The sequence below is a fragment of the Clostridium sp. 16K-1-R1 genome (genome assembly GCF_023921145.1).
Taxonomy (GTDB): domain Bacteria; phylum Bacillota; class Clostridia; order Clostridiales; family Clostridiaceae; genus Sarcina; species Sarcina perfringens.
Genome location: NZ_CP046515.1, coordinates 1,153,427 through 1,211,097, shown reverse-complemented (window position 1 = coordinate 1,211,097; position 57,671 = coordinate 1,153,427). Strand labels below are relative to the sequence as shown.

Annotated in this window: 54 protein-coding genes and 1 CRISPR repeat array (1 of these 55 cut by a window edge); of the genes, 11 read left to right on the top strand and 43 right to left on the bottom strand. The window is 26.9% G+C overall.

Going from position 1 to position 57,671, the window contains the following annotated elements:
• A CRISPR array of direct repeats spans positions 1-3,680; the repeat unit is 29 nt; unit sequence ATTTACATTCCTCATAGTTAATATAAAAC; it reaches 6,958 nt to the left of the window's first position.
• Between the two features lie 189 nt (positions 3,681-3,869).
• The 15 genes from cas3 to GOM42_RS05215 form a co-directional block, all read right to left on the bottom strand.
• The gene (cas3, locus tag GOM42_RS05285; protein ID WP_243447923.1) at positions 3,870-6,044 is read right to left on the bottom strand and encodes a CRISPR-associated helicase Cas3'; all 2,175 of its coding nucleotides are present in this window, start codon (positions 6,042-6,044) and stop codon (positions 3,870-3,872) included.
• Positions 6,045-6,056: 12 nt separating this feature from the next.
• The gene (gene cas5, locus GOM42_RS05280) at positions 6,057-7,151 is read right to left on the bottom strand and encodes a CRISPR-associated protein Cas5 (RefSeq protein ID WP_110077371.1); all 1,095 of its coding nucleotides are present in this window, start codon (positions 7,149-7,151) and stop codon (positions 6,057-6,059) included.
• A 3-nt stretch (positions 7,152-7,154) separates the two neighbouring features.
• Positions 7,155-8,042, bottom strand: coding sequence for a type I-B CRISPR-associated protein Cas7/Cst2/DevR (cas7i, locus tag GOM42_RS05275; protein ID WP_110077370.1), 888 nt, complete (start codon positions 8,040-8,042; stop codon positions 7,155-7,157).
• Positions 8,042-9,379 carry a type I CRISPR-associated protein Cas8a1/Csx8 gene (cas8a1, locus tag GOM42_RS05270; RefSeq protein ID WP_110077369.1) on the bottom strand — a complete coding sequence of 446 codons (1,338 nt, stop codon included), beginning with the start codon at positions 9,377-9,379 and terminating at the stop codon, positions 8,042-8,044. The genes cas7i and cas8a1 overlap by 1 nt, the downstream gene beginning before the upstream one ends.
• Before the next feature lie 23 nt (positions 9,380-9,402).
• Positions 9,403-10,125 carry a CRISPR-associated endoribonuclease Cas6 gene (gene cas6, locus GOM42_RS05265; RefSeq protein ID WP_110077368.1) on the bottom strand — a complete coding sequence of 241 codons (723 nt, stop codon included), beginning with the start codon at positions 10,123-10,125 and terminating at the stop codon, positions 9,403-9,405.
• Between the two features lie 391 nt (positions 10,126-10,516).
• Entirely contained in the window at positions 10,517-10,780 is a 264-nt protein-coding gene (cas2, locus tag GOM42_RS05260) for a CRISPR-associated endonuclease Cas2 (protein WP_004456276.1), read from the bottom strand.
• Positions 10,781-10,826: 46 nt separating this feature from the next.
• Positions 10,827-11,810, bottom strand: a complete 984-nt coding sequence (gene cas1b / locus GOM42_RS05255; RefSeq protein WP_110077367.1) for a type I-B CRISPR-associated endonuclease Cas1b — start codon at positions 11,808-11,810, stop codon at positions 10,827-10,829.
• Between the two features lies 1 nt (position 11,811).
• Positions 11,812-12,378 (bottom strand): CRISPR-associated protein Cas4, encoded by a 567-nt coding sequence (gene cas4, locus GOM42_RS05250; protein ID WP_338846182.1) that lies wholly within the window; start codon positions 12,376-12,378, stop codon positions 11,812-11,814.
• A 61-nt stretch (positions 12,379-12,439) separates the two neighbouring features.
• Positions 12,440-13,393, bottom strand: coding sequence for a WYL domain-containing protein (locus GOM42_RS05245; protein ID WP_011591958.1), 954 nt, complete (start codon positions 13,391-13,393; stop codon positions 12,440-12,442).
• A gap of 249 nt (positions 13,394-13,642) precedes the next feature.
• Positions 13,643-14,332 carry a hypothetical protein gene (locus GOM42_RS05240; RefSeq protein ID WP_110077366.1) on the bottom strand — a complete coding sequence of 230 codons (690 nt, stop codon included), beginning with the start codon at positions 14,330-14,332 and terminating at the stop codon, positions 13,643-13,645.
• Entirely contained in the window at positions 14,333-14,722 is a 390-nt protein-coding gene (locus GOM42_RS05235) for a hypothetical protein (protein WP_011591957.1), read from the bottom strand.
• Between the two features lie 13 nt (positions 14,723-14,735).
• Positions 14,736-16,076 (bottom strand): hypothetical protein, encoded by a 1,341-nt coding sequence (locus GOM42_RS05230; RefSeq protein WP_252597721.1) that lies wholly within the window; start codon positions 16,074-16,076, stop codon positions 14,736-14,738.
• Positions 16,077-16,597: 521 nt separating this feature from the next.
• A complete protein-coding gene (locus GOM42_RS05225) occupies positions 16,598-17,050 on the bottom strand; it encodes a DUF1232 domain-containing protein (protein ID WP_003459128.1) in 453 nt (150 codons plus the stop codon).
• A 441-nt stretch (positions 17,051-17,491) separates the two neighbouring features.
• Positions 17,492-17,998 (bottom strand): hypothetical protein, encoded by a 507-nt coding sequence (locus GOM42_RS05220; protein WP_003475644.1) that lies wholly within the window; start codon positions 17,996-17,998, stop codon positions 17,492-17,494.
• Between the two features lie 4 nt (positions 17,999-18,002).
• Complete coding sequence (locus GOM42_RS05215) at positions 18,003-18,200, bottom strand: helix-turn-helix transcriptional regulator (protein ID WP_003459143.1); 198 nt, start codon at positions 18,198-18,200, stop codon at positions 18,003-18,005.
• 373 nt (positions 18,201-18,573) lie between these two features.
• On the opposite strand from GOM42_RS05215, the gene GOM42_RS05210 reads away from it, so the two are divergent.
• Positions 18,574-18,969, top strand: coding sequence for a (deoxy)nucleoside triphosphate pyrophosphohydrolase (locus GOM42_RS05210; protein ID WP_110077364.1), 396 nt, complete (start codon positions 18,574-18,576; stop codon positions 18,967-18,969).
• 32 nt (positions 18,970-19,001) lie between these two features.
• Here GOM42_RS05210 and GOM42_RS05205 read toward each other — a convergent pair whose 3' ends face one another.
• From GOM42_RS05205 to GOM42_RS05195, 3 genes are all read right to left on the bottom strand, one after another.
• Positions 19,002-19,433, bottom strand: coding sequence for a nucleotidyltransferase domain-containing protein (locus GOM42_RS05205; protein ID WP_003459149.1), 432 nt, complete (start codon positions 19,431-19,433; stop codon positions 19,002-19,004).
• A 331-nt stretch (positions 19,434-19,764) separates the two neighbouring features.
• Positions 19,765-20,460 carry a hypothetical protein gene (locus tag GOM42_RS05200; protein ID WP_110077363.1) on the bottom strand — a complete coding sequence of 232 codons (696 nt, stop codon included), beginning with the start codon at positions 20,458-20,460 and terminating at the stop codon, positions 19,765-19,767.
• A gap of 155 nt (positions 20,461-20,615) precedes the next feature.
• Positions 20,616-21,425 (bottom strand): hypothetical protein, encoded by an 810-nt coding sequence (locus GOM42_RS05195; protein ID WP_110077362.1) that lies wholly within the window; start codon positions 21,423-21,425, stop codon positions 20,616-20,618.
• Positions 21,426-21,941: 516 nt separating this feature from the next.
• Here GOM42_RS05195 and GOM42_RS05190 point away from each other — a divergent pair.
• The gene (locus tag GOM42_RS05190; protein WP_003453861.1) at positions 21,942-22,253 is read left to right on the top strand and encodes a DUF3784 domain-containing protein; all 312 of its coding nucleotides are present in this window, start codon (positions 21,942-21,944) and stop codon (positions 22,251-22,253) included.
• Positions 22,254-22,479: 226 nt separating this feature from the next.
• Here GOM42_RS05190 and GOM42_RS05185 read toward each other — a convergent pair whose 3' ends face one another.
• The 4 genes from GOM42_RS05185 to GOM42_RS05170 form a co-directional block, all read right to left on the bottom strand.
• On the bottom strand, positions 22,480-22,785 hold the full coding sequence (locus GOM42_RS05185; protein WP_223930943.1) for a hypothetical protein: 306 nt from the start codon (positions 22,783-22,785) through the stop codon (positions 22,480-22,482).
• Positions 22,786-23,298: 513 nt separating this feature from the next.
• The gene (locus tag GOM42_RS05180; protein WP_003467033.1) at positions 23,299-23,529 is read right to left on the bottom strand and encodes a DUF4318 domain-containing protein; all 231 of its coding nucleotides are present in this window, start codon (positions 23,527-23,529) and stop codon (positions 23,299-23,301) included.
• A gap of 441 nt (positions 23,530-23,970) precedes the next feature.
• Positions 23,971-24,201 carry a DUF4318 domain-containing protein gene (locus GOM42_RS05175; protein WP_110077361.1) on the bottom strand — a complete coding sequence of 77 codons (231 nt, stop codon included), beginning with the start codon at positions 24,199-24,201 and terminating at the stop codon, positions 23,971-23,973.
• A gap of 535 nt (positions 24,202-24,736) precedes the next feature.
• Complete coding sequence (locus tag GOM42_RS05170) at positions 24,737-25,564, bottom strand: hypothetical protein (RefSeq protein WP_110077465.1); 828 nt, start codon at positions 25,562-25,564, stop codon at positions 24,737-24,739.
• Between the two features lie 389 nt (positions 25,565-25,953).
• Between GOM42_RS05170 and GOM42_RS05165 the strand changes: the two genes are divergently transcribed.
• Positions 25,954-26,496 carry a helix-turn-helix transcriptional regulator gene (locus tag GOM42_RS05165; protein ID WP_110077360.1) on the top strand — a complete coding sequence of 181 codons (543 nt, stop codon included), beginning with the start codon at positions 25,954-25,956 and terminating at the stop codon, positions 26,494-26,496.
• Positions 26,497-26,629: 133 nt separating this feature from the next.
• Positions 26,630-27,055: an ImmA/IrrE family metallo-endopeptidase gene (locus GOM42_RS05160; protein WP_110077359.1), complete on the top strand. Its 426-nt coding sequence runs from the start codon at positions 26,630-26,632 to the stop codon at positions 27,053-27,055.
• Positions 27,056-27,215: 160 nt separating this feature from the next.
• Here the strand turns inward: GOM42_RS05160 and GOM42_RS05155 are convergent, their stop codons facing one another.
• The 15 genes from GOM42_RS05155 to GOM42_RS05085 form a co-directional block, all read right to left on the bottom strand.
• The gene (locus GOM42_RS05155; protein ID WP_110077358.1) at positions 27,216-27,989 is read right to left on the bottom strand and encodes a hypothetical protein; all 774 of its coding nucleotides are present in this window, start codon (positions 27,987-27,989) and stop codon (positions 27,216-27,218) included.
• Complete coding sequence (locus tag GOM42_RS05150) at positions 27,982-28,353, bottom strand: hypothetical protein (RefSeq protein ID WP_110077357.1); 372 nt, start codon at positions 28,351-28,353, stop codon at positions 27,982-27,984. The genes GOM42_RS05155 and GOM42_RS05150 overlap by 8 nt, the downstream gene beginning before the upstream one ends.
• A complete protein-coding gene (locus GOM42_RS05145; RefSeq protein WP_110077356.1) occupies positions 28,301-29,410 on the bottom strand; it encodes a hypothetical protein in 1,110 nt (369 codons plus the stop codon). The genes GOM42_RS05150 and GOM42_RS05145 overlap by 53 nt, the downstream gene beginning before the upstream one ends.
• A gap of 219 nt (positions 29,411-29,629) precedes the next feature.
• A complete protein-coding gene (locus GOM42_RS05140; RefSeq protein WP_110077355.1) occupies positions 29,630-30,874 on the bottom strand; it encodes a restriction endonuclease subunit S in 1,245 nt (414 codons plus the stop codon).
• A gap of 11 nt (positions 30,875-30,885) precedes the next feature.
• Positions 30,886-32,427: a type I restriction-modification system subunit M gene (locus GOM42_RS05135; RefSeq protein ID WP_252597720.1), complete on the bottom strand. Its 1,542-nt coding sequence runs from the start codon at positions 32,425-32,427 to the stop codon at positions 30,886-30,888.
• A 63-nt stretch (positions 32,428-32,490) separates the two neighbouring features.
• The gene (locus tag GOM42_RS05130) at positions 32,491-35,247 is read right to left on the bottom strand and encodes a type I restriction endonuclease subunit R (RefSeq protein WP_110077353.1); all 2,757 of its coding nucleotides are present in this window, start codon (positions 35,245-35,247) and stop codon (positions 32,491-32,493) included.
• A 371-nt stretch (positions 35,248-35,618) separates the two neighbouring features.
• Positions 35,619-38,030, bottom strand: a complete 2,412-nt coding sequence (uvrA, locus tag GOM42_RS05125) for an excinuclease ABC subunit UvrA (protein ID WP_252597719.1) — start codon at positions 38,028-38,030, stop codon at positions 35,619-35,621.
• Complete coding sequence (locus tag GOM42_RS05120) at positions 37,969-39,087, bottom strand: ThiF family adenylyltransferase (protein ID WP_252597718.1); 1,119 nt, start codon at positions 39,085-39,087, stop codon at positions 37,969-37,971. The genes uvrA and GOM42_RS05120 overlap by 62 nt, the downstream gene beginning before the upstream one ends.
• Complete coding sequence (locus GOM42_RS05115; protein ID WP_110077350.1) at positions 39,080-40,186, bottom strand: ThiF family adenylyltransferase; 1,107 nt, start codon at positions 40,184-40,186, stop codon at positions 39,080-39,082. Before GOM42_RS05115 ends, GOM42_RS05120 begins: the two co-directional genes overlap by 8 nt.
• Complete coding sequence (locus GOM42_RS05110) at positions 40,186-40,644, bottom strand: JAB domain-containing protein (protein WP_110077349.1); 459 nt, start codon at positions 40,642-40,644, stop codon at positions 40,186-40,188. The genes GOM42_RS05115 and GOM42_RS05110 overlap by 1 nt, the downstream gene beginning before the upstream one ends.
• A 66-nt stretch (positions 40,645-40,710) precedes the next feature.
• Positions 40,711-40,899: a hypothetical protein gene (locus GOM42_RS05105; protein ID WP_110077348.1), complete on the bottom strand. Its 189-nt coding sequence runs from the start codon at positions 40,897-40,899 to the stop codon at positions 40,711-40,713.
• 438 nt (positions 40,900-41,337) lie between these two features.
• On the bottom strand, positions 41,338-44,229 hold the full coding sequence (locus GOM42_RS05100; protein WP_110077347.1) for a DEAD/DEAH box helicase: 2,892 nt from the start codon (positions 44,227-44,229) through the stop codon (positions 41,338-41,340).
• A 158-nt stretch (positions 44,230-44,387) separates the two neighbouring features.
• On the bottom strand, positions 44,388-44,687 hold the full coding sequence (locus GOM42_RS05095; RefSeq protein ID WP_110077346.1) for a hypothetical protein: 300 nt from the start codon (positions 44,685-44,687) through the stop codon (positions 44,388-44,390).
• A gap of 17 nt (positions 44,688-44,704) precedes the next feature.
• Entirely contained in the window at positions 44,705-45,526 is an 822-nt protein-coding gene (locus GOM42_RS05090; protein WP_110077345.1) for a hypothetical protein, read from the bottom strand.
• Positions 45,526-45,876 (bottom strand): PH domain-containing protein, encoded by a 351-nt coding sequence (locus GOM42_RS05085; protein ID WP_110077344.1) that lies wholly within the window; start codon positions 45,874-45,876, stop codon positions 45,526-45,528. Before GOM42_RS05085 ends, GOM42_RS05090 begins: the two co-directional genes overlap by 1 nt.
• 422 nt (positions 45,877-46,298) lie before the next feature.
• Between GOM42_RS05085 and GOM42_RS05080 the strand changes: the two genes are divergently transcribed.
• The 3 genes from GOM42_RS05080 to GOM42_RS05070 all read left to right on the top strand — a co-directional run bounded on the left by GOM42_RS05080 (position 46,299) and on the right by GOM42_RS05070 (position 49,412).
• A complete protein-coding gene (locus GOM42_RS05080; RefSeq protein ID WP_110077343.1) occupies positions 46,299-46,517 on the top strand; it encodes a FeoA family protein in 219 nt (72 codons plus the stop codon).
• Positions 46,518-46,534: 17 nt separating this feature from the next.
• Positions 46,535-48,658, top strand: a complete 2,124-nt coding sequence (feoB, locus tag GOM42_RS05075) for a ferrous iron transport protein B (RefSeq protein ID WP_110077342.1) — start codon at positions 46,535-46,537, stop codon at positions 48,656-48,658.
• A 421-nt stretch (positions 48,659-49,079) separates the two neighbouring features.
• On the top strand, positions 49,080-49,412 hold the full coding sequence (locus GOM42_RS05070; protein WP_110077341.1) for a DUF3784 domain-containing protein: 333 nt from the start codon (positions 49,080-49,082) through the stop codon (positions 49,410-49,412).
• Positions 49,413-49,760: 348 nt separating this feature from the next.
• Here the strand turns inward: GOM42_RS05070 and GOM42_RS05065 are convergent, their stop codons facing one another.
• A complete protein-coding gene (locus tag GOM42_RS05065; RefSeq protein WP_110077340.1) occupies positions 49,761-50,420 on the bottom strand; it encodes a hypothetical protein in 660 nt (219 codons plus the stop codon).
• 12 nt (positions 50,421-50,432) lie between these two features.
• Positions 50,433-50,747 carry a helix-turn-helix transcriptional regulator gene (locus tag GOM42_RS05060; RefSeq protein ID WP_003477403.1) on the bottom strand — a complete coding sequence of 105 codons (315 nt, stop codon included), beginning with the start codon at positions 50,745-50,747 and terminating at the stop codon, positions 50,433-50,435.
• A 358-nt stretch (positions 50,748-51,105) separates the two neighbouring features.
• Between GOM42_RS05060 and GOM42_RS05055 the strand changes: the two genes are divergently transcribed.
• From GOM42_RS05055 to fmt, 3 genes are all read left to right on the top strand, one after another.
• On the top strand, positions 51,106-51,477 hold the full coding sequence (locus GOM42_RS05055) for a hypothetical protein (protein ID WP_110077339.1): 372 nt from the start codon (positions 51,106-51,108) through the stop codon (positions 51,475-51,477).
• Positions 51,478-51,571: 94 nt separating this feature from the next.
• The gene (locus GOM42_RS05050; protein ID WP_110077338.1) at positions 51,572-52,366 is read left to right on the top strand and encodes a hypothetical protein; all 795 of its coding nucleotides are present in this window, start codon (positions 51,572-51,574) and stop codon (positions 52,364-52,366) included.
• 212 nt (positions 52,367-52,578) lie between these two features.
• Complete coding sequence (fmt, locus tag GOM42_RS05045; protein ID WP_110077337.1) at positions 52,579-53,532, top strand: methionyl-tRNA formyltransferase; 954 nt, start codon at positions 52,579-52,581, stop codon at positions 53,530-53,532.
• Between the two features lie 327 nt (positions 53,533-53,859).
• On the opposite strand, the gene GOM42_RS05040 is transcribed toward fmt, so the two are convergent.
• Positions 53,860-54,747, bottom strand: a complete 888-nt coding sequence (locus GOM42_RS05040) for a hypothetical protein (protein ID WP_110077336.1) — start codon at positions 54,745-54,747, stop codon at positions 53,860-53,862.
• 408 nt (positions 54,748-55,155) lie between these two features.
• Here GOM42_RS05040 and GOM42_RS05035 point away from each other — a divergent pair, with 408 nt between their 5' ends.
• On the top strand, positions 55,156-56,382 hold the full coding sequence (locus tag GOM42_RS05035; RefSeq protein ID WP_004457079.1) for a M20 family metallopeptidase: 1,227 nt from the start codon (positions 55,156-55,158) through the stop codon (positions 56,380-56,382).
• A 288-nt stretch (positions 56,383-56,670) separates the two neighbouring features.
• On the opposite strand, the gene GOM42_RS05030 is transcribed toward GOM42_RS05035, so the two are convergent.
• The 3 genes from GOM42_RS05030 to GOM42_RS05020 form a co-directional block, all read right to left on the bottom strand.
• Positions 56,671-56,895, bottom strand: coding sequence for a DUF6718 family protein (locus GOM42_RS05030; protein WP_004457278.1), 225 nt, complete (start codon positions 56,893-56,895; stop codon positions 56,671-56,673).
• Positions 56,880-57,071, bottom strand: coding sequence for a hypothetical protein (locus GOM42_RS05025; protein WP_004457183.1), 192 nt, complete (start codon positions 57,069-57,071; stop codon positions 56,880-56,882). The genes GOM42_RS05030 and GOM42_RS05025 overlap by 16 nt, the downstream gene beginning before the upstream one ends.
• Positions 57,072-57,334: 263 nt before the next feature.
• Positions 57,335-57,490: a hypothetical protein gene (locus GOM42_RS05020; RefSeq protein WP_224385399.1), complete on the bottom strand. Its 156-nt coding sequence runs from the start codon at positions 57,488-57,490 to the stop codon at positions 57,335-57,337.
• Positions 57,491-57,671 lie beyond the last annotated feature (181 nt).

The window sequence follows — 57,671 nt, the reverse complement described above, 5'->3', positions numbered from 1 at the left end:
TAGTTAATATAAAACTTATGGGTATTAATCCTATGAACCCATTATCTGCCTTATTTACATTCCTCATAGTTAATATAAAACTTCTTACGTTGTTTTTTACCTTCAACATTTTTCCCTATTTACATTCCTCATAGTTAATATAAAACTAGTTGAGACACATCTGTTTACTAAATCAGATATCCGTATTTACATTCCTCATAGTTAATATAAAACCAAATAACTTTCGTGTTAGAAATGGCGTATAAAAATATTTACATTCCTCATAGTTAATATAAAACTTATGGGTATTAATCCTATGAACCCATTATCTGCCTTATTTACATTCCTCATAGTTAATATAAAACAAGAGCCTTGAATATCTTTTCCTCCCATTCGTATCCATTTACATTCCTCATAGTTAATATAAAACGGTGCTATGCTCCGAATGATGTACGATAATTTCCTTATTTACATTCCTCATAGTTAATATAAAACAGTTACGAACTAAATGCTCCGCTTGCCTGGTCTCATTATTTACATTCCTCATAGTTAATATAAAACTGCTATAGTAAAGAGAAAATTATCACCTGCAAAAACATTTACATTCCTCATAGTTAATATAAAACGTCCTTTATATTAACGATTATAACGTCAGTTATATCCATTTACATTCCTCATAGTTAATATAAAACTTTATAAGCCCCAATATAGCTCTCTTTATAATTTTTAATTTACATTCCTCATAGTTAATATAAAACTCTCCCTGTATGAATATTTTCTTTAAAGTTCCATTCTATTTACATTCCTCATAGTTAATATAAAACCCATACAGTTTCCCAATTGTCTAAAGCATCCCATTGATTTACATTCCTCATAGTTAATATAAAACCCACGCTTTAAGACAGTTTCCCAAATGTATTGCATCCATTTACATTCCTCATAGTTAATATAAAACAGTTCAAGCAAATGTTTTTTTATAAAATAACCTTCTAATTTACATTCCTCATAGTTAATATAAAACCAAGTGCTTTAGGGCGACTTATAGAAGATGCAGAAGATTTACATTCCTCATAGTTAATATAAAACCTTATACTACTATTGGTCAATATGGTATAAGTGGTTAATTTACATTCCTCATAGTTAATATAAAACCTATACGCTGACCAACTTGCTCTATTGTCATTGTTCCATTTACATTCCTCATAGTTAATATAAAACCTATATTAAAAAATAAGAAAATTACTGTCCAATACAATTTACATTCCTCATAGTTAATATAAAACTTGCTGATGCTAATGATAATATTTTCCCATATATAAATTTACATTCCTCATAGTTAATATAAAACTACTGTCTTAAAAGACATTATAATATGAGTGTGTAAGATTTACATTCCTCATAGTTAATATAAAACTAGCTAAATATGTTCCTGAAATTGTTATACCTAAAAAATTTACATTCCTCATAGTTAATATAAAACAAGAAAAACATATGCTACAAGATTATTTGAAGCAACAATTTACATTCCTCATAGTTAATATAAAACACGCCATAGAATAGATAAAAAGTGGTTAAAGAGATAATTTACATTCCTCATAGTTAATATAAAACCTTTCTTGAAAGCGAAAAACCATACCCTCAAAATAATTTACATTCCTCATAGTTAATATAAAACATACCGTCAATGGTAGAAAGGGTATAGACCGAACAAATTTACATTCCTCATAGTTAATATAAAACATTGATATCTTAATTCAAGTGTTGTTTGTTTATGTGTATTTACATTCCTCATAGTTAATATAAAACCTGGCAAACCTTGTATACCTTGTTCACCTTTTGCCCCATTTACATTCCTCATAGTTAATATAAAACTTCAACTTCTCTTATGATTTGTGCTATCTCTAAAATATTTACATTCCTCATAGTTAATATAAAACGGATTATCGGAGCATGGTCAGAGGGAGCAACTGACACATTTACATTCCTCATAGTTAATATAAAACCCGTACCTAACAACCCGTTATGGTTAGAGTTAACAAATTTACATTCCTCATAGTTAATATAAAACTCTGCGTTATCTTTTGAATAATCTCCCACAATAACCTATTTACATTCCTCATAGTTAATATAAAACTTTAACTCCTAAAAAGTTTAACTTTTGTTCAACTTTATTTACATTCCTCATAGTTAATATAAAACAAGTTAAATTATGAAAATACATTTCAGAATTTAACGCATTTACATTCCTCATAGTTAATATAAAACCTTTAAAGGGTTAGTAAAATTCTTAGAGTAAACTCTATTTACATTCCTCATAGTTAATATAAAACTAGAAGAATATCCAAATCATTTAATACATTGTGTTATATTTACATTCCTCATAGTTAATATAAAACAATTCCAATAACGTTGATATATTTATCTCACTTCATAATTTACATTCCTCATAGTTAATATAAAACTTATATGAAGGTTGAGGGTGAAGGTGGTTTCACTAGATTTACATTCCTCATAGTTAATATAAAACTCACCCTTAGCACCTAATCTTGTTACCTCATAAGTAATTTACATTCCTCATAGTTAATATAAAACCCATCCTCAATCTCTATTGCATATCTCTCTAGCTCCCATTTACATTCCTCATAGTTAATATAAAACAAATAGGAGAGCCACCTTTGGAAGTGCCAAACATTCCATTTACATTCCTCATAGTTAATATAAAACAAAATTGATGCTTTTAATGATGGAATGATAAAGGTATTTACATTCCTCATAGTTAATATAAAACATCACATCCTAACTAAAATTAATATACTTTAGTATAATTTACATTCCTCATAGTTAATATAAAACCAATGTTCAGAATATTGTTTTAAATGGTAATTTAAAATTTACATTCCTCATAGTTAATATAAAACTAGCCGTGAGATACATTCAGCCCTTCTCTAAGCTTATTTACATTCCTCATAGTTAATATAAAACACTTTCATCTATTACACCTTTGCTTTGGTCTAGTACATTTACATTCCTCATAGTTAATATAAAACAAAACAAGCAAAGAGAAGAAAACATGTATAGGTTTAATTTACATTCCTCATAGTTAATATAAAACCTCAAATAAAACCTCACTTGCTTTTTTCTCGCTTACATTTACATTCCTCATAGTTAATATAAAACCCACCTCATTATGTTTAATAAACAGACCTAAGAAATATTTACATTCCTCATAGTTAATATAAAACCCATTATGTCAAAGATGATAAGAAGAAAGCTGAGCAAATTTACATTCCTCATAGTTAATATAAAACATATTGTGAAATAAGTATTTTTAAACTTTTCTTTTTCATTTACATTCCTCATAGTTAATATAAAACAAGATGTTTCCTTGTAAATCTAACGATTTTTTGTTAATTTACATTCCTCATAGTTAATATAAAACTTTATAAACTCCATGACTTGTACCACTTTCATTTGGATTTACATTCCTCATAGTTAATATAAAACCCCATGAGTCATATTTTTTAGACCAACTTTTAACATAATTTACATTCCTCATAGTTAATATAAAACTGCAGATATAATATAGATAATCTATATCAACATCCTCATTTACATTCCTCATAGTTAATATAAAACCAGTGAGTTGGTACTGCCAGATATTATGGAATAGTAATTTACATTCCTCATAGTTAATATAAAACCCCAAATTTTAAAATGCTAAAAGCTAGTAATAGCCTCATTCTCTCTTGTTAATTTTATCATAAATATTAAAATTTTGCAGTAGACCATCAGTAATGTTTTAGTGTATCAATAAAAGTCTCCTTCTAACCATTGATATTACTTGGTTACAGCTAGTATTATAAGAAAATAGATCTACTGCAAAATTAGTTTTATATGAAATTATCATATACATCTTCTTTTGTGTTTCTAGTAAATCCTAACTCTGAATAATTGCATTTATATACTGGAATTCTTTCATACTTTCCTACTTCTAACTCCATAATAAGTTTATTTTTTAAAAGTTCAATATCATATTGCCCAACTGATACTGTAAAACTTTTTATTTTATCTATGGATTTTATTCTATTTATTTTATCTGTTTTTTCATCATTTATAATTTCAAGTAAGCTTTCAATTTCTGATTCATTTTTCTCATAAATACATTGAGGTATTATATCAAAAGATATTATATTTCTAAGTTTAACATCTTTCTTATCTACTTCATATGGATTAAGTCCACTAACATAATCAAAAAATTCTGTGTATTTTGACCAATAATCACTTCCCTTTATATTCTCAGTGGTTAATGTTCTATTTATAATATTTACTTTTTCCTCTTCTGATAAAAGACCATCTACGTTTCTTAATGCTTCTTTTGATAATTCATATATTTTTTTATCTATAAACCCCTTATCTCCATTAGTTAATAAATTTCTCTCTATTTGTAAGAAAACATAACAGTTATAGTCATAAGCAGGCTTAACCCCTTTTCTATTACATCTACCAAGTCTTTGGAATAAAGCATTTATATCTGATAGTTCTGTAAATAAATAGTCAAAATCAATATCTAAACTAGCTTCTACAATCTGAGTTGATATCCATATGCCATCTCCAATATTATTAGTTTTCCCAAACTCTAATATTTGCTCTTCTTTATAAGCTCTGTCTCTTTTTATAAATTTACTATGTAAAATATTTAAATTATCTATATTTTTATCTTTTAGTTCATTGTAAATTTCTTGAGCCTTTTTTATCGTATTGCATACAACTAATATTTTGTTGCTTATTTTCTTCTCTTTATTATCAATATACTTATTATAAATTACATCTGCATTTATCTTGTCATCATATATTTTTAAATTATGCCTTTTTAATTCATTTACAAATGTACCTTCTACAAAGCCTAATTTATTATTATCTTCTAATAATAAATCTTTAACAAAGGGAGCTAAGGTAGCTGTTAAAATTGCAACTTTTCCTCCTAGCCTTATTATGGTTTTTATTCCTAATATTAAGTAAGCTAATAAATCAGCGCTATACATCTGTATTTCATCTATTACCACTTTTGAATATGATAAAGTAGCTAATTTCACTTCATAGCCCTTATACTTAAATACAAAATCAAATATTTGATCTAATGTTGCTATACTAATAGGAATAGATAGTTGTTTTCCTTCTCTATGATGATCTAATACTATGTTTGTATCTTCATTTTGAGAAATGTAATATGATAAAGAATCTGAATGAATTAATGCAACTTTATGCTTTTCTTCATTGTTATTTTCTTTTACTATACCATTAGATACTCTATCATATATAGCATTTATGGCTGTCTTTAATGGAAGAATAAAAAAACCTTTATTATTTCCAATCCAATGCAAACCTGCTTCAGTTTTACCCATTCCAGTTTGGGCAACAACCATTATATTATTATCTCTATTATTCTTAGCAAACTGTTGAAGTTCATTCCATTTAGCATCTTTATTATCTATCTTCCAAGAATTTAATAGTCCCTCTAAACTCTCTTCTAAAAAATCATTTTTATACTCTATTTCAGTATTTCCACTTGCACTAAAATCACATTTATTTAAGAAGCCTTTTATTAAAATAGCTTCATCATCATTCATAACATCTCTTATCTTTTTAGGTAAGCTTCTTTTTACTTTGCAAACATCAAACTCTTTTAACAAATCATTTATTAAGGAAGTTTTGTTGCTCAATACTTCAAGTCCATTACAATAATAATGGTGATATAATACGGCGAAACATACCTTATAGTAGTCTTCTTTACTATGAAATTTATTTGGATCTATAAAGTAAAGAGAAAGCACATTGTGTGCTATCTCTTTTTCCTCATTAAATTTTGTTTGATTTTTTATCCTATATTGAAACTCTCTATTAGCTTTTCCATAATCATGATATTCACATGCAATTTTAGTTAAATTATATATAGATTCCTTATTTATATAACCTAAATCACTTAAAAACTCTAAGTTATTTAATAAGTCATCTGTATGCTCCCTAATAGTTTTATCTGGTTTTGCACTAAATTCACTTAAATCCATTTTAATCACCCACTAAATAAAGTTAACAATATATTTTTCTTTATCCTCTACATCAAAATATAAGTTTTCATAAGCTTCATCAACAACATATTTTGAAATATATAGAACCTTTTTCTTTTCAAATTTTCTTTTTTTATCTTCTATTTTATAATTCTTATTTAATAAATATTTAGTTCCATTACATACTCTATTATCGCTTAAATTTATTGGCATAATAATATCATTTTTTACTAAATCATAATTTACGTATGCATAATTACTATTTACTATTTCATCTTCTAATTCATCTGGATCTTCAACTAAATCTACTATTTTAACTTCCTTTATATCAACAAAGTCTTCACTTCTACCTATTGATTTTAGGTTGTATATATTTTCTTTTATATCTAATAAAGTATTTTCATCCTCACATCTTACATGGATAATTAACTTTACATTATATAAAGTTTCATAATATTTTAGTGAAGTTGTTAAACTAGCAAATTTTGAGTAAGGTTCATTATAATTTTTCTCTTTATAATCATCAAACTCACTTTTTAATCTTTTTTCTAGGTTCTTTATTTGAAACTCTCTCTTTTTAATTAATTCAAGTTTTTCTTTATTGTCCTTTAGTTCTTTCTTTTTAGATGATAATGTCTTTTTTCTAAGCTTTATTAAGTTTAAAACTTCTTTAAGCTTACCTCTGCTAAACTCGTCTATTTTATCTTTTAAATCCTTTAAGTTTCTATATTCTTCTAATAATTTCTCATTATAAACTTGAATAGTTTTGCCCTCTCTAAAACTATTGCCTTGAGATTTTAAAGCCTTTGCAACTTTATCAAAGGAATTAGATAAATATTTTCCATTTCTTAGTTTAACTAATATTCCTCTGTCATCCATGACAGTATTTAAGAAACAGTAATCAGTATATGGTTCTAATCCCATTGATTCATAAGTTCCCTGTATGCTTATATCCATAGGCTTGTATTCCTTATAATTGCAAGCATTATGGATAGCTCCTATAACTGTTGAAAAAGGTGGGAGAGGATATGTCATTTTATTGACAGTAGTTTCCTCTCTTCTATAATTTGCACTATTTTGTGTTAATATGATTCTTAAAGCTTTCATATCTTAAACACCGTAGTATTTTCTTACTTCTTCCTCTAAATTGCTAAAGAATTTGCTTACTGTTAGAGGTTTAAGTTCTTCCTTAATTTGAACTTCGTTTTCAAAATTTCCACCTTCTAAAAATCCAACATAGCATCCATTATTTATTCTATCTTTAAGCTCTTCTGTAATTTCTAATTTATCATTTTTAACCTTAACTAAGTTTTCAAAATAGTGAGTTTTTCTGTTTATAATTCCTCCAACTACAAATATAGGTTCTGCATTATCTAAGTTTCCTTTTACTATTAAAGAAAGATTTTTAACAGAATCTAAAATAGCATTTACCCTATATGCTTTTTCTTCTGCACTTGCTTCTTCTGAATCAAAGTTTTCATCCCTACCTATCATATCAAGATCTATTGTTAAACTATATATTTTAAGGGATTTATCAAATTCATATTGATAAGGCATAAGTCCTGCTTTTTGAGCATTCCCTTGCAGATTTATATTATTATGTTTAGCATAATTTGTTGCAAGATATAAATTATTATGGAATCTATATTCATTTATGAATTCATCACATGATACTGCATCAGTTAAGTAGAATGAACTTTTTCTAACGTAAGTATTATCTGATGTATTCATATATCCACCTTCTAATGCTCTACAGTTAGTTACATTTAAATCCTTTGATACAACCTTTTGATTAACCTTTTTATCAAGGCTTGTCTCTAAATCATCATATAAACCACTTTGAACCATTATTGCATTTTTAAGGCTCTCTTTACTTCTAGCTGCATAAGTCTTTCCATTTTTAAATACCTTTTGTACTGAAGATATATTACCTAATCCTTCCCCATAGTTTGATGTCATGTTTGCTATTACTGTTAAAGTTACTGACTTTCCTTTCATTACTTATCTCCTCCATTTTCTTTATTACCCTCTTTGTTAAGTGCATTAATAAATGTATATGCTAAATTCTTATTATTTTCAAAATCTTCAAACAAATCATAAGCAAAGTCAAATACTACTCCTGAGAAAGATGATAATTGTAATAGTATTTCACAAAATCTATCCTTATTTTTAAAAGTTACTGCACTTATTAATTTTTGCTTATAACTATTTAGCTTATTTTCTTCTAATTTTTCACTTACCCTTTTAGCAGAAGCATAGGCACTTTTCATATTTTTAGTCATTTCACTACCTCCCTCATAAATTAAATTATTTATAGCAATTAAGGTTTTTATATTATAAGAATGGTTATTTTTAGATTTAAATAAGAGCTCAATAATAGAATCCATTCTGATACCATTTAAAATTCTATTAACTACTTCTGGCTCCATATATTTAGGATTTTTTTCATCATCTCTATACCAAAATTTTATCCCTTTATAGTCAAAGTCATCACTTTGTTTAAAGATGTTTATAGCTTTTTCTCTTACATATACTGTTTCATAATAATTTTTATCTCTGTTTTTAAGTATGACCTCAACATCAAAGCCAATGTACTCAGCTGACTCTTTCATATTTCCAAACAAAGTTGTTCTTGTATTTTCACTATTTTCAATAAATGAATTGCTTTTTTTAAGCTCTTTTATTGAAACATTATTGTTTATAAAAAATGCATCATAAGATTTTGAAAAAGCAAAAGGAATAAAGTCAAATATCTTTTCATCTTTAAATTCAAAGGTATTATTATCCCAATAATATCCTAAGCTCTTTCCCTTTTTACCCATATCAGCACAATAATTTACTAATCTACAAACTTTATTGTTATCACTAAATAATAAATTCTCATTTGCAAAATTAGAATAAAGACTTTTACCTCTTCTGTAAGTTTCTTTTATAAGTTTAAGTCTATTTTTTTCAATTAAATCTAAGATTTCTTCTTTATTTTCTCCTGTATATTTTATTTTTCCAAATATACTCTTCATAGCTTGATTAGCTTTTAACTTATCATTTATAAGGACAATTTCATCCTCTGATAATTCATCCTTTAATAAAATATTCTCTACAACCTTATGGTGCATGGCATCTTTAAAATATTTTTCTACAAATAACAAATAATTTTCTTCACTTATATAATTGCTGTTATATCTAAGATAGTCATCTTCAAATTCATATAGTTCACTTTTATCTGCTACTCCATTTTGATAGAGAAAATCAAAATATTTAATTAACCCCACGATAGTTGCACTTTCTCGCCAATCTCCAGTTTCCAAAGTACAATCAAAAACTTTTTCCTCCATACTCTTAAATCACCTCCTAGTTTTTAAATTAAATCAATGCTTCCCAAACCTGAGTTTCTTCTACACCCTAATCCTAGTTCTTTTAGTAAGTTTAAATCATCTTTATCTCCTCTTAAGTGAAATACTCCAGAGTAAGAATTAAAGTATATATATTTCTTATTAGTCTTTTCTTTAAAGCCACTTATTTCTTCTTTTACAACTACCTTTTTCATCTTTAAAGGAGTAAATACAAGTTCCTCTTTTAACCCATATCCTCTAAAAGGTTTAAGAGATAGATTTGCAAAGTAATTAAGCTCTTTATTATAATTTTCATCTTCAATTTCAAGAGCTTTATTATTAGCATCTTTTATAAATATTGGTGATAAAGTTTTAAATATAGCTTCATTTTCTTCTACTTTTCTTTCTTTTTCTATTCTTACAGATGTTTTTTCAAAGTCACCATATTCCTTCATTTTCATAAAACCATTAAAAAGAACCATGTTTAGTTTAATATCTGGAGTAGAAATTACTATTTTAACTTCTCCTTCAACATCTACAAAATCCCTATTAATTTTATAGTCTTTAAAAAACACACTAAAAGTAAATGGCTTGGTTTTCTTAGTTTTCTTACCCTCATAAAAAAACATCTCTTCAAAATAACTTTGATCAAAATCAGAAATTATCTTTTTTATCATACTTAAAATAAACATTCTATATGATAAAGAGATTTTTTTATTTTTCATTTTCCCAGCAACTAAAATTTTCATATTTTCACCTCTTATACTTTTTTAAATTTGCTATATCTTTATTTTAATACTATATTTATCCAATTCCAACCCTTTTATTGGATTTTAATTAAATATATACCAAGTATATTTTCTAAACATTTTAAAAATCAACTGATAAAGTATAACTTTAAGCAAATAAATTTTTATATTAAAATAAAAAATCGCCAATCTCATAAATGATTAGCGATTAATTATAATATTCCTCATAGTTAATATAAAAATATATTTTTAGGAAAGTATAGGTTTTACATTCCTCATAGTTAATATTCTTAAATTATAGCATATATTAACTTAATATAACATTATAATTAATAATATATTTTTAATTAACCTAGAAATATTCTAATAAAAGACAAATCATTAAATCATATTATAAAAACAAATCATCACAATTTTTTTCAAATCCTATTATATCTTTTTCTAAATTATTAGGATTTTTGACTCTATAAATATATAGAGAGTCCTCATCCTTAATAAAGTCTTTATTTATTTCAGATAAGCATTTATGTAATTTAGCTTCTGTTATTTTCCCTTCAAATACTGAGTTTTGAGTCCAAATTAAATATTTTTTCAAAATCTTTCTTACTCTATTTACTCTCTTTTCACCTACATCATAAGTTAATATTACAAACATAAATTCACCTCACTGTATATCAACCTTTAACTATCTCTATAATTATTTACCACCAAGCTTTTAAAGGTTTATAGTCCTCATCTCCTAAAAGCATTTTTATTAACTTATAGCACTCTAACCTTATTAATCCTCTATATGAAACATTTCTATTTAAAGTTCTGTGTCTTACAGTAGTTGATAATTTATTTTCATACTCTTTTATAAATTTCTTTCTTCCATTTTCATTTAAATAGCAAATTCCTTCATCAATATCAAAATCACTTTTCTTAATCATTCCCTTATTTATCATATTAAAAATGACACTATCTACTATTAAAGGCTTAAATATCTCTGCTAAATCTAAACTTAAAGAAAATCTCTTTGTTGATGGCTCGTGTAAATAACTTATTGTTGGATCTAATTGTGTTTTATAAATTTCACCCAAAACAGTGGTATACATCATACTATTTCCAAAGGAAATCAATGCATTTATGGGATCGTTAGGTGGTTTTTTCTCTCTTTTATTAAAATGAAAATCATTTTTTAAGAAAGCATTATATGATTCATAATATTTTTTTCTTGCTCTACCTTCAGCTCCCATAACCCCTTCAATTGTTTTTGCTTCCTTCATAATCTTTCTTTCATTTTCTATTGCTTTTACAAATTCAGATGTTTTCTCTTTATATCTTCTAAGATTTCTTAATATATGATGCATAGCAGAATCTATAAAAGTCTTTGCTATAGCCACCCTAAATTCATAGTTATCATACGCTAAAGCTTGATTTACTAATAATACTCCAGAAACATTTTTCTTCTTAGAGTAATATGATCCACTATAAAATCCATAATAGTTATATATACTTATAAGAACACTGTATCTTGATATATAATTTAAAAACTTTGTATTTAAGTCAACCTCTCCGAATATATGAAGTCTTTCTATATCTTCAATTGGTAAACCTTTTTTATTACCTTCAAAATCTTCAAAGTAAATAGTATTTTCCTTTCTTTTAATCCTTCCATTAGAAAAAATATAGTAATCTCTTCCCATATTAATCCCTCTCCCCTGCATAACAAAACTCATAATATGCACATTTTTTGCAATAAGGTAATTTCTCAATCTTTGGAGGCTTTTTTCCCCTTAGAATTTCATTTATTTTAAGTAAAGTTTCTCTTATCCTATTTTCATCATCTTCAGTCAATTCAACTTCTTCAATTCTTTTTTCCTTAACATAATGTATGGCTCCTTTTTTATTTATTCCTATTTGCTTTAAGTAAAAAAGATAATATAAAATCTGCATTCTATCTGAAATTTTCATTTTGCTTGATAACTTTACTTCTTTTACAGTTTCATTTTCCATAATGTCTAATTTTATAATGTCATCTACAAGCTTTTCTTTGTGACTATTTGACCTTATATAAGAATTTTCATGTACTACTTTTCCATGTAAAACCCTATCGCTATTATCTTCCATTGAAATCCCCTTATCAAAGAGCCATAATTTTCTTTTACAGACAAAATAATAATTAAACTTTATTCCTTGTACTTTTAAATTCTCAAAATCAAACTCCATAAAATCACCTTTTAATCTAAATTTTATAAGTCTATATAAACTCATAAAAAAATCCTCAATTAAAGATTAACATTAATTGAGGACATATATTGTACCTATTAAATTTTTAATATAAATTATTTATAATTTTTTGAACACTTAATCTAACTTCTTCTTTTATTTCAAGAGGCTCTATTATTTTTACATACTCTCTCATGCTTAAAATCCACGAAATAATTTCTGGAAGTCCTTCCATAGTGGCCTTAAATAATATTTTACCATTTTCTAATTCAATAACTTCTTGATTATCGACCCAAATTTTCTCTTTTATAGTATTAGCTATAGGTGGAGTTATTTCTAAAATTAAATTATACTTTTTACCTCCAAATATCCCAATGCTATTTTTCTTATTGTTTTCTATTAGTTTATCTACATCTAATGTTTTTTTGAAAATTTTATTGCTTATATGATATCCCTTTATTCTTATTAACTTAAAATATCTTACTTGATTTTTTGAAAGACAATTAGCAATTACATATTGCTCACCTTTAAAGGTAAATATTTTATAAGGTTGAATAGTTCTCTTGCTTACCTCTCCATTGTTCCCACTATACTCAATAAAAACCTCTTTATTAGAAATTATGGCTTCAAAAATTACATCTATCATTTCTTGTAATTTATTATTTATTGGTAAACTTCTTCCGTAAGGGATTATGCTATTAGTTTTTTCATTATTGGAATTATGTCCTTTTTCAATGGAATAATTTATTTTATCTATTGCTCTCTTTAGATCTTTATTGCTTTCTAAAGAGAAATCCTCTAAAGCATCTATAGAATACTTTAGTAAATTTATTTCATGCTCATCAAGTAATTCTTTTATGGGGATATATTTATCTCTCAATATATATCCTCCATCAATTCCTGATTTTGACTCTATATAAAAAAATTCTGATAATGCTTCTTTATATCTCTTAACTTGTTTTTCACTTACTTCTAATTCTTCTGCAATCTCTTTAACCTTTAATTTTCTGCCACTCCTTAACATCATAAGCATTCTTAAAGTATTCCCTAAAGTACTCATCTTTTTCTATTCTCCCCTTTAGATATAGTTTATTAAATAATACATAATAATCATATTTATACTGGCTAATTTTACTGAACTTTTATATCTAGTGTATAAAATAACTTGAAATTATAATTTAAACCTAAATATAATTTATTTAATTTTAAACTTATATAATGATACTTACCTATCTATATTAAAACTTTAGTTTCTCTAACACTAATTAAGCTTATATAATAGCTCTTGTCCTAAATTTATTTATATTTTCTAGTCTACATTTAAAATTTTGGAGAAATACTTCTTGCTTCTCTTTGCTGCAATGGTTATTTTGAAGGGACTTTTGTCGTATCCTTCTACAATGATGTTTCCTGATTTATCTCTGTAAGCTACTTGTATGTTTTTAAAGTAGAAAATGTAGTAGCCAAGTATAATTCCATCCTTAAAGGAGCCTGTTGCTCTATTTAGTGCTTCATTTCCAAGGGCTACATTGTTTTCACTAAGGTCAAAGATTTTTCTTCCTTTGCTAGTAGTTTCTGTTACAATTGCTCCTGATAAATTGGTTATAAATGCCCAAAGGCAAATTATTAAAAGTATGATGGATATGAGTGTATTGTTAGCTTGTCCACCCTCTCTAATGGTTTTAGATATATCTATGATTCCAATGGAATCTAAAAATAGGCTTGTATATGTAACTATTGAAAATAAAATTCCTAAAAGAACCATTGAAATATCCTTAAATTTTGGAAAATCCACATCTTCTAGTTTCTTTAGTTTTCTTAAAAGGTCTAAGGAATATTTTGCTCTATTTAAAAGGGCAATATTTAACGCTCCTATTAAGATTAAATTCAAGAAAAATATTATACTAATTCTATTCATTAAGATGCTGCTTATGAAAATAATTCCCATGATTATTAGGTTTGCCACAATATATGAATTTATCTTCTTTGAACTATGCATTTAAGCACTCTCCCTCACATACTGAACTATTTCCTTAGCCAGATCATCATTTAAACCATTGCTACAGTTTAGTCCTACTTTGTGTTTTTTCTTGGCCATTGTAATGTGGTAAACATCCTTATTTTTTGTTTTATTAATGCTAAAATCATCTAAATCCTCAAAGCCTATTTCACTTAAGGTTTCAATGTGTTCTCCCTTTTCAAAATCATTTATCTTTACTTTTAAGTAAATCTTTCTATTTTCTATTTCAAAAATAACTTTTCCAGCAGGTATACCACATACAGGTAAAGTGTAATATGTAAAAGGAGCAATGTTTGTATAAAAAAATTGCTTTACTAACTCCTTGTTGTCTAAATATACTATAAATTTAAATTTTTTATTGTTATTCATACTATTTACCTTTTTAATCTTCATCATTATACATAAGTAAACATCCTTTACTATTAAAAGATGGTTTCTTTACTACTTTTTTCTTTTTCCCATCAAGAAATCTATATAAATTATTCTCCATAAGAGCATTTAATAATACTTCATTTCCATAATAATTTCCTTTGCTATCCATATAAAATGTAGTATTAACTTGTCCCCATCCTTCAAACATATATATAGGTTCATTCCCTATAAAAGCAACAGGAGATATCTCACACTCTGGTTTTTCTATATATACCATATTATTATCAAAATTATTTAATATGGTATCTAAATTATCATAAAATACTGATATATCAGCACTTTTATAATTCTTAATTAAAAATTTATCAACTTCATTTTGTGTTTTTAATCCTTTAGGATCATTTTTATAAAATAATTTTATAGCCTCATCTGGAGTTAATCCGTACTCTTTAATGTCCATTGTTTGAGCGTTATCCTTTGACTGAACATTATTTGACTTCTTATCATTTACCTTATTAGAGTTATTATTAACCTCTCTTGGAAATCCTTTAGTTGGTACGAAGCTCTTCTTTGATTCTTCAATTATCTTATCAAATGTGTCTTTATATTTAGCAGGATATCTATATATAAATACTGGTATATCTGAATCTGGTCCTTCTACAATTCCATATTCATAAATTATTAAGCCATTTTTTTCACAAGCAAAGGTATATGTATTTCCTTCTAGATTACTAATTAATATTTTGCTATCTTTCTCATTACATTTATTTTCAATATCAAGCTCATCTTTAGCTGTTTTTCCATCATGATTATCATTTAACCCTGCTGAAAATTCTATTTTTTTATCTTTACTCTTAAGAGTTATTCCCCCTTCTAAATCTGGCATTTCACTTTTTTGTATTTCAAAGAAATTAGGATACCTTAATGATAAACCATGCATAAGAAAGGTGTTATAATTCCAATCACCATCAATATTTCCAACCTCCAAAGGATTTTTACCTATTATAGCTCCATAAATATTTTCTTTGTCTAAATCAGAATAATTTTCAACTTCATTAAGTTCTACTATATTCTTTCTATTGTAATCAAATGTTATTTCAGCAATCTTAAACCCCTTTGGTATAGTTATAATTCCATCCTTTACAGTAACAACTTCTTTATTTTCTGAAGATTTTTCTTCTTTTTTTGCTTTAGTATCATTTTTAACTTCTTCTTTATTATTCTTTTCCTTACTAGAAATATTAGAGCTGTTTTCATTGTCACTTACTTCTTTTTGATTATTTGTGCTACAACCAATAAAAGCACTGCTTAATATTCCTATTGAAAGTAATAAACTTACTAAATTTCTCATAATATCCTCCTATATTTAACAACTCATTAACATTATATAACAGTTTTGTTAATAAGTTAAGTTTATTACTCTTTGCAACCAAATAAATACCCTATTAAGTCTTATACTATTAATTTGTTTTTTAATTATATTATGAGAATCATAAAGTCCATTATCTGTTAAAACTTATAATGTTAATTTATTTTGTGTATGAATCTATATCTCCTAGTCTATTAAAGCTTCTGTTAAAACTTATAATGTTAATTTATTTTTAAGATTAAGTAATTCTAAGAATTTTGATCTTGGCTATTAAAATTTATACTGTAAATTTATTCTTTAACTTTCTTTTTGGATGTCTTATTTAAATCCTTTCCTTAAAAGCATAAAAAGGTCATATGAAAATAGTTATGCAACCTTTCATATGACCTAAAAATTTTTAAACTCAATATATATTTAATGAATTTATATTATTGTAATAAAAAAACAAGAATAACCAATAAATTAGCTCTTCTTGCTTTTACTTAATAAATCTAATTGATATTCTAGCCTCTACTTATTTTTTCATTGATGTCTTCTAGGGAATCTTCCTCATATTCTCCAAACCAATCTTTTAGTTTCTTTTTGGCTTGTTCTTTTACTTCTTCATCAATGTAAAATGCTACTGCTCCAAGGGCAGGTATTAGAAGTCCTAAGTCATCTGTATATCCCACAATTGGTGCAATATCTGGAAGGAAATCTATAGGAAAGATAAAGTATCCTAAGACACCTATGATTATGCTTTTAGCCCACTTAGGGGTTGTATCCTTTTTTAAAGTGTAATATAGCAATAGGCATGTGTAAACTACCTTAATACCAGCCTTTTTAGCAAATTTTCTTAATTTCTCAAAGAAGTCCTTATCAGAAAAGAATTTTGCGTATTTTTCTAAATTTATTTTACGCTTTTTACCCTTTATCTCAACTTCTTCAATGATTAGCTCCTTGTTCTCTTCACTCATACAAAACCCCTCCTTTGCAATATATAATACTCCTAATGTTATGTTTATTTCAATATATAATAGATAATATTTTCTTAGCTACTATTTCTTATATTTTTTCAAGAAACTTAGTAAATATAAGATTAAAATTTACGTATTAGTCAACTGCTATTTCTTATATTTTTGCAAGAATCCTAGCAAATAGGAGGCTAAATTTAAAATGCTATTTCTTCTTAAAGTAAAGCTATTTTACAATATAATATTGAGATCTAAAATTATAATCCTTGTCTATTTATCCTAACTTTATTCTTCTATATAATATAATTCTAGTTCTTATAATATAATTCTACTTCTTCTGCCTAGACTCCTGTAACTTTCTTTAAAACCTTATTCCTTTATATAATATAATTACCAAGTTAAATAAATCTTATTAAACTTACTTTAGTTAGCAATTTTCTAAATTTAAACTACTTTCTTTATCTTTGATTTTGAAATAGCATAACATAATAGTCCAAATAAAGTTCCACCAATTGTCCAAGCAATTACTTGTCTTAATCCTACATTAATTGGATCCCCTAAAATCCATGGCCAAAGATATGTCATTACAAAAAACATAAATATTCCCCACTGTATTGCTGATATTATACATTGTTTTTTTAATTTTTTAATTTCCATATTGTAAGTATAATCATCATAAACCTCTGTTTCATAAGCTCCACTTTTTTTCAGCTTATTTAAAATATAACATGAGTTCCCAAATTGAAGGGCAGCTAAGGCAAATGTTCCAAAGGTTAGACTATGATTAATTCCATCAAAAATAAGACTAATTACCATACAAATTATAAGTAAGTATGATAAGTATAAATTAGCCGTTGCAAGGGTTTCATAAATTACTCCTTGCTGATATTCATCTCTTTCATCTAAGTAACCTATATTGTGCTTTAGAAGTGTTTTTTCAAACTTATTCATCCTCTCATTCCTCCTCATTAACCCAAAATAATGTGTTTAAATCAGTTCCTAAGGCCTTGGCAATCCTAATACATAAATCTAGGGATGGATTATATTTTTGATTTTCAATTAAATTTATGGTTTGTCTTGCAACTCCAACCTTTTTTGAAAGCTCTAACTGTGACATATTAGCTAGAGATCTATATTCCTTTATTTTATTCATCCCTTCACCTCAATTCCGTATCACATATATATGACTTTAGTAAAATAATACCATTAAAAATTTCATATGTCAAATATATGTGACACTTTAAGTTTAATGATATAATAAGATTGTATAAAAAATATTATGGTATAAATTTAATTTTTAAGAGGTGTATTATGGACAAGCGTTTTACCTTTAATGAGGATTATATGAATTATGAGAAATGGAGGCCTACCTATTGTGAGGAATTGTTTCATGTGATAATGGTGTCATAGATAATCTAATATTACATTTCTTATCTAAATATAACCAGTAATTATTTATAAGTTAATCTAAAGTTTGATCTCAATTGTAATTATGATAAAATAATCTTCGAGGTGAGAAAAACATTATGAAAAAAACAGTAAAAGTAGTTGGTGCTATAATTGAAAATAAAAAGAAAGAAATTCTTTGTGCCTTAAGATCAAAGGATATGACTCTTCCTAAGCAATGGGAATTCCCAGGTGGAAAGATTGAGGAAGGGGAAACTGTAGGACAAGCAATTGTTAGGGAAATTAAAGAAGAATTAGATTGTGATATAGAATACATATCTACATTTAATGATAATACTCATGAATATGAGAAAGTTATAGTTAACTTAATAACACTAAGATGTAAACTTGTTAATGGAACTCCAAAGGCTAGTGAACACGCAAAACTTATATGGCTTCCAGTAGATTACCTTGAAACTCTTTCATGGGCTCCTGCTGATGTTCCAGCCGTAAAGCAATTAGTAAGTGAAAAGTAAAAAAACAGGAGAAATCTCCTGTTTTTTTATATCTATAATATGGACTCATCTATTATTCCTCCAAAATAACTAAACTGCTCGTCTAATTTTAAGTTTCTATTAAGTCTTTCATTAATTCTTATATATTTTAAAACGTTATGATTGAAATCATACCATTTTTCTTCATTTAATATGTATTTCTTTTCACTGTCTATTGCTATTTTTGCAAACTTATTATGAAAATCCTTAAATAAAAGGAAAGTTAAATGTATATTAGGATATTTATAAAATTCTTTTGCAATCTCTAAAACATCATCCTCAATTTCTAAGGTGTCCATAAAAGTTACATTTGGTGCTGTAATTACTAATAAATCAATATCGCTTCTATCTTTAATCCATGCTTCTGTTCTAAAACTTCCAAATTCAACTACACAAATTATACTTTTTAACTTTTTTAGTTTTTCTAAGAAATCAGCTTCTGTCATATTAATCACCTCATTTTATTCCTAATCCTATTATATCCTAATACTTTCACTTTTAAAACTTATACAAAATATGAGAAATAAAAAACAGGAGAAATACCCTGTTTTCATTTATAACTTTAATAATTATTCAATAGCTCTTCCTTAATAAATAATTCATCTTTAACTACAACTATCCTCTCCATATTAATTACCTTCCTAACTTTGAAAAGCTAATATATTCTTTCAACATTAAATCCATTTCCATAGAAAGCATTTCTGCAAGTGAATATTTTTTTAGAAGAAATCTAACAAATTTACATCCTATAAAATAGCCTACATCTGAATGACCTTTTTAACTATTCCAATCTCCAAAAAAGTCTTGTACACTTTCAGAATTAGTAATTCTTATTAAGTATTCTCTCTTTAGTTCAATTAAATTATTTTCACACCAATCTATCCATCCCTCTTGATTTTGATGATAATAATTTTCATCTCCACATAGTAATTGCTCAAATAACATAGCTACTCCTTCGCTATAAAGTTGAAAAAGTGCTTTTTCACTAATATTTTTTTGTTTTCCAAAACATCCACCCTTAGTTTTATGCCAAATATGACCTATTTCATGAGCTATCAAAGCAAACATATCCTCTTCGTTACACCAATCAAGTTCAATAATCTTTTCAATTCCAAGTAGAACAACATTCTTATTATCAAGTGATGTTGCCCAGCCAGCTCCATTACATAGACCTAAGTATAGAATAATGTCTAAATCCAAGTCCTCTTCAAATAATTCATTGAATTTATATTTTATATTATCTGAAACTGCTATAAATGATTCATGGACTTGCTTTAATTTTTCCCTACTTTTTAGAGCTGTTTCAACTACAGGCAATATATCCTTTCTGTAATTATAATCTTTAATATCCCTTTTAACTTTATTAGATAATTCCTTTGAAATCACATTTGAATAATTTTCCCAAAGTGATATATTAAATTCCTTTGATGAAAAATAAGATAAAATTTCATCATATGTATCTATAAAATTCATTAAACCAACCCCTACCATAAAATTTTCTGCTTATCTATAAGTGTTATAATATCACAAGTCCAAATTTTATTCCACAAATTACCATAACATTAAAATACAGATAATAAAAAGTTCTAAAGCAAATAAATGATCTAGAACTTTTTTGATTCATTATGTTATTTTTTATTCTTACAATTTAACTTTATAACCCATAAAACTATTGCAGTAGGTATTATATTTATTAATAAAGTTAAATTAGTATTAAAAGGAGAATTAGTTATTAAATTATATATATATGGCAAAATTCCTAATAAAAAATATAAACTAATTACGGCTATAATATCCTTTAATTTACTTTCTATTTTGGCATAATATTTAGAGATAAAAAATGTAGATACTGAAGCTATAAACATCACTCCAAAAGCTCCCATATCACCTACTGAGGATTTAATATCTATTCCTTTTATAAATGCTAGTACTATACCTGATAAAGAAAAAAGCACCATACAAACTATTGCAGAAACAAATTCATTTTTGTTATCTTCAATAAATTTTATATTTCTCTTTTTAGATGGCTTTGCTAATAGATATGAAAATAGTAATGTTTGAATAAGAATTTCTGGTGCTACTTTTAAATGAAACTCTAATGGTAACTTGGTGTACACTATACCTTCTATTGAAAAGGGAGCTGGTGCTGGTGTATTTATTATTCCTATTATACTTAATATAGCCCACAATTTTAACCATCCATATTTTTTCCCCATAAAAGTATCTTTAAATAGTAGTAACACTAATCCAAATAAAATTCCACGAATAACCTGTACTAAAGGTCCTAATAAGGTGCTTACCCCTCCAACACCTTTCATTAATCCATCTACCCCATTCATAGAAAATAAGCTATTATAACTAAATATGGTAGAAAAAATTATTCCACATAAAATATGTATTCCTGTTATTTTTAATATAAACCTTAGATTGTTATTCATATATCCCCCTCATAATTACTATTGTTATAAATTTAATACAGTTGTCCAAAACTTCATATTCTTATTATATATACAATTTATGGATTATAATTCCAATAATTATGTAAATAAAATTAAATTTATGTAAATATGGGTTGTCTGCTTTTCAAATCTTTTACCATAGTATAAATATGAGGTATATTACTGTGAACTATTAAATTTTTAACTCTGCAAGTTTAATTCCCTTAACTCCTCGCTCTATAAAGCATGGAAGAAAATACAATGGCTTTTACTCCCTCTAAGAACTCTTGTGGAGTTATTTTCTGGTATAACAATTTAATTTTTTACTATTCTTACTTAAATTATAATATTAAAAATGGATAAACTTAATAAAAAATATTAACATTCTAGCTTCAAAATGTTACCATAAAAATATAGTAAATTATATTAAGCCATTGTTTTTTTTAGGGGACTTTCTCTTTATGCTGTCATGTTCAAAGTTTCTATTAAAGCTTTGGTTTTTAGGAAGGTGATTTTATGTTTCAGTTTATTATTATAGGAGCTGTAGGAATACTTTTCTCTGTTTTGGGATATTTAGTAATGGTTAAGAAAAAAACAAGCTTAATACACCATTATCATCTAAGGGGAGTAAAGGACATTAAAAATTATTGTAGCTTTATGGGAGGATGTTTATTCCTTTTAGGCGTAGTATTTATAGGCTTTTCTATTTTAGGCTTTACTGAAATTTTAACTTTTGCACAAATGCAGCTTAGTATAGTTATTCTTTGTATTTTAGATGTTGTAGCACTTTTAGTTATACAGGAAAAGTTTGCAGGGCATATATTTTAGGGAAATTACTTTAATATAGGAGTGATTACTTTCTCTAAAGTTATTGAAATTCTCACATTGTTATATGATATAATAACCCCTAATTATATAAGGTAGGAAAATCAAAAATGAAAATATTCATGAAAAGTATAATAAAGCTTTTTTCCTTGCTTAAGATAAAAGAACCTTATCATTTTAGGCTAAATGATAAGGTTTATTATTATTTTCTGTTAATCTTATTTTATGATTATATTAAAAATTCTTTGCTGATATTTAAAGCTTCCTTATCTTTGTAGATTTCTTCTCCACTGCTCTTTAAAGCTTCCTTGTGTTTATATGTTTCTTCCTCACTGTTATTGAAATATTCCTTTACTTTATAGATTTCATTTTCACTATTATTGAAAATTCCTTTATCTTTATAAGTTTTCTCTTCAACTTTCTTTACTTCCACTTGATTTTTGTGGACTTTAATCTTTAAAATCCCATAGTTTATTATTTTTATGTTATATTCTCCATCTTCTAGATTTGAGTAAGTAGATTTTAGTTTTAGCATTATTCTCACTATATTTTCATAATTAAATATTCTGAAATTATTATTTTTAGTAATTGAGTAATTTTCACATATCTTTAAAAGCTGTAATATTTTCTCTCTTTCATATACTGGAACCCTTACATTTACTTCCCTATGATTAAAAGTTTTTATGTATGAAGCTATGACAAAGTTTAAATCATTATTATTCTCTATAACTATTTCTTCAATAAAGCCATTGTTTGAGGAAATATGTTAAATAAAAATAGTCTATACCATGGTTATTATAAAAATCAGTAATATTATGAGTTAAGTTATAAAAAAATAGATAGACCTAAAAATGTGATCTACCTATTTTTCTTTTATTTTTAATTTATAATGTACTAAAACTATAAGGATAAATTTTGGCAAATTTTTAATATAACTTTTTATTTGGATTTTTTTAATATGTCTCTTTATTTTAGTATGGTCCATGTAAAAACTCTGTTTATAGATAATTTTTTTAATAAGCATTTCATATCTTAAGATAAATTAATATTAGTCTATTTCACTACAGCTTAAAACCCAACAGTTAAGTAATCTAACAGTCTGATATTTCTTTTGGATTTCATATTTTGTTCCATCAATCATAGCAATTACAGGTGAAGTTCTTTTAATAAACTCAAAGGCCAAGCCATCTTTTCCACAATATTTTGCAACTTCTAAACAAATATCCTCATCTGTTTTAGGTTCCACATCTAAATCAATTAAAAAGCCTTTTTTAAACATAAATTCTAATCCCCCTTAATAAAGTTAATTTTTAAGTTTATTATATTGGATAAAGTAATTTTAAAATTAACTATTTTACACCCTTTGAAAGTAGCTAGTACATGTGCTATTTTAAATTAGCTATTTTATTGTAAATGCAATTTCAAATTAGCTGTTTTACACTATTTAAAAGTAGCTATTTTCTATGATATATAGTTATTATAAGTAGTTCACTACTCTTTTCATGAAGCATTTATGAGTTCTGTTATATATACTATATAATTATTATCCATATTTTTCAATATATTTAGAATTTTAAATAAAGTTAATGCTTTAATTTATTCTTTTGCCACTTAAAAAGGTAAAATCATTTTTAAAACCCACTACACTTTAAACTTTAAGTTAATAATTTACAACTTAAAACAGTAAAATCATTTTAAAAAATCCCCAACGCTTTATGCCTTAATTTACTGCCTTACAGCTTAAAATCCAACGATTAAGGAATCTTCCATTTTCATATTTCTTTGTTATTTCATAATTATTATCCTTAATTTTAGCAATTACAGGTGAAGTTTTTTTAATAAAATCAAAAGGCAAATTATTCTTACCACAATACCTTTCAACTTCTAAACAAATATCCTCATCTGTTTTTGGCATATCATCTAAATCAATAAAAAAACACTTTTTAGCCATAGTCTCTACTCCCCTAAAAATTTATTTTTCTCTTTTTTCCTAAAAAGATTTTTCTTATAAAAAAATTTACTTCATTTATTCAAATATATATAAATACCCATAGATTTTATTCCTTCATAGCCTATAATTTTCTGTAAAAGTATTTTTACTTAAATGTATTTTTTAACTTTAAAATATATTTGCTTTAAGAGATTTTTACTTGAAAGCATTTTTTCACTTGAAGATACTTTTTTGCCTTAGATATTTTGGGGCTTTCATAATTTTTTACACTTTATATTTTTTCTTAGGATTATTTTCCTTTTAAAGCATTATCCCCTTATAAAAGTTTTTACTTAGGTTAGCTTTTTCTTACTTTAGGGTTAACTTAGAGATAATTTTTGATTTATAGATTTTTCTTTGATAGATATTTTTTCACTTTATATTAAAAAGATTTGCAATAAGGTTTTTACTGCAAATCTTTTATGGATGTCAATTTAATTTATCTTTACTTATTTTGTTAACTTAATTTATCTTTACTTCTTTTATGGATGTAAGTTTAATTTATTCTTACTTCTTCATTGGTTTCCTTGTTTATTAGATATATTTTTACATTGTCCTTATTTACTTCCTTTGGATTATAGAAGATTTTTCCCATGTAGAACTGGTCATACTGGGAGTTTGCATTGTAGCTTGGGTCTATATTACTGTATCTTTTTATTACCTGCTCATAAAATCCAACCCATTTTTCTAAGTCATAAATTGCATTTATATTTTCCCCTTCAACTCTAAGGGCATATTTATTTTCTATTTCTTTGCCTTTTTCCTCACTTATATTTCCTACAAATATAGGTATACAGCTTCCAAAGTCAAAGTCCCCTGTGCTTAAAACTTCAAAATCAATATCATCTAGTTTAAAAGTCTTTTTAATCTCCTTGTAGTTTTCCTTATCTGGATAAACTACTCCATCAACTTTTATAGTTGTATCTACCCTTTTTTCCTCAAAGAGATTTTTACTACTTCCCTTTTCTCTAGCACTTACTAAAAAATCAAAATTATTAACATATTTATCATAGTCTTTTCTAGCTACAATTATTCCAACATTAACAATTCTCATCTTATTATTCTCTACTTTTCTTAAAATATCGTGGGCTGATACAAAATATGCTGTGTCTGGAAAGCTTGGACTACCTGTAATGTGAAAATCATCCTCTTCTATAGGAGAATTATCCTTTGTAGAAATAGTGTAATCAAAGAGAATGTAGTGATTTACTACCTTAGGCTTCTTTATTTCTATATTGTAATTATCAAATTCTGTATTGTAAGGAAATTGTGCCTCCACCACTTTTGGCTCTTCATTGATTTTTATCTCTAACCTCTTTACCAATACTTTAAGCCCTAAAAATATAAGAAGTAAATTTAAAATTGTACCAAAAAAAATGATACTTAGAAAAAGTCTTTTTCTTTTTCTTTTTTTCATTCTCTATTCCTTTCAAATATATTGTATTTTTTAATTTAAGATATTTTAATAATTATAGCATAAAATACCTTTTTAAACTTTATTCTTATATTACACTTAACACAATTTAAGTACCTTATCTTAATCTTTTTCTCAGTTAAAAATTTTATTTTAGACTCTGTTGTAAATAGTGGTTTATATATGATAATTTTACAAAAATAAATAACAATAGAAACTTTTTAGGTCTTAATATATCTTTATAAATCAATACTAGTTTAAAAAATCAAAACTTTAAAACAAAAGGGGGAATTTAACTTATGTTTATTGGTTATAGGCTACAAAAATTGCGAAAGAAGAGAAAATTAACTCAAAAGGCTTTAGCTGAAATGACAGGTATATCTCGTTCATATCTCTCAGATATAGAACATAACAGGTATAACCCTAGCTTTGACACTATTGAGGCTTTAGCCAATGCTCTAAAGCTTGATTTAAAATCATTTTTTGATGATACTCTCTTAGAAGAAGATTATTATCTAAAACCTCTAAGTGAGGAGCTAAAAGATGAAAACTTTGAAGAAATTGAGGAGCTTTCTGAAAATGAGATTGTTGAAAAGCAAATAATTAATAATGATTTGAACACTCCTTATGTAACTGGCTCCCTTTCAAAAAAGGAAACCTTAAATATTAAAGCAGATTTAGAGAAAACTCTAAATAACTTAGATAATTTTGAAAAACATATATCCTTTGAGGGGTTCCTCTTAGATGGTGAAACAAGAAAGGCTTTTAAGGAAAGCTTAGAACATTCAATGAAAATGGCAAAACTAATTGCCAAAAACAAATTCTCTTCTAAAGCAAATTAGCCAATTAAAATCAATTAAACATGCTTAAAACACCAATATCCTTTCATTATAAAATATTTGAAAGGTAGGTGAAGGACTTGCATCAAAACCAATAAAATTAATTAAAAGGTTTCATTGATGAAATCCAAAATATATGAATATAAAGAACTTAGCAAAGCAATTAATTAAAAAATATGGATTAAATGATCCATTAGAAATAGCATTAGCAAAGGGAATCATACTTTTAGAGGAAGACTTAGGAGAAGTATATGGCTATTCCCATACCTATAAAAGACAAAGATTCATCCACTTAAACAAGAATTGTTTATTAAAAACAAAAAGGCTTGTATGTGCCCATGAATTAGGATACCTTCTAATTCATCCAAAAGAAGAAATACATGTTATAACTTATTCCTCATTAGAACCAAAGGATGACTTTGAAAGGTATGACAAAATCTTTGCTGCACACTTACTTATATTAGATGAGATGGCAAAAAAATTTGAAGGAAAAAGTGCTGAGGATATGGCTAAATCTCTAAATCTACCTTTGGATTTAGTTTTGATTAAACTTAATTCTTAACATATTTCTTATAAAAATAAAAACTCTTTATCCTAAATAGTCTGTTTTAAGATAAAGAGTTTTTATATAATTACGATTATTTATACAAACAAATAAAACTCCTTGACATAAAAATATTAATTTAAGACAAATAGTCATATTTAGCTTAATAATCTTTAAATCATTCTATTAATATGCTACTAATTAGCTCTTTCACTTCTCTTTGTTTTTCATGTATATTATCTTCTAGCAATTGCTCATAAGTAGTAGCAAGTTTCATTGCTTTTATTTTTGCATAAACTAAATCAAAGAATTTTTCACCACGAGCAATTTTTTCATAATCATCTAGATTAAATTCTATTATATTAAAATTATCATTTTGAAATTTATGTTTTTGTATTAAATTAAAAATTCTAATTAATCCAAATGAATTACTCCATGTTTCTTCATCTCCAGTTAATCCATTAACAGTAAATAATATTCCAAAATTACAATCACAACTATTTAATAATCCATAAAATTTACCTATCCAAGTAACACCTAAAGAACTCTTATAATTTTTACACTCACATAAAAATAAATCTTCATATATAGGTATTAATTTTCTTGAAATACTAAATTGTTCTAACGCCTGCTTTCCTTCATTACTTAAGCAGACTACTTGATCTATTTCATTAGTCCCTGTTTTAACATTTCCATGAACTTTATAAAAAAATGTCTTTTTAATTATAAACTTAACTAACTCTTCTAAGGCTAGTCCCTTGGCAGTAGTTTTAACATCTTTTGCTCCATTTAATTCCTTAAGGTTCTCTAATAAAAGTTTATATTTTTCAAAATCATCTTCTTTCCAATGTGTTAACTCTTTAAATGTATCCATTGAATTGTTTATTATAAGTTTTAAATAGTCCTGTGTTGATATGGCCTTTCCATCCACTTCAATATTTACATTAGCCATTACTTTTCACCTTATATAAAACTATGGTATCTTCTAGTACATTAAACTCATGATTGCAAAAATCACAGCTTAAATCTTCTGGCATATCAGTTAAACTCTTTAAGTACAGTCCCTTACTTTTAGAACAACTTTTACAATAAACTTCAAAAACATTCTCTAATATTCCTAATGATTTAATATACTCAAGAATTTCATATGACTCTTTGATTGATATATTTAACTTTGACTTTAAAACTCCAGGATAAATGTAATCATCTTCTTTCCAGTATCTCATATAATCAGTTAACTTTCTCTCTTGATATGATGTTAACTTATGTCTGATCTTTAAGCTCTCTATAACATTCAATAAGGTACTCTCTAACATGATCCATTCTCTCCTTTCCTTCTTTCAACTCGTCATAATACATAAAGAAACTATATTCATTCCCTTTATACTCATGATCAATTCCCAATTTTATTCCTTCATTAATCCAGTTAATTTTAACTTTAGGTAAATCAGAAGTAACTTCTATTTCATCTATTAAACTCTCTAATTTCTTCTTAATTTCCATAGTATCTTTAGATTTATTAAAAAGTTCTTCATTATTATTCACAAACACTTTAAATTCACCTAAAATAGGAATAACCAATTCTTCACTTCCTATTTTATCTTTATTATTTAGTGCTTCTAAATATGCCACACTTCCATTTCTAGTCATCTTTTGAGCATAAATACATACATCCTCTTTTTCATCCTTCATATAATCTATAATGGCTTTAAAATCAATATTATTAATTTGTATATTTAATAATACTTTCACAGCCTCTATTGTTTTATTTATTATAAAAGCATAAAAATCATTAGCTGGCTCTTTATATTCTCCACCAACTCTATCAAATCTTATTTCAAGTAATTTATGCTTTTTATGTATTATTGCCATAATTACATACTTTATTTCTTCGCCTTGTCTATTAGTTAATTTATGATTAAACTTAATATAAAGTGTATCTTGAGTATCCTTTATAGTTGGCATAAAAAATTTATCATTTATGCAATCATAAGCTTCATCAGTTTTTATAAAAATATTTGCTTTACCTTCCTTTATAATACAAGGTAATAACTCTTCATTATAGCCCTCTACTTCAAAGAAGCAAGCATGCCTATATTCTTTATCATATTCAAATTCTTCAATATATTTATGAATTTTTTTATCTAAACTTTCATTATCATACTCTAAAATATATTTTAATTTTTCTTCTATTCCATCTATATCAGAGACATTAATCATCATCATATTTAATTGACCATTAAGAGTCTTCCTTTTATCATTAATTATAATATCATCTTCTGACATCTTTCTTAAAATTTTCTTTTTTAAATAAATAGGATATACCTCTGTTAATGTTCTAAATAAACACTCTTTATAATCTTTAATACTCATAATAGCCTCCAATCATTACTCTATAGTTATATGTTAACCCAAATTTTATAATAATTAAAGAAAATTTTTAAATTAAATATTTTCCCTTTAATTTCTGTAAACTTATGATTTAAGACTCTATCTAAAGCATGAATACAATATAATTACCTTTCATTTACATAAAAAAATTCTCTATACTTATATTCAATAAGTATAGAGAATTTTGCTATAGAAATATTATTATACAAACATCTGTTGTAATAAACCTTTTTTCCATTGCTTTAATTCTTCTAGTTTTTTATTTTCCTTTTCTATTATATTATCTATATTGGATAAGAAATTAACTATCTTTCTTTGTTCTTCTAAACAAGGAATTTGTATTTTAATTTTCATAAACTCACTTTTTGAAAGATTATATCTGGTTGATCCTTGAGCTAATATAGAAATTTTCTTTCTTAAACTAGGACTTCTTAATAAATAACCTATAAATATATAATCTATGTCCTTCTTTGAATTTAATCTAAATCCAAAACAAAAACTATTTAAATATAAATTTTCTATATTATTATCACATACCGAAGCCATTCCAACTTCATTTGGTGTTTCTGATGAAGCAGTAAATAATATATCACCTTTTAAGACTTTATTTTGCTTTTCATCTTTTTTAATATCTACCAAATCAAACATATTTATGTCAACCTTAGTGTTTTTGAATATATTTACATATGTTATATATTTTCCATTACCAAAACCAAAGTCGTCCTTAGTTTTACCAGACAACCCTGTATATGTTTGCCCAATACCTCCAAGCTTTTCTTCTTCCCACTCCGGATAATCTCTCCCATTCCCATCTTTAAATCTTATCTTTTGTGAGAATATTTTCTGCATCATTCCTTTTTTATAAGAGTTCCAGTATTCTACTTTCTTTTCTTGTTTTTCTATTATACTATCTACTTTACTTAAGAAATTTGCTATTTTTTCTTGCTCTTGTAATGATGGAAATCTATGAATAGTATCAAAGAAGTCAGAAACACCTATATTTAATAATCCATGATTTCTTGCTCCTTCAACTGCAACCATAGAAACTTCTCTATACCACTTACTAGATTCAAAATACTGTGTTAAAAAGTCTGAATCAACATTTAATTTTGGTTTAAAACATATATATAACGTAGATACAGCTCCATTTCTATATTTATCAAGTCTTTTTATAGCTCCAAATGGATATCCATTTGAGTAACTCTTGTTATATGCAAACTCACCATTATTTAAAAGATAATATCCTTCTAAATTTTTGCTTGCTACAACTTTATTGAAAAACTCTTCTTGATTTACAAGTCCATATTGAGCTGAAATTGTTAAAGGTCTATTAGTTACATTTCCTTTATTCTTTCTAACAACTCTTTCAACGCTATCGCTTAAATGTATTTTTTCCCATTCATCTTCAAAGCCTTTAAATCTTAACTCTGGTACATTCTTACTCATATTTGTACCTCCTAAAGACCTAATTCTTTTAAGTCTGCTTCTAGACTTTTCTTTAGTTCTTCTATTTCTTTATCTAGTTCTTTTATGTTTTTTTGAACTTCTATTATATCTATTTCTTCTTCCTCAAAGGTATCTACATATCTTGGTATGTTTAAGTTATAGTCATTTTCTTTTATTTCTTCCATAGTAGCTACATATGCATATTTATCTATATTTTCTCTCTTTTTGTATTTTTCTACTATCTTTTCTACATCCCTATCTCTTAAGACATTTTGGTTTTTACCTTTTTCAAATTCATTTGAGGCATCTATAAACATTATATTATCTGCATTTTTTCTATTCTTTTTAAATACAAGTATTACTGTTGGGATTGATGTTCCAAAGAATATGTTTGCAGGAAGTCCAATTACTGCATCTAAAACATTTCTTTGTTCTATAAGATGCTTTCTTATAACTCCCTCTGCTGCCCCTCTAAATAACACTCCATGAGGAAGCACAACTGCCATTGTTCCATTATCCTCTAAATGATGTATCATATGTTGAATAAATGCAAAATCCGCCTTAGATTTTGGTGCTAATTTCCCGTAAACTGAAAATCTTTCATCATCTAAGAATTTATCATCCCCACTCCATTTTGCTGAATAAGGAGGGTTTGCAACTATTGCTTCAAACTTTAAATCTCCATGTTGTGGATTCTCTAAAGTATCATCATTTTTAATATTGAAATCACTATATTTAACTCCATGAAGAAGCATATTCATTCTTGCTAAGTTATATGTTGTTGAAGTCTTCTCTTGTCCATAGAACATTCTAACCTTTGCTTCTCTAGAAACACGAAGTAATAATGAACCTGATCCACATGTTGGGTCATATACATTTTTAAGGTCAGTTTTTCCCATTGTAACTATTTTAGCCAATATCTTTGAAACCTGTTGAGGCGTATAGAACTCTCCAGCCTTCTTACCTGCATTAGCTGCAAACTGTCCTATAAGATACTCATAAGCATCTCCAAGTATATCTATTTCACTGTTATCAAATCTAAAATCTATTTGAGCTATTTTCCCCATAACCTTAGCTATAAGCTCACTTCTACTTTTAACATCCTTACCAAGCTTAGTTGATTTTAAATCCATATCATCAAAAAGATGGTCAAATTCCTCTTCACTCTCTTGTCCTAAAGTAGATTCAGTTATATTATTTATAGCTTCCTCTAAGATTTCTATATCAAAATCACCAGTTTCTATCTTAGCTAAAAGCTTATCAAATAAAAACTTAGGCTCAATAAAATATCCTATATCATTTACTAACTCTTCCTTAAGAGCTTCTCTAAGCTCCTCATCTTCCCAAGCCTCTTCATAGCTAACTCCATCCTCTTCTAAAAGCTTATTAGCTCTGCTTTCCACATTTTCTGAAAGATATCTATAGAATATAAGTCCTAGTATGTAGTTTTTAAACTCACTAGCATCCATATTCCCTCTTAAATCATTTGCTATATTCCATAAATTACTTTGTAAATTACTTTGCTGTTCCTTTTGTATTTCGGATGTACTCATTATGTCTTCCCTACTTTCCATATAACATTTCTAAATCTTTTTACTTTCACATTATTATAACACTTAAAAATTAAACTTGTTAACATGATTTATTATGAAAGTTTTTATTTTTTCTGCAAGTCTCTTCTTCTTTAAAAGACCACCACTTAAATTATCCTTTATTTCAGAACCATCAATTCTTCCTGAATACTCATATTCTGAAACATATTCCTTAACCTTAAACTTATCTATCTCAACTTCCTTTGAAAAGTATTCTATTTCATCTACTCTCTTATCTTCTAAAAATTCATTAAAGGCTTCATCTACTGAGTCATTTTTTGTAATATTAGGTACAACCTTCTCTAAAAACTCTCTAAGTAATTCTGACTTAAGTCTTAAATTTTCATTATCAGCATTATCTAATAACCTTTTAATTTTTTCTATATCCTTCTTAGTTTTCTCTTCTGTCTCAAAATCTATAGTTCTTATTAAGTTTAGTATATAGTTAACATTTATCTTATCTGTTTGCATAAGCTCTATGCAAAAGTCTATATCTACTAATATAGAGGTTTTTCCATCTTTCTTAACACTTTCATATATAGTAAAATATTTACTCTTATAATCCTCATATTTCTGAGCTGATATCCCTAGTTTTTCTTCATTAAACTCAAACTCAACAAAGGTTTTAAGCTTCGTTAACTGTTTTGTTAATTCCCTAAAGGCCTCTACAAAATCTTTCTTTTCATTTTCATCCTGCATACAGTCAATAGATTCTATTGTTGGTGCAACCTCATATAATCTATCTAGTCTTTCCTGAAAAAGCTTTAAATAATAATCAAAGCTTTCCATTAAAACCACATCTGTACTATCAGTTTGTGAAAATAAACATATGGCTTCATCAGTTTCCTTTTTTAAATTTCTGTAGCAAACTATATTACCATGCTGTTTTGTTCCATCTAATATTCTGTTAGTTCTTGAATATGCTTGTATAAGTCCATGATATTTTAAATTCTTATCCACATAAAGAGTATTAAGTGGTTTACTATCAAACCCTGTTAAAAACATATTTACAACTATAACTATATCAACCTCTGCATTTTTAATCTTTTTTGATAGATGCTTTGAATACTCCTTAAAAGTATCTGTTGAAAAGTCTATATCATCTTCCTTAAACATCTTGTTATAATCACTTATAATTCTATCAAGGCTCTCCCTTGAATGTTCACACTTACCATCTAAATTTTCATTATCATCATAGGTAAAAATTGCTGCTATTTTTAAATCATGTTCTAAAGCTTTAAAAGCATCATAATACTTAACAAGCATTGGAATCTTTTGAACTGTAAACAGTGAACAGAACTTTCTTCCTGCTGTCTTTTTATCATGATTAGCTATTATATCCTTAGCTATATTCTCTATACGTTCATCATTCATAAAGACTTCTTCTTTATCTATAGCCTTTATATATTCATCATCATACTCATTAACCTGACCATCAAAGGTTTTAATGTACTCCACAGAAAAGCCAAGTACATTGCCATCATTAATAGCATCTTTTATTAAATAATGATGTAAGCATTTATCAAAAATATCCGCTGTAGTTCTTCCATCTTGACTCCTATTCTCTGGAAGTCTTGGTGTTCCTGTAAATCCAAAGTATTGAGCCTTTGTAAAATGCTTATTTATAGCTGTATGCATCTCTCCAAATTGAGATCTATGACACTCATCTATTATAAAGATAACTTTCTCATCTCTATACTTGTCCATTCTATGTGCATATTTTTCTGATTTTAAAAGTCTAGCTAACTTTTGTATGGTAGTTACAATAAGCCTTGTGTTTACATCCTCTATTTGTTTTATTAAAGTTCTAACATTGTCAGTTGTATCAACACAATCCTTCTCAAACTTATTAAACTCCTCAACAGTTTGGCTGTCTAAATCTTTTCTATCTATTAAGAAAAACACCTTCTTAACCTTGTCCTCATCTGCTAAAAGCTGACTTGCCTTAAAGGAAGTTAAGGTCTTTCCTGATCCTGTAGTATGCCAAATAAACCCATTGTTGTTAGTTTCATTAGCCCTCTTCATTAAAGCTTCAACTGCATATATCTGATAAGGTCTCATAACCATAAGATTTTTTTCACTCTCATTAATAATCATATACCTAGCTATGATCTTATTTAACATATTTCTATCTAAAAAAGATTCAGCAAATTCTCTAAGGTTAGTTACTCTCTTATTCTTTTCATCACTCCAGAAAAAAGTAAACTCACGCTTAATTTCCTTATCGCTATTAGAATAATATTTAGTGTCAACACCATTACTAATAACAAAACATTGGATATATCTAAATAAACCCTTTAAAGAATGTTTTCTATATCTCGCTATTTGATTGAAAGCCTCATTAAAGTCCTTACCCCTTCTCTTTAACTCAATCTGAACCATAGGTAAGCCATTAATAAGTATAGTAACATCATACCTATTAACATATTTACCTTCCATAGTTATCTGATTAGAAACTTGGAATATGTTGTTGTGATAATCCTTTCCATCAAAAAACTCTATGTAAACCTTAGTTCCATCCTCTCTCTCAAGAATGAACTTGTCCCTAAAAATCTTAGCGCTATTAAAAATACTCTTATTCTTTAAATGAATAAGTATTCTCTCAAACTCTTTGTCTGTAAAAGCCACATCCCCTAGTTTTTTCCTGTTAAACTCAAATAAAGTCTCCCTAAAATTCTTCTCTAAAGCAGCTTCATCAGGTATAGTAACTATTGCATAGCCTTGCTCAACTAATTGATTAATTAATAATTCTTCTAATTCATGTTCACTTTGATAAGTCATTATAAAAACTCTCTCTCCCCTGTAATCTATTTAAAGTTAAAATAATTTTACTCACAATTTTATAATTATATTATAACAATAATGTTTCTTAATGGAAAATATAACTTCTTCATTTTTATATCTGAAACCTCTCTCTTATAAATATTCAATAGTAATCATATATGCTTTTTATCTCTCCTTAAAATTTATTAAATATAAATTATGAATTCACTTTTAATTTAAAAATTCTTTATATAAATAATATTTAATATGAAGTATTTATAATGTAAAAAATAAAAACTGAACATTAATTATAACGTCCAGTTTTTCTAGCTTTTCTATGATTCTTATATTTTAATTTTACTTACATTAAATTAAACATAATTCCTATTCTACAAAATGTTAGAAATAGATGCTTTATTATTAATCTTTATTTGTTTAGGTGATCCCATATCAATTATTTTACCACCTAAAGGTCCTCCACTTATACCCATATCAATAATATAGTCAGCGTTTCTTATTACTTCTAAATTATGTTCTATTGTTACTATACTATTTCCTCTATTAATTATTTTCTTTAATAAGTCTATTAATTTTTTTATATCACTATAATGCAAACCAACTGATGGTTCATCTAATATATACATTATATTTTTTGATTTTTCATCACTTAGATACTTTGCTAATTTTACTCGTTGTGCTTCTCCACCAGAGATAGTTAATGCTGATTGTCCTATTTGTACATAATCTAATCCAACATCAATTAAACACTGTAATATACTTGATATTTTTTTATTGCTTTTAAAAAATTCATATGCTTCTATTACTGTCATATTTAATATTTCTGAAATATTTTTGTCATTGTATTTTATATTTAATATTTCTTCTTTATACCTTTTGCCTTTACATTCATCACATTCTATATAAGTGTCTGGCATAAAATTCATATCTATTTTTATTATTCCATCACCATTACACTTCTCACATCTTCCACCAGCAACATTAAAACTAAACTCCGACTTAGTTAAATTTTTCTTTTGAGCATCATCAGTTTTTGAAAATATATCTCTAATTAAATCAAATATTCCTGTATAAGTTGCAATATTTGACTTAGGGCTTCTACCTATAGATGATTGGTCTACTTTTATTACTTTTTTAATTTTTTCATGCCCTATAATTTTTATACAATTAACATTCTTCTTTTTTTTCAATGATGGCTCTAATATACAATCTGTAAATGTACTTTTTCCTGCTCCAGAAACTCCAGTAATAACAACTAATTGTTTTAATGGAATAATAAAAGTTTCATTTTTTATATTATTACTGTTAGCTCCTTCAATTCTAAGAGTATCATTATAAATATAACTACTATTTTCTATAATATTATTTTTATAACATTTTAAATACTCTCCTGTTAATGAATTATTCTCATTAATTATTTCACTAGGCGATCCTTCAAATATAACTTGACCACCATAAACTCCGCCTTTAGGGCCCATATCAATTATTTTATCTGCACCTAGCATTATCTCTGCATTATGCTCTACTAATAATACTGTATTACCTTTATTCTTTAATTCATTTAAGATACCACAAACACTTTTTATATCATTCATATGTAACCCCATTGTTGGCTCATCTAATACATATAACAATCCAGATAATCCACATGATAATTGATTTGCTAATCTTAATCTTTGAGATTCTCCGCCTGATAAAGTAGGTATGCTTCTATATAATGACAAATAACCTAATTTTAGTCTTTCTAAGTTTTCTATTCTTTTTACTATCTCAATTGAAACTTCTTTAAATACTTTATCCTTAATACCTGTATTTTTATTAATATTATTTAATAACCATAATCTTAATTCAGTTATTGTTACATTATGAAAATCAAATATATTTTTATTATATATTTTAAATTTTAATATTTCATTATTAAGTCTTGCTCCATTGCATTTTGAACACTTTGCCTTTACTAAAAACTTTTGTATACTTTTTAATATTGAAGGCGTATCAACATCTTCCAGTTTACATTCAATATCCCTAAATACTCCCACAAATTCTACTTCTTTAGTCCTATATTTATTCTTATAATTCTTATATCTTATACTAAATTTTTCATTACTTTTTCCATATAAAATAAAATCTAGTTTATCCTTATCTAATTGATTTAAAGGAATATCTAAATCTATGCCATAGTATTTAGATACTTCTTGCATTAACTTATAGTAATAATTTGTATTGGTTTCACTCCAATATATTATTGCTCCATCATTTATAGATTTTCTATAATCAATTATCTTATCTTTATCAATTATATACTCTTCACCAGTTCCTTTACACGCATTACACCATACTTTAGGATTATTGTAAGAAAAATCGCCTTCCACAAACAATTTATTTGTATCTATACTTGCACATTTAGCAAATAGCAATCTAACAAACTGAGAAATATCTGTTACTGTTCCTACAGTTGACCTTGGGTTTCTATTAGTCTGTTTTTGAGAAATTGCGATTGCAGGCAATAAATTATTAATTTTATATACATTTGGCTTATTAAATTTGGATGATATACTATTTGTATTTATAGAAATACTTTCTAAAAATCTTCTTTCACTTTCTGCATATATAGTATCAAAAACTAATGAAGATTTACCTGATCCAGATACTCCAGTCACTACGGTTATATTATTTAATGGTATGTTAATAGTAATATCTTTTAAATTATTTTCATTAGCATTAATTACTTCTATTTCTTTCATATAATTTTCCATACTTTCCTTCTTTACTACACCATTCACAAGTATCATCTCTTTCTATATTATAATATTTAATATCCATATTATAAATATTAAATTCACCTCTTCTATTTAAATTGGCAGGAATTATATTTTTACTTAATACCTTTACTGATTCCATAGCAATCATACTAGCAATAATAGAACACATTGGTCCAAAACTACCTATCTTTCTATTTTTAATATTTAACTTTCTTAATGTTTTAGTATCTATTTCATTTATTCTACTTAATTCTTTTTCAAAACACTTTACACAAGCACTTTTAAAAGGAATTATTGTCTGTCCAATTAATGACAAATGCAAATTATAGCCACCTCCAATTATATGAGGTATATTATTCTTCATACAGTACTCCCCAACCCACATTGATGTAGTATCAACATTTGGTTTATCTGCACAATTTATTATTAAGTCTACTTTATAATCTATATTATTATCTAAAAGATTCTCATCTAAAAATTTATTTATCTTATTAACTTTTACATTTCTATTAAATTCCTTTAATCTTTTTTCAATAACATCAGTTTTTAATAATCCAATATCATTTTCTGAAAACCCAAATTGTCTATGTAAATTTGTAATATCAACAGTATCATTATCGATTAAAGTAAATTCTTTTATTCCATTTTGAACTAACAACGAACTTACCCATGAACCTACCGCCCCTAAACCAATAATAACAACATGTGAATTTCTTATATTACTCCACATTCGCTTAGTTTCTACTTTACTACTTGAAAAATCTCCTATAAAATTAATTACCCTTCTATATTTATTTCCTTCTTCAATATCTATATATATATTGTCCTCAATTATACTCTTACTTTCTAAATAATTTAAAAACTTTATTAAATATTCCTTTGTTTCTAAATCTATATTGTATTTATTGACTATTTCATCAATTGTTAGTTCTCCATCTAAATTTAATATTAAATCTAATATCTTTTTACTAGTTATTTTTATTCTTACTTGTCTTCTTGTATTAGTTAAAAAAAATTCTATAATATTATCATTTAAATCAACCACTGATACAGATGATCTTAATTTTGGTTTATTCATATTTAATCTCTCCACATATTTTACAATTTTTATCCTTAATAACATTTAAATAAGTTATATCCATTGTATGAAATAAAAATTCTCCTCTTGTATTTTTATACTCTTTAATATCTATTAATCCACATATATATTTCACTATTTCTATAGCAGCATAACTTGCCGAAAATAGAGATAAACTTGACATACCTCCAATTTCTAAATATCTATCTTTTACTGGATGCTCTTTAGGTTTCCATTCTGATAAAACTTCTTTAAAGTGGTTAGCATAACAATCTACACAAGGAGTTATTCCAGGAATAATCAACTCTCCCGAACTTGCTAAATGTGCATCAAATCCACCTCCAATAAAATGTGCTTTCCTATTTAAAGTACAATACCTAGAAATCTTCATAGATGTATATCCTATATAAGGTTCATCGGCTGTATTCACTATAAATGATGCACTATCTATTAAATTTTCTATATTTTTATTTGGTGTTAGTACATCATTAATCTTTTTAACCTTAATATTTTTATTAATAGATATTAAATAATCCTCTAATGCATCTATTTTTTTCATACCTAAATATTTTTCTTTAAAGTACATATGTCTACTTACATCAGACTCTTCAACCACATCGTAATCATACAATATAAAATTTTCTACACCACACATTGCTAATTGAATTGCTATGTTTCCGCCTATTGCTCCACACCCTAAAATTAAAACATTAGATTTTTTTAATTTTTCTTGTGCAATAATGTTTTCTCTATTTCCACTAATAAAATCTCCAAAAAAATTAATTTGTCTATCATACCTAATTATTAAATCAGTATCATTAATTATTTTTTCAACAACTATATTTTCTTTTATTAACTTTTCAAAAACAGTAATTACATTTTCTATATTTATTTTAATATTCATTTCTTTTTCTAATTCATTATGAATATTTATTATACTTTTTTCTCCATCTATAAGTTCTAATATTTTTATTATCACTTCTGAAACCCTAAATTGTTTTCTCGCCCTAGTATTCATAAAGTATATAGTTAGTACTTCATTATCATTTAAATATAAATCAACACCATCTCTAATTTTATATATATTTTTAATATTCATTATAATACTCCATTCTTATTTACTTGACTTCTAATTGAAAAACATTCACCGTTATCTCCTAAAATTAAAGAATCAATTAATTTTATACCTAAAATTGATCCAATATAACCTATTTTTTTTGTAATATCTATATCATATTGACTAGGTTTTAAATCACCAGTAGGATGATTATGGCATATTATTATTGAATTAGCATTTGATAATATTGCAATTCTAAATAATTCACTCGGTATAATATCTACTTTTTTATCTGTACCTATATTAGTTACTGCTGCATTTATAACTTTATTCTTTGAATCTAAGCATATAATAGAAACCTTTTCCAATGTGGATCCTCCTATTAATCTATCAAAAATGTTGTCTGCCCCTTCAACCCCATAAACTTTATCTTCTGAAAATATAATGTCATACTCTTTTACTAATTTTGTTCTAACTACTGGTATATTTAACCTTGTCATTTTTAACACCTCTTTTAAATATAAAAAAGTATCTTCTGCTAAAACAGAAGATACTCAATTATTCAATTAATATTGTACAACACCTGCATTTACTTCTAGGAATTTTCCCCATTGCTCTTCTGTAGCATATTCACCCATTCTTGTACAAACTCTTGTACAACAATCTGATCTTGAACCAGAGCAACCATCTGAATATTCAGCAAATATTTCTTCATTTTCAATTTCTTCAAATAAAAAATCTTTTTTATTTAGCATTTTATTCACTCCTTTTTTTACATTTCCTTAATTAATTATAATATCCATTTTATCAATTATCAACATATTATTATATTATTTTACATAATAACCTAAAAATAACTTTACACATTTTACAATTCAATCAATTTAAAGTTTCTAAAACATAAATTTTCTTAATTATAATATAAAATTTAACACTTTCTTCTTTTCTTAATCGTTTAGCTTTCTATATAATCAACGCTGTTATCTTCTCTATAGTTTCATCCTCTAAAACATCTATATAACTTTAAACTTAAATTTTCTTCATTAGTATTTTTTAAAGACTAATTAAAACTTAATAATAATCTGTGTTTTAAATCACCATTTACTTATAACATAACCTAAGAATAAAAAGTTATTCGATATAACTCCCGAACAGTTTAATATTTAAGTTTATTACCTTTTAAATTGTCTTTATTAAACCCTCTTCATAAACTCCACATACAAATTCTCTGGAACCTTATTGTGAAGCTTTATCTCAACTTTTATTGGTTTCTCTCCTTCATACCTTACTACATCTCCTTTTCCTATATAGATATAAGGCTGTACTTTTCTGTCTATCTCCTTATATTTTCTAACAAAAAGGTGCAAGTTAATTCCTCTTTCTTTATTGAATATTATGTTTTTTCCTCTTTCAGAGCTTTGTGCTGTACTGTTTGGTGTTTCCCATTGAAACAAGCTTCTACTTAGAAATTCATCTTTATAGTTAATGCTTTCCTTTATATCTTCATCCTTATTTAGGTCCACAAAAAGGAAGTATTCCTTTCCATTTGCCATTAGTCCACTTCCTCTAAAGGAACTATGTATCTTTTCATAATTAGATAGAAGTGCAGCATCCACCATTTGATATTGTTCATATAGCTTAAAAAATGGCACTCCAAAATTTTCACTACCAAATCTCTTCTCATAGTTTATAAGTCCATAGTTTAACAAGTCCACTATGATTTCCTTATACCTTTTATCTGCCAATATCTTTTCAAAGCTTATTAGCTTTACTAACTTCTCTCCAATTAAATCAAATAATTTAATACAATTACTCTTTTCCCTTGAATCATAATAATCTTGGTTTAGTGTTCTAAAGGCATGTTTAACTGTTTCTTCATCTACAGACTTTATATACTTTCTTATTCCCTTTGAAGCTTCATCTAAATTTAACTCACTTTTATTTATTAATTCCTTTATTATGGCAAATTCATGAGGTCTCTTTAGAGGTAATTTATCTGATAATTCCTTTAAAACCTTATAAAAATCCTCATCTAAAAGTTCTAAAGCCTCGTAAGTCTTTTCAACCTTATTAAGAAATCCCTGATATGTCTTTCCATAATTAATAAACTTAAGTGGATCTGGTGCTCCATCAAACTTAACATAGTCCATTAACTGATAAGGAATCTTTCCACCTAAAAGAGATTTAAACTCATTATATTCTTCCTTTAAATACTTTAAGCTATTAAAATTCTCTGTGTTAAGCTGATTTAATATTCTCTCCTTAGAAATTCTATCCATCTGAATATTAGAGCATCCTGGAATATCAGAAAAATCTGTAGCAACTGAAACCTTTAAACTATCCTTATCATAGTATCTTCCACCTTTTAAGGCTAAGGCTATTAAAAAGGCCTTGTTATGATTTCCTATAAAATCTAAAACAGTTAAGAATTCTTTACTCCTATGTTTTCTTAATCCTCTTCCAAGCTGTTGTATAAATATTATTGGTGAATTAGTTGGTCTAAGCATTAGTACCTGATTAATTGAAGGAATATCAACCCCCTCATTAAATATATCAACAGTAAATATAACCTTTAATTCATGGTTTTCATTTTCAAGATTTTTTATTTCCTCTGTTCTCTTATCTATTGAATGATCCCCAGTTAAAGCTATGCTAGGAATACCAGCCTCATTAAACTTACAAGCCATGTAATAAGCATGTTCCTTATTTATGCAAAACCCCACTGTTTTTTGCTTATTTCCATCAAAACCATAGAACTTCATCTTATCTATAATAAAATCAACCCTTGAGTTAATCATTAATCTCTTAGAAATCTCAGAAATATTATCCAAATTAACATTGCTATAATCAACTGCCTCTATATCAGTTATTCCAAAATAATGAAATGGTACAATAAGTTCATGCTCTAAAGCCTCATTTAGTCTAATCTCTAAGGCTACATTATTATCAAAAACCTGAAAAATATCTCCAGTATCGCATCTCTCTGGAGTTGCAGTTATTCCAAGTAAAAACTTAGGAGTAAAATGATTTAATATTCTCTCATAAGTGGGTCTTGTACTATGATGTGCCTCATCTATAACTATGTAGTCAAAATCATCCCTCTTAAAATCCTCTAAGTTTCTACACATGGTTTGAACAGTAGAGAATAAATAATCAGCTTCCTTTTCCTTTGAGTTTCCTGTGTAAAATCCCATGGTGATATTTTTATTCTTACATAAGCTTTTATAAGTTTTCTCTGCACTTCTTAAAATATCTTCCCTATGAACTAAGAATAATAACCTTTTAGGATTAAAGGCCATAACATCAAAGGCTGACATATAAGTCTTTCCTGTTCCAGTTGCTGCAATAACTAGAGCCTTATCCTCTCCAGCACTTCTTAATCTTTCAAGGTTTTCCATAGCCTCTTTTTGCATGAAATTAGGTTTTATAACTTCATACTCACTAAAATCAATAGCTATTTCCCTTTGCTTTTCCTTAATACTTTTAATAAACTCATTGTATTTATCTAAAAATTCATCATCAACAATTCCAGTTGAGCTCCATATTCCCTCATATTCTTCTAAAACTTCCTTAACAAAGTCAGTGTCCTTCTTAGAAATAATCATAACATTCCACTCAACATTACTCTTTAAGGCCCTTTGAGTTATGTTAGATGAACCAATTATAATCTTAAAATTATCCTCATTCTCAAATATGTAAGCCTTAGTGTGAAACCCCTTTTCACTGTCAGCAATAAAAATCTTCAAATCTATATTCTCAAAACTCTTTACCTTCTCTAAAGCCTTTGGCTCAGTAAAGTTTAAATATGTAGAAGTTATTATCTTCCCCTTAACTCCTCTTTCCTCCAAATCCCTAAAAGAATCCAAAAGAAGTTGAAGCCCACTAAAATTAATAAAGGCAACACTAAAATAAAAACTCTTACACTCCCTTAGACTCTCCTTAAGTTCCGCCAAAAGATTTCCTCTTTGGGAATTAACAATAAGCCTGTTCTTAATAAGATATTTATCTTCAATGATGCCTTTAGATCCTACCTCTTCAATTTTATCCTTTATAACTTTTTCCTTTATATCCTGTAATACACTCATTCTAATGCTCCTAATTTTACAATATACAAATATATAAAAACAGTAGTTTCCTTATTTTCATAATAACTATAAAACGTCAAACCATCTTTATATATTTGTATTTACTGTTTTATTTTAACATTAAAACAATTTTATTTCCATTTTTAAAAATAAAAAACTTATATCCCTTTCTCCTCACTAAGCTCATCAATATACTCTTTAGCTTCCTTTAGTCCAAAGCTTGTAATCTCTCTGCATCTTCTTACAGCTTCAACATTCTTTCCTTCTGAAACAAGCCTCTTTAATTCCTCTTTTTCTTCCTTTGTTACAATTTCAATTGCTCCAAACTTTTCAGCAATCTTATCTAAAGTAATCCTCATATGCTTAAGATCATTTCTCATTTGACTAATAACACTAACTAAAATCATCAGCATACAAGCTCCTATAATTATCCATATACTATTGATATTAAACTCCATATTTCCCCTCCTACATTTTAAACCTTCTTCATATTACTAGAGCCATAGGCATTTTCAGCCTCTCTATATAACTTCTTATAGCCTGAACCCACCTCATTTTTCTGCAATATATTTGAAAGGAGCCATGTATTCTCAATATACACAAACTTCCAATACTCAAAGTCACTTCTGCTATAATTATCATTTCCCTCTATTACTCTTCTTTTCCCTTTTGTATTAACTATGTAATCCCTCATGGAAAAATTAACCTCAACCCAAATAAATCCCCATTGCTTTTCATCTCCCTCAAAGAGACTTATTATTCTACACCCATTAAACTGAATATCCTCTAAAACATTTTTCTTATTTTCACTTTTAAGCTCCTCTAAAACCTTAAGATGCTTATTATATAATGAAGTTGTAAGTAAACTCTCCACCCTTTCATATTCATCATCATTCCAAGCATACTGAATACTATAAAAGGTATCCTCAACAACAGATTTTATATAATTAATATTCCAGTAAGGATCCTTTAAGGATAACTCCTTTAGCTTATCACTTTTACGCTTAACCACTTTACTATACTTATCCATCTCAACAAACATTAAAACTATCCCTCCAGACAGCAAGAAAAAAGCTACTGATCCAAAAAGGAGTTTATGTTTCATAATAAATTTAAAATCAAAGGCACTGGCCCCATCTTTTCCACCACCACTTTCACTTGATGAGATAAAGCCACCACCTCCTGCTCCACCTCCTCCACCGCCTCCTCCTGCTCTTGCATAAATAGGCTGTGAAGGTACTATTAGTAATAATATAAATAAAATCTCTATAATTCTTCTACACTTTTTATTCCTCATTAATCTCTTCCCACCTTAATATTATCCTTTACTATGGCCATAAACCTTTGAACATTTCCAGAAATTATATTGCATATCTTAACTACTTCTCCATTTACATTCATAACTATAGATTTCCTCAGTATTCCTTCCCTTTCTTCAATAGAAGAAATATCCTCATATAAAAAGCTTTCTGTATGCCAAAAGCCTAAATTTAACTCATAAAAAAACACTCTTTTATTTGTTGCAATGAGTATCCCTGGTCTATATCCTCTTCTGCATACAAAAGTTAAAAGAGAACACTTCAAATAACATAATGGTCTTTCATCATAATCAAGTTTCTTAATTGCTTCATCATAAAATTTACTCATTAAAAATCACCCCATAAAACCCCAGAATGCTACTAATATTATATAACAAAACTGTTAATAATTTAAATTTATTACTCTTTATTCTTCTAACCCTTCCCTATAAAATTTTTATAACTTTTTTCGATTATATACTCATTTAAGGGAAGAAAATAACTCATATATGTAAGATAAAGCTTTATATTTTTTTCCAATTATACATTTACTTTAAAAAATCTAACTAAATCTCCCTAAGCTTAAAGCATAGTCTCTTAACTCCTTATTAACCTTCAATTTAAACAATATTAATCCTCCCTAAAGTTTCAATCACACTAAATTATTATTCATCATAGTTTATTATATATGGACAGTACTGTTAATTAATAAAAGCCCTAAACTTCTTTCATTAAAAATAATCTTAGATTAAGCCTTAGGAGGGAATAAAGGTGAAATTACATGAAGCTAAAATATTGTCAACTGTTAAGGTAATTGACATAAAGGCACAGGGAGAACTAAGGAGAAGATTTTTTGACCTAGGAATAATAGAAGGAACAGATATAAAAGTTTTATATGCTGGCCCCTTTAGTGACCCTAGGGCCTATTTGATAAGAGGAACTGTAATAGCCATAAGGGAAGAAGAATGTGAAGAGATAGAAGTAATTTAATAGTAGGAGAAAAAGATATGAGTTTAAACAAAAATTCTACTGGAATTAGCTTATTATCTAAAGACAAATCAAGAGGAAACACCAAGGAAGACTATGTTGTAGCATTAGCAGGAAACCCAAATGTAGGTAAGAGTACAGTTTTTAATGCTCTAACTGGTTTAAATCAACATACTGGAAACTGGCCTGGAAAAACAGTTGCTAAGGCAGAAGGATACTATGAATTTAAGGATTCAACCATAAAGATAGTAGATTTACCTGGAACATACTCATTGCTATCAAATTCAGAAGAAGAAGAAATCGCAAGGGATTATATATGCTTTAATGATCCAGATATAGTAGTTGTTGTAGCTGATGCAACCTCCCTAGAAAGGAATCTAAACCTTTTTATACAAATATCTGAAATAACAGAAAAGGCAATCCTCTGCGTAAACTTAATTGATGAAGCAGAAAAAAATAACATAAAAATAGATTTAGATTTGTTATCAAAGGAACTAAACTCAACTATTGTTTCCTCCTCTGCTAGAAATGGAGTTGGCATAGAAGAATTAAAAGAGGCCATCTTTAAAGAAATCACCCTAAAAAACTCCAAAAAAAATGCAATAAATTATGATTCCCCTATAGAAAAAGCAATAGAAGAAATAGAAATCATACTAGATGAAACCCTTGAAGTTCCTAAAAGAAAGAAAAGATGGATAGCCCTTAGAATTCTAGAAGGAAATACAAGCATCTTAAAATCCTTATACAATAAATATAATATTCAAGAAAAGTATATAAATATGATAAGTAAAATAAAAGATGAGCTTAATAAAAATTATAAGGATCAATTAGTAGAAGATATAATCATAAAATCCATAATAAAAGAAGCTGAAAGAATAGGAAATAAGGTTGTTAAAGGTGGAGAAGAATATACTGACACCCAAAGAAAAATAGATAAAATACTTGTGTCAAAATCAACAGGAATACCTATTATGATAATGACCCTATTAGTTGTCTTGTGGATAACCATAACCTTAGCAAATTACCCATCTGAAATGCTTGCTAATATGTTCGCCCATGGAGAAATTTACATTAGAGACTTCTTCTCTGGACTAAACTTACCTTCTTGGATATCAGGAATATTAATAGACGGCATTTATGTTACTTTAGCTTGGGTAATTTCAGTAATGCTACCTCCTATGGCAATTTTCTTCCCTATGTTCACTCTCTTAGAGGACTTAGGATACTTGCCAAGAATAGCATTTAACCTAGATAAATGCTTTAAGAAATGCTGTGCCTGTGGTAAACAAGCCCTTACCATGTGTATGGGACTTGGATGCAATGCAGCAGGAATCATAGGATGTAGAATCATTAACTCTCCTAGAGAAAGGATTATAGCTATATTAACTAATGCTTTTATGCCTTGTAATGGAAGATTTCCTATGCTAATTTCCATAGCAGCCATATTCATAGGTGGAATATCTGTAGGAATAAAAGAAAGCTTTATATCAGCCCTTATAGTAACTGTAGTTATAATTTTAGGAGTCTTAATGACATTACTAGTATCAAAAATCCTATCAAAGACAATACTAAAAGGAATGCCTTCAAACTTTATATTAGAACTACCTCCATATAGAAAACCTCAAGTAGGAAAGGTCATAGTAAGATCAATATTTGATAGAACTCTATATGTCTTAGGTAGAGCCATTGCAATTGCAGCTCCAGCAGGGGCAGTTATATGGATATTCTCTAATATAATGATTGGTGATTCTTCAATACTAACAATATGTGCTGACTATTTAAGCCCACTTGCTAATGCCATAGGGGTAGATGGATATATATTAATGGCCTTTATCTTAGGATTACCGGCCAATGAAATAGTAATGCCTATAATAATAATGAGCTATTTAAGAGCCACCACAATGTTAGAATTAGATAACCTATATGAGCTTAAAGAATTATTAGTTGCTAATGGATGGACAATCTTAACTGCAATTAATGTTATGATACTATGCCTAATGCACTATCCTTGTGGTACAACCCTCTGGACAATCAAAAAGGAAACTAAGAGCTTTAAATGGACAGCCCTAAGCTTCCTAATCCCAACAGTGGCAGGCATAGTTATTTGCTTCATCACCACTCAGCTTTGGAGGCTCTTTGCCTAAAAACCTAAAAAGCCAAATTTAATAAAGAAAGCTTAAAACTCAAGAATTAAAAAGCCATAAAAAATTAAAATCATAAAAACTCAAAAGGTTATAATTCTAAAAACTTACTTTTAAATTAGAGCTTTGCTTGAAAAGGAAACCCATATTTTCTTTCAAGTAAATGCTCTATTTTAAATTAAAGCTTTACTTTTGAATTTAATACTTTACTTTTAATCTTAAAGACTTACTTCAAAGCCTAAAGCTTACTTTTAAATTTAGTACTTTACTTTCAATCTTAAAGCCTTACTTTAAAACCTAAAACTTATTTTTAACTTAATACTTTGCTTAAAAATCTAAAAAACTAATTATTTTTTTGCTGTATAATATATTTAATTATAAACATTGTTTAGACAAAAAATTTATTTTAAAGGGGATAGGTATTATGAATATAGGTATGATAGCATGTTTAACCTTAGGCATATTTTTCTTAATCTTTTCAATCTGTTTTGCTATTTTAAAGGAAAAAGGGGCAATACTTGTTAGTGGATTCAACTCATTTTCAAAAGCTGAAAGGGAAAAATATGATCAAAAAAGAATAAGCCTAGATATGAGAAACTCTTTTTTCCTATGGGCAATGATTTTATTTATAGGTGCACTCTTCTCCTATTTTGTAAGCCAATATTGTGCAATTATAGCCTTTATTATTTGGCTAATTCTCTTCTTTAAAGATGTCCATATTAGCGCAACAAAGGCCTTCGAAAAATATAAATTATAAATTTTACTTTTAAATGTATAAAATTCTTATTTCTGTCTATAATCAAGATATAAAACACCAATAAAAATTTTTAAAGTCATAAATTAACTTTTATAAAACCACAAGTTAAACTTATTTAGGTTGGTTTTATTGCTCCTAAAATGACCAAAGACTAGTTATTTTTTATTAACTAGTCTTTTTTATTGGTATCTATACTTTTCAATCAACTTTAAGAATTTAAACAGATATTTTCTATTAAAACTCTAAATGCATTTCTCTCTTTTTAATTTACTTTAATCATTAATCTTTTCCATTGTTTCATTTATTATCTTATAAAGATAGAATAAAAAAACATCTAAATATACTTGTTTAATATTGTTTAGCCTTAGATTTATTTATAAAAAACCTTAAAATATAAAATCCTAAAATACAAGCTAATATTCTTAACACAGTTAAGTCAAAATTAAAATGTCTAGGATAGAATATTAAACTAAAAAACAAAATAAATACTATAAATATCTTTAAGTTTGCTTTTAATGAATTGCATTTATTTATTATTATAGGAATTAATATGCCAAAAGGAATAAATAACATTAATATAAGAGATTGATCTAATATGTAAAGTTCTTCGTATATAGGCCCTTTATTGTTCATAATATGTTTTACCAAATTAATTGAAAATCTAAAAGGAATATAGCTTGAATCTAAAAGCTTACTACTCATACCAGCGGTGTGAGAAATACACTTTATTAAAAATCCAGAGTAAATTACTACAAATATAGTAGCTAGTATTCTATTAAGAGTCAAATACTTCTTAATTGAACTTTCTTTTATTGATGTAATAAGCTCATCTAATTCTATTGAATCCAATGCTTTTTTCTGAGCCTCTTCCTCTGAAAATCCTTCCTCCAAGAAGTCTTTTTTCATCTCTTCAGCATTATCAAGTAGTTGCATTTTTAACTCTTCCAATTCCTTTTGTGACATATCAAGTTTATTTAACTTATAGTCCAAAACCTCATTTAACCTCATCCTTCTCTCCTCCTAAAAACTTTTAATCAATTTTTCAATCAGCGAAAAATCTTTAAGCTTTAAGTCTAATTCACTTTTTCCCTCTTCAGTAATCTCATAATATTTTCGCTTTTTCTTTGAATTTTCAAATTCAACAAAATAATGCTTAATTAATTCTTTCTCTTCTAACCTCTTCAAAGCTGGATATAATGTTCCTTCCCCAATTATCAAGGCATCTTCACTCAAATTTTTTATTGTTTTAGAAATTTCATATCCATACATAGCATTATTCTTTAATAAAGATAATAAAATTATTTCCAAAGAACCTTTTAATATCTCTCTGTCCAAGCCATCACCCCTTTTAGCATAAAATTAATAAACCTTAAGTTTATACTCTTTAATATTTAATTCTCATCAAATGAACCTTTAATAAAGATTTATCAAACTTACTCTTTAACTCTTTTACCCTTAAGAAATTTATTCTCCAGTAAAATATTCTCAAGTTAATTTTATCCAAATATACATTGCTTTACAATGTATTTCCCAAGATTATTTCTCTTAAATTTTCCTTATGACTAAATAAATTTTATTGAATTTATATATTATTGGAATTATAAGTCATAAATTCTGTATAATAAAAAAATAAACTATTGGACAAGTTTATTTAATTTCACAAAAATATAATCTTTACAAAGGAGGAATTTTAATGTCTAAAAATCAAATTGAACTTATAACAGCATTAATTTTATTGTCATTATATTTAATAGCTCTTATAGTATTAAGGTTTGGATTTAAAATCAAAAGAAATGTAAAACTAGAAGGTAAGATAAGAAAAACCTTACCAAAGGCCTACAGCTATATCTACATATTTTTATTAATTGTAGGCTTTGCAGAATATGTATTTTTAAAAGGGAAAATCAACTTACTCTTAATAGTACTGTTAGGTGATCAACTAATATTATCAAGTAGACTCTTAAAACAAACTAAAAACTCAAAGGAAAAATACTATGACTATTTTTCCATAGGCTTTAGCTCAATAGCTATAATTTTATTAATAATAAACATGATATTTTTTTAGGAAATAAAAGACCTTTATAAGATTTATAAATATTTATAAATCTTATGCTTTCCTAAGCTTAATTGGGTTAATTTTATTTTTGGAGGTAAAATTTATGAAGGAAAAAACAGCAGAATATATTAATGTACTAGGAAGGTTTTGTGGAAAAAGAGATATTCCTTCTTTAAGAAAAGAAGAACTCGAAAAGAAATATGGTATAGAGCAAGCTGATGTAATGGTACTCTTTGGAGGGAGTATAATCTGTGGGGGTGACCTTTTAGCAGAAGGAATTAAAAATAATATTGCCAAAAAGTATGTAATTGTTGGAGGTGCTGGTCATACAACAGAAGTATTGCGTAAGAAAATGCATTCTCAACTTCCAAATGTAGACACATCAAAATTAACAGAGGCAGAAATTTTTGATGAATACTTAAAATATAAATACAATTTAAAAGCAGATTTATTAGAATGCAATTCTACAAATTGTGGTAATAATATTACATATCTTTTAGAACTATTAAAGGAAAATAATATTGAGTTTAATAGCATAATAATCATGCAAGATGCAACTATGCAACACCGTATGGAAGCTGGACTTCGTAAATATGTTTCTAGTGATATTAAGATTATAAACTTTGCTACCTATGATGCAAAAGTAATCCTTAAAGATGGTAAACTTGCTTATGAGAATGATATTTTAGGAATGTGGGACATTAACCATTATATAACTCTTCTAATGGGTGAAATCCCAAGGCTTTCTGATAATCCAGATGGATATGGACCTAAAGGAAAAGATTTTATTGCCCATGTTTCTATATCTGATGAGGTTAATCTAGCATTTTCAGAATTGAAAAAAGAATTCTCAGGAATGGTTCGTACTGCAAACCCATTATACGCTTCTAAAAATTAAACAAGCTCTAACAAGTATGTTACTAGTTTATAGTTTCCTCGGATAATTAAATTATTTTAGGATTAGATGTGTAATTTACATAACATATGTTAAATACTTGAAATTGAACACTTATATATTATATACTCAAAGAAATGAATAACTGTAAAATATTGTGTAAATAATAAATAACTATGAAACATATTTTTGGGTATAAAAGGGAGGTAGCAATAATGAAAATAGTTTTTATGGGGACTCCTGATTTTGCAGTTCCCTCATTGAAGAAAATGATAGAGAAATTTAATGTAAGTGCCATTGTAACACAACCTGATAAGCCAAGTGGAAGGGGTAAAAAGGTATCAATTTCACCAATTAAAGAGGTAGGACTATCTAATGAAATTCCAATTTTTCAGCCCGAAAAAATAAGAACAGACTCTGTAATTATTAATAAATTAAAAGAACTAAAACCTGATTTTATTATTGTTGTAGCATATGGTCAAATATTAACTAAGGAGATACTTGATATACCAAGACTAGGATGTATTTGTCTACATGCCTCTCTCCTTCCAATGTATAGGGGATCAGCACCAATAAATTGGTGTTTAATAAATGGAGAAACAAAAACTGGAAATACAACCATACTAATGGATACTGGTATAGATACAGGTGATATGCTCATGAGAAGTGAAGTTGAAATATCTGAATCTATGACAGCAGGAGAATTATATAATTTATTAAAAATAAACGGTGCTGAACTATTAGAAGAAACAATAAATGGAATTATCACAGGTAAAATTTGTGGAATAAAACAACCCAATGATGGAAGTTCTTATGTAAAGATGTTAAACAAACAAATGGCAAATATTAATTGGAATGACAGTAGTACTAACATACATAATTTAATAAGAGGATTAAGTTCTTGGCCATATAAAAATATAAACTCATGGCCAACTGCCTATACTTACTATAAAGATATTCCATTTAAAATATTTAAATCCAAGTCATTAGAAGCAAATATTATTGACCCGCCTGGTTATATTATAGATGCAAATGATGAAGGAATTAAAGTGGCGACCAAGAACGGCATTCTAATTATAGAAATATTACAGTTTCCAGGTGGGAAACCTCTTGAGGTAAAAGAATTTTTAAAAGGAAATAAAATAGAAAAAGGCATTATATTATCCTAAGCATAATTAATAGGCTATATAAGAGTAAAATATTCTTATTACTTCGTAATCTTCTTAATAAGACTACAATATTATGATTGTTGATTAGTAATATTCTTAAGTGGTATAAGGGTGAGAAAATGTACATTAAGGGAACTTTTAACAAGTTCCCTTAAAAAATTACATACTATCAACACTATTCTTAAACATAGCTAGAAATAAAACTCCAAAGTATAATCTAATTCCTTAACTAAACCAACTTTATTGTATAAAAATAACCTAAAAATTAAACTTATTATAAGTTTTATATTAAAGTTTTGATACATCACCTTTTATTAAATCTTAATTCTAAAATGTTATTTTAAAAGAGCATTTCTTAAGCCAAGTAGGATTAACCCCTATCTTCTTTCCTATTTTTTCACTAATTCCAAAGGAATTATCTATTTCCAATATATAAGAAGCTTCTCCTTTACCTAAAGAATTTCCCTCTAAACTTTCCTTCTCTCCTCTTTTATTAGAAGCCTTAAGTTCCTGAACCTTATTAATTAAGCCTTCAAAATCCTCTATCCACAGAAATTCATTTTTACCATTTAAAATTCCACTTTCTAAAATATTTCTTGCTTTATCTTCCTTAAAAGATTTCTCTCCAGATTCCTCCAAAGGGTTACTGTCCCTTTCTTTGTTTAAACCATTAGCATCTTTCATCCCCTGCTTAGCTTCATAATCCCTTGTATCATTTCCACTCCACTTAATCTCTAAAGTTTTATCTCCCTTTAGTTCTACTTTTCCCTCATCATTAAGATTCATTTCCTCAAGAACTATATTAGTATAAGATGAAAAGTCATTTCCCTCTTCAGCCTCTATCTTTAAAGAATTTATATTAAGCTCATGATGCAAGTAATTTGCTATCTCTTCTAATTGCTCCCTAACTATATACTCATGAAACTTACTAGCCTCTAAAAGATAATTTTCTCTCTCTTTCTTAGGATGACTTATGTAATATTTCTTCTTTGCCACCCATCTATCCCCCAAAGGATTATAAAACTTCTCAAGTTCCTCTTCCTTATCTATAAAATAAAGATTTCCCTCCAAATAAAAGTCCTCTATTCCTCTCATTAAGTTACCAATTGAATAAAAAGAATTAGTTTTTCCTCCTATAGGAAAATTGCTCCTCTTATCACTACTAAAATTTCTTCCTGTTATTCCTGTATTAATTTTGTATATTCTAACATTCATTCTCTAATCCTCACCTTAATGTTTTATCTTTTAAGTTTAAAATAATTACCTTTTCATGTAATTAAAACGCTTTCTTTAAATATACCATGTGAATTAATTACTTTCCACCTCCATAAATTTGTTTATAATAATTATCTAAAAAAATTCTTAACTCTATTTAATTTCTCATTATTTAAAACTTCCTTATAGAAATCTTGTTTTTTAACATCTTATCTTTAGTAATAATTAAAATTTTAAAAAAGCCATTATTAGCCTTTAATTTTTAATATAGTTTTGAATAATGGTTTTATTCTTAATTAATTGGAGATAATAAGTCTGTTTACTCAAATTTTTAAAAATGATTTAAATTTATGAATGTGATAAAATAATAATATTACCCAAAAAAAGAACTTTGAAAGGAGAACATAAATGAAACCAGAAGAATTACTAAAAGAAGCTAATTTACTTCAAGAAACTATTGTTTCAAACAGAAGATATTTACACTCACATGCTGAGACAGGATTTGATTTAAAAAACACTCTTGCCTTTGTAAAAAAAGAGTTAATTGATATGGGCTATGAGCCAATAGAATGTGGTAAAGCAGGACTTATTGCTTTAGCAGGTGGAAAAAAGGAAGGAAAGGTTTTCTTAATAAGAGGTGACATGGATGCCTTACCAATTAAAGAGGAATCAGATGTTGAGTTTTCTTGCCAAAGTGGAAAAATGCATGCCTGTGGCCATGATATGCACACATCTATGATGCTTGGTGCTGCAAGATTATTAAAAAAACATGAGGATGAAATTGAAGGAACTATTAAACTTATGTTCCAACCTGCTGAGGAAATTTTTGAAGGTTCTAAGGATATGATTAAAGCAGGAGTATTAGAAAATCCAAAGGTTGATCAGGCACTAATGATTCATGTAATGGCAGGAATGCCTTTTAATGCAGGTACTGTTATTGTTCCTGTACCTGGAATTGGAGCTCCAGCTGCTGATTATTTTGAAATAAAGGTTCAAGGAAAAGGATGTCATGGTTCTATGCCTAACACTGGAGTTGACCCACTTAATGTAGCTGCTCACATTTTAATTGCATTACAAGAAATTCATGCTAGAGAACTTGCCATAAGCGATCAAGCAATTTTAACAATTGGAACAATGAATGCTGGTATTGCTGCCAATGTAATCCCTGACACAGCTACTATGGGTGGAACTATTCGTACTTTTGATGAAGAAACACGCTCATTTATAAAGGAAAGAATTGAAGAAATTACAGAATGTACTGCAAAATCCTTTAGAGCTTCAGCTGAGGTAATCTGGGGAAGTGGATGCCCAACCTTAGTTAACGATAAAGACTTAACTGTATGCTCTGAAAAATACATAAAAGAACTTTTAGGGGAAGATAAAACATTCTCTGTTGCCAAACTAAATGCCATGGCTGGAAATCAAAAATCTGCTAAAACCTCTGGTTCAGAAGACTTTGCTTACATAAGCCAAAAAATCCCTGCTATCATGTTAGTTTTAGCTGCTGGAACCCCAGACAAAGGATATCCATACCCTCAACACCACCCAATGGTTAAATTTGATGAAGAAGTTTTATCAAGTGGTAGTGCAGTTTACGCCTACACAGCAATGCGTTGGCTTCAAGACCATAAGTAAACTTAATTACAAACCTATTTTTGAAGAATTTGATAATATACTTAGATAAAAAAGTTAGCTTAAAAACTTTCTTCAAAAAATTCCCCAAAACATAAACAAAATAAAAAACATAAAAAGTTATAGACTATAAATTATTAATTTATAGTCTATAACTTGCAATCTCTAACTTTATAATTTAATACTCTATGTTATTAAATATTATGTATCTAACTGAAATTTAAGTTCCAGTTATAGCCTTTGTTATTAAATGATAGATTTTAAAAAACCGCTAATTATAACAAGTTATCTCTAATTCATTATAGCCTTATCAATAAACTCACCTGCATTTTTTACTATGTCAAAAGGCTCATACTCTTTCCACATTGCTAAGTTAGATAATAAAACTACTTGCTTACTTTGACTATCTAATTTATAGTTTAATAAATCATCTATAATATCTATTTCCTTTGAATCTTCTGATGCATATACTACTGAACCAACAGAATTAAAATCTTTTACTAATATATAATACATTTATTAAATTCCTCCTTAAAATCTTCCTCTATCATAATTATATTTTTATCATATAATTCTCTTAACTTAATTCCTATACTATTATCTTTGTATTTATAAACATACTTATGAAGCCACATATTAAATATATAATCTCTTTCTGTAAAGAATTGAACTTCTATAGGGTTTATATCCATAAAGTCCTACTTTCCTTAATTATTTAATATATTTTATAAGTATATCATATTATTACTATTTCTTATAAATATATTCTTCTAATCACTTCTACTTCAATTCCAATTACACCATACTTATCTATATCTTCTTTTGAGTAATATTGTTCCATATCAGTATAATGTACAATCTCATCTTCCCTATAGCCAAGTTTTACTTTATTGAATTCTTTATATAATTCTTCAAAATTATTGTACTTATAAATATCTATTACCTTAACCTCTAATTACTTCTTATTATTCATAGTGCTTATAAAATTTATATAATCACCTTTTGAAATTTTCTTTCTCTTTTCATCATATAATCGCATTTCAATTGTTTTTGTACCAATTTCTATCATTTCAAATGAATCTGGACTTAAATTCATAACATGCCTCTTCACTTTACCATCCCCTTGATCTTAAATTATATTTAATCTTAATAATTTTATATATTCTCTTTTTCCACTTCATACTTAACTTTTTTAATATAATCTAGTATGTTCTATATTAAATATAATCCATCCAAAATTCTCTTACAATATTTAACTTAAGATCAATGAAGTTATAAAACTAAAATACACT

Coding starts and splice junctions, on each gene's coding strand:
- cas5 (WP_110077371.1), bottom strand. CDS start 7,151: ATGAAAGCTTTAAGAATCATATTAACACAAAATAGTGCAAATTATAGA.
- GOM42_RS05120 (WP_252597718.1), bottom strand. CDS start 39,087: ATGAATAAACCAAAATTAAGATCATCTGTATCAGTGGTTGATTTAAAT.
- GOM42_RS05185 (WP_223930943.1), bottom strand. CDS start 22,785: ATGCTAAAACTAAAATCTACTTACTCAAATCTAGAAGATGGAGAATAT.
- GOM42_RS05150 (WP_110077357.1), bottom strand. CDS start 28,353: ATGTTAGAGAGTACCTTATTGAATGTTATAGAGAGCTTAAAGATCAGA.
- GOM42_RS05135 (WP_252597720.1), bottom strand. CDS start 32,427: ATGAGTACATCCGAAATACAAAAGGAACAGCAAAGTAATTTACAAAGT.
- GOM42_RS05085 (WP_110077344.1), bottom strand. CDS start 45,876: ATGAGTAAATTTTATGATGAAGCAATTAAGAAACTTGATTATGATGAA.
- GOM42_RS05165 (WP_110077360.1), top strand. CDS start 25,954: ATGTTTATTGGTTATAGGCTACAAAAATTGCGAAAGAAGAGAAAATTA.
- GOM42_RS05100 (WP_110077347.1), bottom strand. CDS start 44,229: ATGAGTGTATTACAGGATATAAAGGAAAAAGTTATAAAGGATAAAATT.
- GOM42_RS05070 (WP_110077341.1), top strand. CDS start 49,080: ATGAATATAGGTATGATAGCATGTTTAACCTTAGGCATATTTTTCTTA.
- cas6 (WP_110077368.1), bottom strand. CDS start 10,125: ATGAAAATTTTAGTTGCTGGGAAAATGAAAAATAAAAAAATCTCTTTA.
- GOM42_RS05180 (WP_003467033.1), bottom strand. CDS start 23,529: ATGTTTAAAAAAGGCTTTTTAATTGATTTAGATGTGGAACCTAAAACA.
- GOM42_RS05160 (WP_110077359.1), top strand. CDS start 26,630: ATGAATATAAAGAACTTAGCAAAGCAATTAATTAAAAAATATGGATTA.
- cas3 (WP_243447923.1), bottom strand. CDS start 6,044: ATGGATTTAAGTGAATTTAGTGCAAAACCAGATAAAACTATTAGGGAG.
- GOM42_RS05050 (WP_110077338.1), top strand. CDS start 51,572: ATGAAGGAAAAAACAGCAGAATATATTAATGTACTAGGAAGGTTTTGT.
- cas4 (WP_338846182.1), bottom strand. CDS start 12,378: ATGAGTTTATATAGACTTATAAAATTTAGATTAAAAGGTGATTTTATG.
- cas7i (WP_110077370.1), bottom strand. CDS start 8,042: ATGAAAGGAAAGTCAGTAACTTTAACAGTAATAGCAAACATGACATCA.
- GOM42_RS05210 (WP_110077364.1), top strand. CDS start 18,574: ATGAAAAAAACAGTAAAAGTAGTTGGTGCTATAATTGAAAATAAAAAG.
- GOM42_RS05205 (WP_003459149.1), bottom strand. CDS start 19,433: ATGACAGAAGCTGATTTCTTAGAAAAACTAAAAAAGTTAAAAAGTATA.
- GOM42_RS05235 (WP_011591957.1), bottom strand. CDS start 14,722: ATGAATAACAATAAAAAATTTAAATTTATAGTATATTTAGACAACAAG.
- GOM42_RS05175 (WP_110077361.1), bottom strand. CDS start 24,201: ATGGCTAAAAAGTGTTTTTTTATTGATTTAGATGATATGCCAAAAACA.
- GOM42_RS05225 (WP_003459128.1), bottom strand. CDS start 17,050: ATGAGTGAAGAGAACAAGGAGCTAATCATTGAAGAAGTTGAGATAAAG.
- GOM42_RS05105 (WP_110077348.1), bottom strand. CDS start 40,899: ATGCTAAATAAAAAAGATTTTTTATTTGAAGAAATTGAAAATGAAGAA.
- GOM42_RS05065 (WP_110077340.1), bottom strand. CDS start 50,420: ATGAGGTTAAATGAGGTTTTGGACTATAAGTTAAATAAACTTGATATG.
- GOM42_RS05220 (WP_003475644.1), bottom strand. CDS start 17,998: ATGAATAAGTTTGAAAAAACACTTCTAAAGCACAATATAGGTTACTTA.
- GOM42_RS05190 (WP_003453861.1), top strand. CDS start 21,942: ATGTTTCAGTTTATTATTATAGGAGCTGTAGGAATACTTTTCTCTGTT.
- GOM42_RS05140 (WP_110077355.1), bottom strand. CDS start 30,874: ATGAGTAAGAATGTACCAGAGTTAAGATTTAAAGGCTTTGAAGATGAA.
- cas2 (WP_004456276.1), bottom strand. CDS start 10,780: ATGTTTGTAATATTAACTTATGATGTAGGTGAAAAGAGAGTAAATAGA.
- GOM42_RS05230 (WP_252597721.1), bottom strand. CDS start 16,076: ATGAGAAATTTAGTAAGTTTATTACTTTCAATAGGAATATTAAGCAGT.
- fmt (WP_110077337.1), top strand. CDS start 52,579: ATGAAAATAGTTTTTATGGGGACTCCTGATTTTGCAGTTCCCTCATTG.
- feoB (WP_110077342.1), top strand. CDS start 46,535: ATGAGTTTAAACAAAAATTCTACTGGAATTAGCTTATTATCTAAAGAC.
- GOM42_RS05055 (WP_110077339.1), top strand. CDS start 51,106: ATGTCTAAAAATCAAATTGAACTTATAACAGCATTAATTTTATTGTCA.
- GOM42_RS05240 (WP_110077366.1), bottom strand. CDS start 14,332: ATGCATAGTTCAAAGAAGATAAATTCATATATTGTGGCAAACCTAATA.
- GOM42_RS05215 (WP_003459143.1), bottom strand. CDS start 18,200: ATGAATAAAATAAAGGAATATAGATCTCTAGCTAATATGTCACAGTTA.
- GOM42_RS05145 (WP_110077356.1), bottom strand. CDS start 29,410: ATGAGTATTAAAGATTATAAAGAGTGTTTATTTAGAACATTAACAGAG.
- GOM42_RS05110 (WP_110077349.1), bottom strand. CDS start 40,644: ATGACAAGGTTAAATATACCAGTAGTTAGAACAAAATTAGTAAAAGAG.
- GOM42_RS05025 (WP_004457183.1), bottom strand. CDS start 57,071: ATGGATATAAACCCTATAGAAGTTCAATTCTTTACAGAAAGAGATTAT.
- GOM42_RS05200 (WP_110077363.1), bottom strand. CDS start 20,460: ATGAATTTTATAGATACATATGATGAAATTTTATCTTATTTTTCATCA.
- GOM42_RS05030 (WP_004457278.1), bottom strand. CDS start 56,895: ATGTATTATATATTAGTAAAAGATTTTAATTCTGTTGGTTCAGTAGTA.
- cas1b (WP_110077367.1), bottom strand. CDS start 11,810: ATGGGAAGAGATTACTATATTTTTTCTAATGGAAGGATTAAAAGAAAG.
- GOM42_RS05130 (WP_110077353.1), bottom strand. CDS start 35,247: ATGACTTATCAAAGTGAACATGAATTAGAAGAATTATTAATTAATCAA.
- GOM42_RS05115 (WP_110077350.1), bottom strand. CDS start 40,186: ATGAATATTAAAAATATATATAAAATTAGAGATGGTGTTGATTTATAT.
- GOM42_RS05245 (WP_011591958.1), bottom strand. CDS start 13,393: ATGAGTACTTTAGGGAATACTTTAAGAATGCTTATGATGTTAAGGAGT.
- GOM42_RS05035 (WP_004457079.1), top strand. CDS start 55,156: ATGAAACCAGAAGAATTACTAAAAGAAGCTAATTTACTTCAAGAAACT.
- GOM42_RS05095 (WP_110077346.1), bottom strand. CDS start 44,687: ATGGAGTTTAATATCAATAGTATATGGATAATTATAGGAGCTTGTATG.
- cas8a1 (WP_110077369.1), bottom strand. CDS start 9,379: ATGGAGGAAAAAGTTTTTGATTGTACTTTGGAAACTGGAGATTGGCGA.
- GOM42_RS05040 (WP_110077336.1), bottom strand. CDS start 54,747: ATGAATGTTAGAATATACAAAATTAATACAGGAATAACAGGAAGAAAT.
- GOM42_RS05195 (WP_110077362.1), bottom strand. CDS start 21,425: ATGAATAACAATCTAAGGTTTATATTAAAAATAACAGGAATACATATT.
- GOM42_RS05090 (WP_110077345.1), bottom strand. CDS start 45,526: ATGAGGAATAAAAAGTGTAGAAGAATTATAGAGATTTTATTTATATTA.
- GOM42_RS05155 (WP_110077358.1), bottom strand. CDS start 27,989: ATGGCTAATGTAAATATTGAAGTGGATGGAAAGGCCATATCAACACAG.